At 60.9% G+C, this 57,671-nt stretch carries 43 protein-coding genes and 8 pseudogenes (1 of these 51 cut by a window edge); 20 read left to right on the top strand and 31 right to left on the bottom strand.

Features of this window, described 5'->3' with window-relative positions; genetic code table 11:
* The 10 genes and pseudogenes from EYW47_RS20495 to EYW47_RS20450 all read right to left on the bottom strand — a co-directional run.
* A protein-coding gene (locus EYW47_RS20495; protein WP_240763820.1) for an indolepyruvate ferredoxin oxidoreductase family protein crosses the window boundary here: on the bottom strand, positions 1-2,570 show its 5' portion. 940 nt of this gene lie to the left of the window's left edge; the window shows 2,570 of its 3,510 coding nt (coding positions 1-2,570); its start codon is at positions 2,568-2,570; its stop codon lies beyond the left edge, outside the window.
* Between the two features lie 37 nt (positions 2,571-2,607).
* Positions 2,608-3,171, bottom strand: a pseudogene (locus tag EYW47_RS20490) (electron transfer flavoprotein subunit alpha/FixB family protein); the annotation flags it as partial.
* A 420-nt stretch (positions 3,172-3,591) separates the two neighbouring features.
* Positions 3,592-4,890, bottom strand: a complete 1,299-nt coding sequence (locus EYW47_RS20485; RefSeq protein ID WP_133196663.1) for an MFS transporter — start codon at positions 4,888-4,890, stop codon at positions 3,592-3,594.
* Positions 4,891-4,943: 53 nt separating this feature from the next.
* Positions 4,944-6,158: a CaiB/BaiF CoA transferase family protein gene (locus tag EYW47_RS20480; RefSeq protein WP_133196662.1), complete on the bottom strand. Its 1,215-nt coding sequence runs from the start codon at positions 6,156-6,158 to the stop codon at positions 4,944-4,946.
* A gap of 5 nt (positions 6,159-6,163) precedes the next feature.
* Entirely contained in the window at positions 6,164-7,201 is a 1,038-nt protein-coding gene (locus tag EYW47_RS20475) for a 2-hydroxyacid dehydrogenase (protein WP_133196661.1), read from the bottom strand.
* Entirely contained in the window at positions 7,198-8,136 is a 939-nt protein-coding gene (locus tag EYW47_RS20470) for a hydroxymethylglutaryl-CoA lyase (protein ID WP_240763819.1), read from the bottom strand. Before EYW47_RS20470 ends, EYW47_RS20475 begins: the two co-directional genes overlap by 4 nt.
* Before the next feature lie 42 nt (positions 8,137-8,178).
* A complete protein-coding gene (locus EYW47_RS20465; protein ID WP_133196659.1) occupies positions 8,179-9,150 on the bottom strand; it encodes an SMP-30/gluconolactonase/LRE family protein in 972 nt (323 codons plus the stop codon).
* Positions 9,151-9,356: 206 nt separating this feature from the next.
* The gene (locus tag EYW47_RS20460) at positions 9,357-10,286 is read right to left on the bottom strand and encodes a LysR family transcriptional regulator (protein ID WP_133196658.1); all 930 of its coding nucleotides are present in this window, start codon (positions 10,284-10,286) and stop codon (positions 9,357-9,359) included.
* A 233-nt stretch (positions 10,287-10,519) separates the two neighbouring features.
* A pseudogene (locus tag EYW47_RS41940) lies at positions 10,520-10,684 on the bottom strand (ISNCY family transposase); the annotation flags it as partial.
* 60 nt (positions 10,685-10,744) lie between these two features.
* The gene (locus EYW47_RS20450) at positions 10,745-11,665 is read right to left on the bottom strand and encodes a LysR family transcriptional regulator (RefSeq protein WP_133196656.1); all 921 of its coding nucleotides are present in this window, start codon (positions 11,663-11,665) and stop codon (positions 10,745-10,747) included.
* Positions 11,666-11,905: 240 nt separating this feature from the next.
* On the opposite strand from EYW47_RS20450, the pseudogene glaH reads away from it, so the two are divergent.
* The 5 genes and pseudogenes from glaH to EYW47_RS20425 form a co-directional block, all read left to right on the top strand.
* Positions 11,906-12,703: pseudogene (glaH, locus tag EYW47_RS20445) on the top strand (glutarate dioxygenase GlaH).
* Complete coding sequence (gene lhgO / locus EYW47_RS20440; protein WP_133196655.1) at positions 12,700-14,001, top strand: L-2-hydroxyglutarate oxidase; 1,302 nt, start codon at positions 12,700-12,702, stop codon at positions 13,999-14,001. The pseudogene glaH and the gene lhgO overlap by 4 nt, the downstream one beginning before the upstream one ends.
* A gap of 149 nt (positions 14,002-14,150) precedes the next feature.
* Positions 14,151-14,333: pseudogene (locus tag EYW47_RS20435) on the top strand (FUSC family protein); the annotation flags it as partial.
* A gap of 16 nt (positions 14,334-14,349) precedes the next feature.
* Positions 14,350-16,392, top strand: a complete 2,043-nt coding sequence (locus EYW47_RS20430; protein ID WP_165976628.1) for an ATP-binding protein — start codon at positions 14,350-14,352, stop codon at positions 16,390-16,392.
* Between the two features lie 161 nt (positions 16,393-16,553).
* Positions 16,554-16,847 (top strand): annotated as a pseudogene (locus tag EYW47_RS20425) (PDDEXK nuclease domain-containing protein); the annotation flags it as partial.
* Between the two features lie 678 nt (positions 16,848-17,525).
* Here EYW47_RS20425 and EYW47_RS20415 read toward each other — a convergent pair.
* From EYW47_RS20415 to EYW47_RS41935, 3 genes and pseudogenes are all read right to left on the bottom strand, one after another.
* A pseudogene (locus EYW47_RS20415) lies at positions 17,526-17,785 on the bottom strand (DUF4148 domain-containing protein).
* Positions 17,786-17,788: 3 nt separating this feature from the next.
* Positions 17,789-18,784 carry an FUSC family protein gene (locus EYW47_RS20410; protein WP_165976627.1) on the bottom strand — a complete coding sequence of 332 codons (996 nt, stop codon included), beginning with the start codon at positions 18,782-18,784 and terminating at the stop codon, positions 17,789-17,791.
* A 360-nt stretch (positions 18,785-19,144) separates the two neighbouring features.
* A pseudogene (locus tag EYW47_RS41935) lies at positions 19,145-19,305 on the bottom strand (IS3 family transposase); the annotation flags it as partial.
* Between the two features lie 113 nt (positions 19,306-19,418).
* Here EYW47_RS41935 and EYW47_RS20405 point away from each other — a divergent pair.
* Both EYW47_RS20405 and EYW47_RS20400 read left to right on the top strand, forming a co-directional pair.
* Positions 19,419-20,729 (top strand): bifunctional folylpolyglutamate synthase/dihydrofolate synthase, encoded by a 1,311-nt coding sequence (locus EYW47_RS20405; protein ID WP_133196650.1) that lies wholly within the window; start codon positions 19,419-19,421, stop codon positions 20,727-20,729.
* Positions 20,730-20,741: 12 nt separating this feature from the next.
* Entirely contained in the window at positions 20,742-21,197 is a 456-nt protein-coding gene (locus tag EYW47_RS20400; RefSeq protein WP_133196649.1) for an FKBP-type peptidyl-prolyl cis-trans isomerase, read from the top strand.
* Between the two features lie 46 nt (positions 21,198-21,243).
* Here EYW47_RS20400 and EYW47_RS20395 read toward each other — a convergent pair whose 3' ends face one another.
* The 3 genes from EYW47_RS20395 to budA all read right to left on the bottom strand — a co-directional run bounded on the left by EYW47_RS20395 (position 21,244) and on the right by budA (position 24,896).
* Complete coding sequence (locus EYW47_RS20395) at positions 21,244-22,155, bottom strand: LysR family transcriptional regulator (protein ID WP_133196648.1); 912 nt, start codon at positions 22,153-22,155, stop codon at positions 21,244-21,246.
* A gap of 205 nt (positions 22,156-22,360) precedes the next feature.
* Positions 22,361-24,046 carry an acetolactate synthase AlsS gene (gene alsS / locus EYW47_RS20390; RefSeq protein WP_133196647.1) on the bottom strand — a complete coding sequence of 562 codons (1,686 nt, stop codon included), beginning with the start codon at positions 24,044-24,046 and terminating at the stop codon, positions 22,361-22,363.
* Positions 24,047-24,107: 61 nt separating this feature from the next.
* Positions 24,108-24,896 carry an acetolactate decarboxylase gene (budA, locus tag EYW47_RS20385; RefSeq protein ID WP_133196646.1) on the bottom strand — a complete coding sequence of 263 codons (789 nt, stop codon included), beginning with the start codon at positions 24,894-24,896 and terminating at the stop codon, positions 24,108-24,110.
* A 100-nt stretch (positions 24,897-24,996) separates the two neighbouring features.
* Between budA and EYW47_RS20380 the strand changes: the two genes are divergently transcribed.
* From EYW47_RS20380 to EYW47_RS20340, 9 genes and pseudogenes are all read left to right on the top strand, one after another.
* Entirely contained in the window at positions 24,997-25,905 is a 909-nt protein-coding gene (locus EYW47_RS20380) for a LysR family transcriptional regulator (RefSeq protein WP_133196645.1), read from the top strand.
* 289 nt (positions 25,906-26,194) lie between these two features.
* Positions 26,195-27,868, top strand: a complete 1,674-nt coding sequence (locus EYW47_RS20375; RefSeq protein WP_133196797.1) for an NAD-dependent malic enzyme — start codon at positions 26,195-26,197, stop codon at positions 27,866-27,868.
* A 65-nt stretch (positions 27,869-27,933) separates the two neighbouring features.
* Positions 27,934-28,347 carry a succinate dehydrogenase, cytochrome b556 subunit gene (gene sdhC, locus EYW47_RS20370; RefSeq protein ID WP_133196644.1) on the top strand — a complete coding sequence of 138 codons (414 nt, stop codon included), beginning with the start codon at positions 27,934-27,936 and terminating at the stop codon, positions 28,345-28,347.
* A 2-nt stretch (positions 28,348-28,349) separates the two neighbouring features.
* Positions 28,350-28,718 (top strand): succinate dehydrogenase, hydrophobic membrane anchor protein, encoded by a 369-nt coding sequence (sdhD, locus tag EYW47_RS20365; RefSeq protein ID WP_133196643.1) that lies wholly within the window; start codon positions 28,350-28,352, stop codon positions 28,716-28,718.
* Positions 28,718-30,493, top strand: a complete 1,776-nt coding sequence (sdhA, locus tag EYW47_RS20360) for a succinate dehydrogenase flavoprotein subunit (protein ID WP_133196642.1) — start codon at positions 28,718-28,720, stop codon at positions 30,491-30,493. Before sdhD ends, sdhA begins: the two co-directional genes overlap by 1 nt.
* Before the next feature lie 27 nt (positions 30,494-30,520).
* On the top strand, positions 30,521-31,222 hold the full coding sequence (locus EYW47_RS20355; RefSeq protein WP_133196641.1) for a succinate dehydrogenase iron-sulfur subunit: 702 nt from the start codon (positions 30,521-30,523) through the stop codon (positions 31,220-31,222).
* 1 nt (position 31,223) lies between these two features.
* Positions 31,224-31,496, top strand: a complete 273-nt coding sequence (locus EYW47_RS20350; RefSeq protein ID WP_133196640.1) for an FAD assembly factor SdhE — start codon at positions 31,224-31,226, stop codon at positions 31,494-31,496.
* A 73-nt stretch (positions 31,497-31,569) separates the two neighbouring features.
* Entirely contained in the window at positions 31,570-33,039 is a 1,470-nt protein-coding gene (gene fumC, locus EYW47_RS20345; protein WP_338117833.1) for a class II fumarate hydratase, read from the top strand.
* Between the two features lie 76 nt (positions 33,040-33,115).
* Positions 33,116-33,790 (top strand): annotated as a pseudogene (locus tag EYW47_RS20340) (NAD(P)/FAD-dependent oxidoreductase); the annotation flags it as partial.
* A gap of 365 nt (positions 33,791-34,155) precedes the next feature.
* On the opposite strand, the gene EYW47_RS20330 reads toward EYW47_RS20340, so the two are convergent.
* Both EYW47_RS20330 and EYW47_RS20325 read right to left on the bottom strand, forming a co-directional pair.
* Positions 34,156-34,728, bottom strand: a complete 573-nt coding sequence (locus EYW47_RS20330) for a cytochrome b (RefSeq protein WP_133196638.1) — start codon at positions 34,726-34,728, stop codon at positions 34,156-34,158.
* A gap of 1,165 nt (positions 34,729-35,893) precedes the next feature.
* Positions 35,894-37,138, bottom strand: coding sequence for a transposase (locus EYW47_RS20325; RefSeq protein ID WP_133196795.1), 1,245 nt, complete (start codon positions 37,136-37,138; stop codon positions 35,894-35,896).
* Positions 37,139-37,440: 302 nt separating this feature from the next.
* On the opposite strand from EYW47_RS20325, the gene EYW47_RS20320 reads away from it, so the two are divergent.
* The 3 genes from EYW47_RS20320 (at position 37,441) to EYW47_RS20310 (ending at position 42,162) form a co-directional block, all read left to right on the top strand.
* Positions 37,441-40,191, top strand: a complete 2,751-nt coding sequence (locus tag EYW47_RS20320) for a family 20 glycosylhydrolase (RefSeq protein WP_165976626.1) — start codon at positions 37,441-37,443, stop codon at positions 40,189-40,191.
* Positions 40,192-40,276: 85 nt separating this feature from the next.
* Positions 40,277-40,582: an NIPSNAP family protein gene (locus EYW47_RS20315; RefSeq protein ID WP_133196637.1), complete on the top strand. Its 306-nt coding sequence runs from the start codon at positions 40,277-40,279 to the stop codon at positions 40,580-40,582.
* Positions 40,583-40,641: 59 nt separating this feature from the next.
* Complete coding sequence (locus EYW47_RS20310) at positions 40,642-42,162, top strand: sensor domain-containing diguanylate cyclase (RefSeq protein WP_133196636.1); 1,521 nt, start codon at positions 40,642-40,644, stop codon at positions 42,160-42,162.
* 330 nt (positions 42,163-42,492) lie between these two features.
* Here the strand turns inward: EYW47_RS20310 and EYW47_RS20305 are convergent, their stop codons facing one another.
* The 7 genes from EYW47_RS20305 to EYW47_RS20275 all read right to left on the bottom strand — a co-directional run bounded on the left by EYW47_RS20305 (position 42,493) and on the right by EYW47_RS20275 (position 49,298).
* Positions 42,493-42,771 (bottom strand): HU family DNA-binding protein, encoded by a 279-nt coding sequence (locus EYW47_RS20305; protein WP_028217477.1) that lies wholly within the window; start codon positions 42,769-42,771, stop codon positions 42,493-42,495.
* Between the two features lie 174 nt (positions 42,772-42,945).
* Positions 42,946-44,292: a glutamine synthetase family protein gene (locus EYW47_RS20300; RefSeq protein WP_133196635.1), complete on the bottom strand. Its 1,347-nt coding sequence runs from the start codon at positions 44,290-44,292 to the stop codon at positions 42,946-42,948.
* Positions 44,293-44,414: 122 nt separating this feature from the next.
* Positions 44,415-44,972, bottom strand: coding sequence for a helix-turn-helix domain-containing protein (locus EYW47_RS20295; protein WP_133196634.1), 558 nt, complete (start codon positions 44,970-44,972; stop codon positions 44,415-44,417).
* A 14-nt stretch (positions 44,973-44,986) separates the two neighbouring features.
* Positions 44,987-46,276 (bottom strand): NAD(P)/FAD-dependent oxidoreductase, encoded by a 1,290-nt coding sequence (locus EYW47_RS20290; RefSeq protein ID WP_133196633.1) that lies wholly within the window; start codon positions 46,274-46,276, stop codon positions 44,987-44,989.
* A gap of 158 nt (positions 46,277-46,434) precedes the next feature.
* A complete protein-coding gene (locus EYW47_RS20285; RefSeq protein ID WP_133196632.1) occupies positions 46,435-47,550 on the bottom strand; it encodes a porin in 1,116 nt (371 codons plus the stop codon).
* A gap of 106 nt (positions 47,551-47,656) precedes the next feature.
* Positions 47,657-48,193, bottom strand: a complete 537-nt coding sequence (locus EYW47_RS20280; protein ID WP_133196631.1) for a flavin reductase family protein — start codon at positions 48,191-48,193, stop codon at positions 47,657-47,659.
* Positions 48,183-49,298 carry an LLM class flavin-dependent oxidoreductase gene (locus EYW47_RS20275; RefSeq protein ID WP_133196630.1) on the bottom strand — a complete coding sequence of 372 codons (1,116 nt, stop codon included), beginning with the start codon at positions 49,296-49,298 and terminating at the stop codon, positions 48,183-48,185. The genes EYW47_RS20280 and EYW47_RS20275 overlap by 11 nt, the downstream gene beginning before the upstream one ends.
* 104 nt (positions 49,299-49,402) lie before the next feature.
* Here EYW47_RS20275 and EYW47_RS20270 point away from each other — a divergent pair, with 104 nt between their 5' ends.
* Complete coding sequence (locus EYW47_RS20270) at positions 49,403-49,954, top strand: winged helix DNA-binding protein (protein WP_165976625.1); 552 nt, start codon at positions 49,403-49,405, stop codon at positions 49,952-49,954.
* Between the two features lie 428 nt (positions 49,955-50,382).
* Here the strand turns inward: EYW47_RS20270 and EYW47_RS20265 are convergent, their stop codons facing one another.
* From EYW47_RS20265 to EYW47_RS20240, 6 genes are all read right to left on the bottom strand, one after another.
* Entirely contained in the window at positions 50,383-51,072 is a 690-nt protein-coding gene (locus EYW47_RS20265; protein WP_133196629.1) for a pyridoxamine 5'-phosphate oxidase family protein, read from the bottom strand.
* A gap of 179 nt (positions 51,073-51,251) precedes the next feature.
* Positions 51,252-52,283: a DNA-binding protein gene (locus EYW47_RS20260; protein WP_133196792.1), complete on the bottom strand. Its 1,032-nt coding sequence runs from the start codon at positions 52,281-52,283 to the stop codon at positions 51,252-51,254.
* Positions 52,284-52,767: 484 nt separating this feature from the next.
* Entirely contained in the window at positions 52,768-53,262 is a 495-nt protein-coding gene (locus tag EYW47_RS20255) for a 2-thiouracil desulfurase family protein (RefSeq protein ID WP_133196628.1), read from the bottom strand.
* A gap of 215 nt (positions 53,263-53,477) precedes the next feature.
* Positions 53,478-55,127: a fatty acid--CoA ligase gene (locus tag EYW47_RS20250; RefSeq protein ID WP_133196627.1), complete on the bottom strand. Its 1,650-nt coding sequence runs from the start codon at positions 55,125-55,127 to the stop codon at positions 53,478-53,480.
* An 89-nt stretch (positions 55,128-55,216) separates the two neighbouring features.
* Entirely contained in the window at positions 55,217-56,404 is a 1,188-nt protein-coding gene (gene bktB / locus EYW47_RS20245) for a beta-ketothiolase BktB (protein ID WP_133196626.1), read from the bottom strand.
* Positions 56,405-56,449: 45 nt separating this feature from the next.
* A partial coding sequence (locus EYW47_RS20240; RefSeq protein ID WP_240763817.1) for an electron transfer flavoprotein-ubiquinone oxidoreductase occupies positions 56,450-57,671 on the bottom strand: 1,222 nt, incomplete at its 5' end.

The following is a 57,671-nucleotide window of genomic DNA, read 5'->3' as shown; positions in this document are numbered from 1 at the left end:
AAGCTGGAGGTGCAGCGTTGTTCAACGCGGTCACGCATCAGTCCGATCGGCAGGCTCGCGTCGCGGTCGTGCAGCCCGTCAGCTGTCGGCAGTCGCGCGAGATTGACGACCGCAGCCGTGCGGCCGGCTGAGAGTCGCTGGAGGGTATCGGCGGCTGCCGCCACGACGAGGTCCGCGCCGAGCAGCAGATCGACTGCATCTTCGCCGATACGCGCCGACGGAAGCTCGGAGGCCGACGCGGCGATGCGCACCTGGCTTACGACTGCCCCGTTTTTCTGCGCAAGACCGGTGAAGTCGAGCACAGTTGCGGCGTGACCGTCAGCGTGCGCGGCGCCCCCGATGAGGGCTCCCATCGTCAGCACGCCCGAACCCCCGATTCCCGTTATGTAGATATTGAAAGGCTGACTAACCGCACAAACCCGAGGATCCGGCACACGTCCAAAAAGTTCCATTTCAAGTGCCTTAAGCCTCCCACTGTCGGGCTTACGCAGCTGGGCGCCCTCAATCTCCACGAAACTCGGACAAAAACCTTTCGCACACGAAAAGTCCGTGTTACAGGCGCTTTGATTGATCGCGCGCTTTCGTCCCAAGGGTGTATCGAGCGGCTCTACGGCAATGCAGTTCGATTGCACCGAGCAGTCTCCACAGCCCTCGCAGACGCGGTGATTGATAAAGAGCCGCCGATCAGGATCGGGAAATTCGCCGCGCTTGCGGCGCCGTCTTTTCTCCGCTGCGCAGGTCTGTTCATACACGATGGCTGTAACGCCCGGTACCTCCCGTAACTCGCGTTGGACCGTATCGAGTTCATCGCGATGATGCACCCGCGTGCCGCGGGCAAGACCGGTATTGCGTTCCCAACGAGCCGGATCGTCCGAGACCAGCGCGATGCGCGACACACCCTCGTCAAGTAACTGGCGGGTGATACGCAAGGGGTCTATGAGGCCCTCTGCTGTTTGACCTCCTGTCATGGCCACCGCATCGTTATAGAGAATCTTGAAGGTGATGTTGGTTTGTGCCGCCACGGCTGCACGGATCGCAAGCAGCCCGGAATGCTGATAGGTGCCGTCGCCAAGATTCTGAAAAATGTGGGACGTTGTCGAAAATGGCGCCGCGCCGATCCACTGAGCGCCTTCGCCTCCCATCTGGCTGAAGGTCGTTGTTTTCAACTCAGGCTGCGACAGCGCCATGATATGGCATCCGATGCCACCACCGCTAATGGACCCATCGGGCGTTCGAGTCGACGTATTGTGCGGACATCCAGAACAGAAATAAGGTTTCCGGATCGGGATGACTGTCGCCGCGCCCGGCTTGACAGCACCGTCGAGAGCGACCAACCGCTCGCTTGTCCGCTGCGCGTCGATACCGGCCGCGAGCATTCGACCAAGCAGGGCCCTGGCGACCCGCCGCGCGCTGAATTCTGATACCTCGGGCAGTAAAGCAGTTCCGCTCTCATCTGTCTTACCCGTTACGCGCGGCCGCTTTTCGGATGAGCTATGGAACAGCGCCTCCTTGATCTGGATTTCGACGTTGGAGCGCTTTTCCTCAACGACGAAGACCTCGTCGTGTCCATTCGTAAATGCCAGCGCACTTTCAGTGTCGAGCGGCCAGCTCATCGCGACCTTGTAGACGGAGATGCCCAGCAGGCGAAGCTCCTCCATTGTGAGCGACAGATCGCCGAACGCCTGCATCATGTCTTGATGCGCCTTTCCAACGGTTACAATACCCAGGCGGCGAACCGGCGCGTCAACGATGATGCGGTCCAGCCGGTTAGCTCTCGCCCATGCACGCGCAGCCGGGATGCGCTCCTCAATAAGCCGGCGTTCGAATTCAGCTCGCTGGCTGGGCCATGCAATTCGCGGGTCCCAGTTCAGGCCGTGCGATGGGATGGGGAAATCTTTCGGCTGCTCAAAGACGGGCAACGAGCCAAGTTCTACTGTGGCTGCTGTTTCGACCACCTCGGCGATCGTTTTAAGCGCCACCCACAGCCCTGAGAAGCGGGACAGCTCAATCCCCGCGAGACCGTATTCGATGACTTCCTGCACGCTCGCAGGTTGCAGCACTGGAATCGATGCAGCGTGGAAAATCCCGTCGGTCTGATGCGGATACATCGAGGATTGCGCCGCGTGGTCGTCACCAGACACAGCAAGGACACCACCGAGGGGCGATGTTCCGAGGACATTCGCAGAGCGGAAGACATCGCCAGTGCGGTCAACACCGGGACCCTTTCCGTACCAGATTCCAAAAACGCCGTCGACACGCGTATCTCCGAAGGACCGGTGCATCTGCGCACCCCACAAGGCTGTCGCAGCCAGATCCTCATTCAGACCCGGCTGAAAGACGACGTCGTGCTCGGCGAGTTGCTTCGAGGCCTTCCAGAGTTGCTGGTCATATGCTCCCAGAGGCGAGCCGCGATATCCTGAGATAAGACCGGCCGTATTGAGCCCCCGTGCGCGGTCAAGGTCGCGTTGAAGCATCGGCAGCCTTACAAGCGCCTGGATTCCGGTCATGAAAATGCGTTGCTTCGCAACGCCGCCTTCCTGAACGCTAACCGCCTTATCAATGGTTCCCACACCCGCCTCCGTATTGGCTACCTTAGACATCTAACTACGTCATTTGACGGTTCAGGAATCGCACCTTTCCAAAGCTCGCTCCCGCATCAATTTTCGACACTGATGCCGCTCCTCCCACCGCCATCGCTGGGTCGAACGCCGAAGTGCGAACGGTGACTACTTTGATAGCATCTGACGACTGAGCGATACCTACCGCGTTGCCCGCGTACATTGGCCGTTCAAACGTATCGGGACTCTCCACCGCCGTAATGTCACTGATCTGGGCGACGCCCAACTTTTCCGCTATTCGCGGCGCGATGTTCTTACCATAAGCGGTTGCTGGGGCAAGGATGTGCGAATACTCCCTCGCGATTTTGAGGACAGTGCTTTCGATATCTTCTGCGAGACCACCCACAAGATGCGGCGCGTCAGCGAGCAGGACCTTCGCCACACCAGCTACCTCGGCAGCGGCTTCAGCGGCTGCGTGAGCGTTGTGGCCTGCAACAAGAACATGGATGTCATGACTGGAAAGGGCCGCAATCACCGCCGCTGCCGATATCGTGTTGAAGGTTGTGGTTCGCAACGACGCATTATCATGTTCAGCAATTACCAAAATCGGCATATGTACAGACCCTTTCGTACGCGCGGACAAAGCACGCTTGCTTCTACCTTGAGTTTTTCGACCAACGTATTCACATCCGGTATCACGCTCCCGGCAACGCGCTCAGCTATCACGACACTGCCGCCCCGTTGAACTATCATTTTTGCGGTTTCCGCTCCCAGCCCAGATCCCCCCCCCGGTCACAACAGATACGGTCGGATCGATCTTCACGCCTCGTCTCCTTGCGAACCTCGAAAGATATTGTTTCACGGCAAAATTTGCCTGCCTACTTTGCATGAGCTCCACAACTGTAAGAGGCACCTTAGCTAAGACTTTCGCTTATCGTCCGCCTAATTTATTTGTATACCTAAACAATAATGCACATAAATAGCAGGCGCATTGGTTGAACTGTGCAATAAACGGCGGAACCTAAATCGATACTCAACTCACGCTTCGTCGCAGCTGAGCGCCTTGTGGCCCGCGCGCATGGCGTCGTGCCATCGCGACCAGCGTCATAAACGACAGCATGCCGAATACACCAATGATCGTGCTTCCGACCAGGTAGGAGCCAGTGCGTTGGACTGTAAGCCCCATCATATATGGACCACAAAAGCCGGCGAGATTTCCAATTGAGTTTATCACCGCGATACCTGGAGCTGCAGCAGGACCTCTCAGGAAATACGACGGAAGCGTCCAGAAGACTGGAACAGCCCCAAAAATTCCAAGACCCGCAATGGTGAGCGCCGTCACTTTGATCACCGGACTTGAAGTCATAGCAGCACCGATGATGCAAATGCTCGCCAGTGCGACGGCAACCACGCAATGTAGCCACCGCTCGCCAGTGCGATCAGAATGCCGCGGCCAAAACACCATCGCTAGCGCGCCTGCAAGGTACGGGAGCGCGGTAATGTAACCAACTTGCACAGTGCTAACCCCGAACGATCTGATCATCTGCGGGATGAAGAAGCTCAAACCATAGTTCGTACCGAGGATGCCAAAATATGCGAGTGAGAGTAGCAAGATCGAACGGTCGCGAAGCACCTCCCCGACGCCCAGGTGCTGACGATGGGCACCGCTCGACTCATCTGCAAGCAGCAATCCAAGTCGTTTTCTGTCCGCGGAATCGAGCCAACGCGCTTCGCCCGGACCGTTCGGTAGCTGAAAAAAAACTACCACTGCAAGCACCAGCGCCGGTGCCGCCTCGATCATGTACATCCATTGCCAACCGTGCATTCCTAACCATCCGTCAAGTTGCAGCAACCAACCCGATAGCGGCGCACCTATGACGGTCGGCAATGGCACACAGATCATAAACAATCCGAGAGCGCTGCCTCGGTAGCGTGGTGGTATCCAGCTGTTCAGATAGTAGATAATGCCGGGGAAAAATCCCGCTTCCGCGATGCCTAGCAGGAAGCGCAAAACATAGAAACTCCTTTCTCCCTGTACGAAAACCATCGCACCAGACAGGAGACCCCACGTGAACATGATCCGTGCGATCCACTGACGTGCGCCGAAGCGGTTGAGCAGTAAGTTTGACGGCAGTTCGAAGAGAAAATAGGCGGCAAAGAACAGGCCGACGCCAAGCCCGTATGCGGCGATCGAGATCCCACGATCGGCGAGCATCGTGACCGCGGCAAAGCTTACGTTGACCCGATCCAGATACGCAACAACCGCGCAGATAAGAAGGAGCGGCAGAATGCGCCGCTTGATTCGGGTAACCAGCACATCGTCTTCAGTCATGTCTCCACTCGTGTCAGGTTGGATATATTTGATGTAGTTGGCGCCATGACCGATCAGATGACCTTCTCTTCCCGCAGTGCTGCGATATCATCATCGGTCATGCCCAGCCACTCACGCAGAATCAGGTCATTGTCGGCACCGAGTTCCGCACCCGTTCGCCAAATTTCTCCGCCGTGGTTTTTCAGTTGGGGTATTACACCCTGCATGCGAACGGGCCCCAACTCATCATCAACAATGCTTACGATACTGCGCCGCCATTTGAACACCTCGTCATTCAGCATGTCTTTGACGTTGTAGATACGCGACCCCACGACATCGCCACCTGTAAGTTCAGACAATGCGTCGTCTGTATTGCGCGCTCGAACCCACGCACGCAGCGAGGCATCAAGAAATTTGGCTGCATCCGATTGCTGTCGAGCCGTGGAATATTCACTTGCTGGTAGCCCCAGCAATCGTACAATCTTGCTAACTGAAGCCGTGGTACCACTGGTCACCGTAATCCAGTCACCGTCAGCGGATTGATATGTATTAACCACCGCCGCCGGCGCCATCGGAGGCCGATTTCCCGATCGCTCATAGACACGCTCCATTTGATCGTATCCAATCACTTGCCACTCGATCAGTCGGAACAGCGACTCATAGAGGGCAAGGTCGATCAGTTCTCCATCGAAGCTCGGATCAGTGTTACGCCGATAAAGTGCAAGCAAGATTCCGTATGCGCCCATCAAGCCCGTCACAGCGTCCGCATGCGAAAATCCGGTGTGAATGGGCGGGCCGTCCGGAAATCCAGTTACATAAACAACTCCGGACTGCGCCTCTCCTGCTTTACCGAATCCCGGGTCGCTTGCGCGAGGGCCGTCACGCCCGTAGCCTGTAATCTGTAGATATACAAGCTTTGGGTTCAATTTATGTAGAGCCTCCCATGACAGATCGAGGCGCTCAAGCGCACTCGGCCTCATGTTGGTTATCACTACGTCCGCCCATTGCGCGAGGCGTGACGCAATCTCGCGACCTTTGTCGCTTTTGAGATCCAGCGTGAGCGAACGCTTGTTGCGTCCGGCGACTTTCCACCAAAGATATACGCCATCTTTGTCATCGCCCATCTCACGCGCTGGATCGCCCTTCCCTGGCTGTTCGATATGGACGACATCGGCGCCGAAATCCCCTAACATCGATGCAGCCATCGGACCAGCAATTACGTGCGACAGGGACAACACCTTTACACCGGCTAGCGCTCCGTTTTTACGAAGTTGCTCGAACGCGTTCATGGTCATCAAGATTCCAGTTTTGGCAGGGCGGGATCAGCTCGGGCAGTCAGACTGTCGTAGACCTGTGGATTCAGACAACTAGTAGCAGGTGCGCCCGCGAAGTGCTGCTCGAGGGCGCCCAGGGCGCGCAATCCCGTTGCGATCCTCGCCTCTACGGTTGCGCTTCCGATGTGCGGCAGAAGCACTGCATCTGGCAATTGCAGCCACCGCTCGTCGATATTCGGTTCGTTTTGAAAGACGTCGAGCCCGACAGGGCCGAGGTGACCGGTTTTTATTAATTCAAGCAAAGCCCGTTCGTCGATCAGGTCGCCGCGACCGATATTCACGAGAATTGCGCCCGCAGGTAGCGCCTTTAGCTGCGGGTAACCAATTGAAAGACGTGTTTCGGCGGTGGAGGGTGCGGCCACGCAGAACACTTCACTGACGGGCAGGAGACTATCCAGACTATCGTGATACTGGGCACCGCATTCCTGGTCTGCGCCAAGGCGGCTGCGGTTATGGTAGTGAATCTGCATGCCGAACGCGCGAGCCCTGGTGGCTATTTCGCGTCCAATAGCGCCCATCCCGTAAATCCCAAGACGCTTACCGGTAAGCTGAGCGCCTAGCATGGCACCTGGCGAGAATGGTCCCCACGTTCGTTCGCGCAGGACAGATTCGGCAACTCGCGTACGTCGCGCCGCTGCAAGTATTAGATACAGGGCAATTTCGGCAACGGCGTGATGGAGAGCATCGGGCGCTGTAAACACCGGGATACCCGCCGCCGTTGCTGCTGGGAGATCGATGTGGTCGTAACCCGCCGAATACGTCGCAAGCGCCTTAAGATTTGGGGATAGCTCCCTGAGACATTCTGCGTCTATGCGCTCTGTAACCATAACAAGCAGCGCATCGCAACCGCGGGCGAGCGTTGTCAGGCTTGCGCCAATCGGCTTGTCTTCGGGCCACACCGTTGTATCAAAATAATTCCGGGCCCGCGCAAGTACAGTGTCGGGCAATCGTCGCGTTATCAAGAGGCGCGGCCGCGCGTTCGAAATGCCGGTGCTCATATAGTCACCTTTGCAGTAGCGGTACGAACGCTATCCAGCGGGTGAAGGCGCGATCGCGGGCCGGCGCGCATCACTTGCCCTGGTAGCGTTCTGCCCAGCACACGTTCGAGATCAACCGAAGCATCAATCAACGCCTCCAGGTTAATGCCTGTCTCGTGTCCGCTCTCGTGCAGAAAGTTGACCAGATCTTCGGTGCATACATTGCCAGTCGCGCCTGGCGCGAAAGGGCAACCCCCGGTGCCCCCCAGCGCTGATTCGTAGGTATTGATACCCAGACCAAGCCCTGCGGCAACGTTAAGGAGCGCCATTCCACGTGTATTATGAAAATGTAAAGCAGGCTCGACGTTTGGCAATGCATCTTTGAGTTCACCGCACACGCGTTTTACGACTTCCGGCGATGCCATTCCCGTTGTATCGCCGAGCGTTATACGGGACACGCCAGCGTCCGTGAACGCGCGTGCGATCCTGACCACGCTCGACGATTCGACATCTCCTTCGAATGGGCAACCAAATGCAACAGCAATCGCGCCTTTAACGCCCACTCCAGCCGATACGGCGAGCGCCACGGTCTCCTCGATGGCAGCGAGTGAAGCATCGATCGACCGATTCAAGTTTTTTCGATTATGGCTCTCGCTCGCCGACAGAAACACCACAATATCGTCGACGCCAGCCCGGATGGCCGCATGAACGCCCCTTGAGTTCGGGGCGAGCGCACAGAGACGCGTACCAATCGGTTTATGTACTCCACGGACAACATCTTCCGCGTCGGCCATTTGCGGCACAGCATGCGGTGATACGAACGACGTCGCCTCGATAGATCGCACTCCGGCGGCGAATAGCGCGTCAATTAAACGGATCTTGTCGGCAGTCGGCACGAAGTGAGCTTCGCTTTGGATGCCGTCGCGCAGTCCGACTTCGGTAATAGTCAGGTTCACAACAACTCCTTGGAGGATGTACGATCGCGCGCTGTGAATTGTTCAGTCGAGAACGGTCTTGCCAAAGTGCCAATGAACGGGCGCAGCTCCTGGATATGGGCTATCCAGTGTCGTCAACCCATCGCGAAAGAGACTGCCCAAATACAAAGTGCGTAGATCAGCGCCGCCGAATGCAACGCTCGATAAATTGCCGAGTGACCAACGTCGGCCAACATCGACCTCTTCTCGCCCCATACGCGACTCAGCGAACGCGGTCTCGACCAAGTCAACGACCTCGTCATCGCAGTCCTCTACGATGATCTCTGCCAGCCCGTCAGCTACCCTCACGAGTCGATTGCTCACCACGCTCGCGACCCAAACGCCGCCTTGCGCGTCAAACCCCATGCCATCGGGAAAAATACCGTCGCCGCCGAACTGAATTACCGTCTCGCGCTCGCCAAAACTGCCGTCCGACAAAATGGGAAAGCGGGTCACACGACGTGCGATCGTCTCGTTGATATAATAAAATTTGCCGTCTGGTGATACGCGGCCTTCGTTGCAAAAGCCAATGCCGTCGGCAACCACTTCACTGCGGCCTTTCTCGTGCCGGACGATGAAGCCGTCTGCGATTCCTGGCCTGAAGGCACTCTCGCGCGGCGCATGGAGCGTAGAGACGGTGAACCAAAGTCGACCTTGTCGGTCGAGTTCTACGTAGTTGGTAGGATGAAGCGGCTTGCCGTGAAGCTCTGTGATGAAAGGCTCGAGTGTGCCGGGACCCGTCATTCGCCACACGCCGCCATGGGGGCCCATGTTGGCAATGAGAAAGGTACCGTCTTCAAGCAGCGCAATGCCGTTGGGAATGAACGGGTCAATCGGTGCGTTCAATGGCACCATTTCACTTTGCGCAGGAAGTACGCGAACCACACCGCAGCGCTTGTCGCACGAATACACGCGCCCGTCGGCCATCGCCAATACCGATTCAGGTCGTGTGAGGCCACTTCCTACCGCCGGCAGCGAATCTCTTAGCCTTGCCATTTGGAACTCCAAATGCAGACGCTAAAGTGCTGCGGCCCATGCCGCGAGGGGATGGATGTCAACATTTGCTCGTCTCCAATATCTTTGTGATCGAGTTGTTATGGAGGACGATAGCAAAGCCTACGCGCTCATAGAACTAACAGTTGAGCAGCATCGCGCTCGTGAGTCACGAGCGCGAACTGGCTCCCGCGGGCGGCGTTGGGGGTTTAGCCGGTGAGTTCGCCCGCCTGCTTCAGCGCGTCAAACATGGTGCGAGCGGAGGCGGAGAGCGACTCGACACTTCGGACGCAAAGCATAATGTGTCGGGTCGCAAATGCGTCTTTGATCGGCACGCCAACCACATTAAGACAGTTCTTGTATGGCGCTACGAGTCCCTCGGGTAACACCGTAATTCCTAATCCCTTCGATACAAGCCAGCGCGCTACCTCATTGGTCGCGACACGGAAGGTCGGTTTAATCTCGCTTACAGACGCGCTGGCTAAAAGCGCAGCAAGTGATGATGCACCGTGCACAGCGATCATCGGATATTGAAGCAACTCGACAAATTCGACCTGGTGCCGCGACGCGAGCTCATGCGTTTGCGGTACAACGGCGACCAGATGATCTTGCCGGTACGGATACACCTCTATCTCCGCAGGTAGAGGCACGGGTGCGGCGAAGACACCAAGATCTGCGTTGCCGTCACGCACCGCGTGAACCACCTGTTCGCTGAGCGCCTCGACCAGGTCCACACGAATGTCGGGATAGGTGTGAATGAAGTGCTGAATCTCGTCGGCGAGGTGTTGGACCAGCGCAGACGGGTTGGCGAATAGCTTGACGTGACCTCGTACGCCAGCTGCATAGTCGTTTAGCTCGGAGCGCATGCGCTCGTCGAGATTTGACATCGCTCGCACGTGGCGTGCCAATGCCTGGCCAGCCGCCGTCGCCGACACGCCTTTAGAACCGCGGACCAGCAACTGCACCCCAAACGCTTCTTCGAGTTCCTGTACGCGTTTGGTTACGGCTGTTGGCGCAATGAAATTCCTCCGGCCAGCTTCGGCTATGCTACCCAGATCAACGACCGCCAAAAACAGACGCAGCGAGTACAAGTCAGTGCGCTCACGGATGGAATGCATTTTGGATGCCTTGATCAGCATGGCCGATCAGTTAACGTCAACGGACGAGGAACTGTCAATTGTGGCAGATCACCCTGATCGCGGATTTTTTGCACATCGCGCCCTGAGTCCAGGCGAGTAGTCAATGTGTCCACCGTCCGCGTGTCGCGACGGCCGAGTGTCGCCTCCTGGTCGCGATGCGTCGGGCAGCGAGCAACTCAGCCGCCGTTGAAACAATCCTTGTCATCAGGTGGCCGCTGTCGACGCGGGACTCAAAGGCCAGCGTTCGTCACGAATTTCCTGACCATCTCCTTCGCCTGGCGGATACCGTGGCATTCGCGCAGCTTCTCGCAGGCCAGCGTCGGCCCGAAATCGGGATAACGCTCGCGCACCAGCGCCATGGCCCGCGCGCGCAGATCAACGCACAGCTCCCGGTTGCTCAGTCGATCAGACTTCGCAAAAAAGCATGCCATATGACCCCGCTTGCAATTTTGATTGCGTCAACTTTGATCGACCTTGCTCGCAGTCGATATCCCGGACGACAGTGCCGAATCGATAAACGCGCGAACGCATGGCGAGTGCTCGCGCTCCCGATACGCGATCGCCAGTTTCGCCTCTTCTTTGAAATCCACCAACGGCTTGAACCTGACGCCGGGCTGCGCAAATGCCTCTATCGACTTCGGTACGAGCGCAACCCCGTAGCCGGCTGCAGCCATGCTCACGGCAGTCATGAAGTCATTGACGCGAAACTCCGGTTCGCCGTCAAACCCACCTATGCGACCAAGATTCACCAGATGCTCAGCAAAACCGACCGCCTCGTTGAATTGCGGAGCGATGAAGGCAACGCCGCGCAATTGCGACGCCTTGAGCGCCTTGGCGTGCGCGAGCGAACTGTCGGCCGAGACCGCAATCATCAGCTGTTCACTGTGCAGCACCCGCGCCGTGATCCCATCCGGGTAGCGCGCGCGGGCCTGCAACAGACCGACGTCGACCGCGCCATCCGCGAGGTGCTCCAGCTGTACTGGTGTCTCCATCGCCACGATCTGCATGCGTACGTCCGGGAAGCGCAGGCGGAACGACTTCAATAGCCGCGGAAGCAGCCCTGAAGTCACGGTAGAGCCAACGTAGCTGAGCGCGACCTGTCCCGCTGCACCTCTGGCCGCAAGCCGCCCGACCCGATCGGCACGCTCGAGCTGGCGAAGCGCAGCCACGGCCTCGACCAGGAAGGTCTTGCCTGCATCCGTCAAGGTCACCGCGGCCCGCTTGTTGCGGTTGAGCAGTCGCACGCCCAGATCGGTCTCCAGCTTCTTGATCTGCCCGCTCAGCACCGATTGTCCGATGTCCAGACGATCGGCAGCACGTGCGAAGTGGAGATCTTCAGCGAGCGTTACAAACAACTGAAGCTGTCGGCTGTCGATCATCTTTAATCCAAAAATCGGAACAAAAGTTCTCTTTACGCGTATTTTATCAATCAAATAACGGGTGTCAAATAGACGCACTTCCTGTTACGGAGACACCCAAATGCAAGCCCTTACCGACCACGCTCCTGACCTCGTCCCGATCGCCTCGACGCGGACGTTCGCCATCGAGCCCCATCCCCATCATCCGCGCCTGCGTCATGTGACAGTGCCACGAGCGCGCTTGCCACATTCTTCTCGGAAGTGCGTGGCATCGATGTCCAGAACCTTGAATTTGTGCCGTTCGTGCGATTCATGCTTGCCGACTCGCTGGATCGAGCGGTGGGCGGCGGCTCCGCAATGGTGTTACGTCAACTTGTACGCGACCGCGCTGTCGGGGGATTCACGCTTGGCGTCCAGAACCTCACATACGGCAGCGACGACTATGTGAAGTTCGGCACCGCAGTCGCCCATCTGCTCGGCCCGGCGAACCACGACGCCATGTCGGGCACGTTCTACGCGCGTTTTCTCGTGAAGGATACGGACGCCAGCGACACCTATCTTCGCCAGGCGTACCGGCTTTTCACGATGCACACCGACGGGACGTTCGTCGACGAAGCGACTGAGTGGCTGCTCATGATGAAGTTCGCGGAGCAAAACGCGGTTGGCGGGGAATCGCGATTTCTTCATATCGACGACTGGGACGAGCGCGATGCGTTTCTCGACCACCCCCTCGGCACGCGCCCCTTTCTTTACAAGGCGCCAGGTTCGAAGAACGTCGGTTACACCTTGGAGAGGCCCGTATTTTCCCAAAGCGAGTTCGGCCTCGCGATATCGTTTATCGATCAGTTCGCTCAACCGCGCTGCGGCGATGAAGCTCGCTATCTGTATTAACTCTCCGCGTCCATGGAAGCGTCGCCCGGTACGCGCGAAGTCGCGCTACCCGTCGGTGATCTCGTAGTCCTCAACAACTATTTCTGGCTGCATGGAAGAGCGGCGTTCGAAAAGCACCCTGAACTCCATCGCGAATTGATGCGTCAGCGCGGGACGTTTGCAAAATGAACACGATCGACCGTTCACGCGGCTACGATGCCGACGTTTCGATCATAGGAGGCGGCATTGTCGGTGTATCGACCGCCATGCAGTTGACCAGGCGCTACCCGGGCATCAGCGGTCTCCTCCTCGAAAAAGAGCCAACGCTCGCAGCACATCAGTCCGGGCACAATAGCGGAATGATCCATGCCGGCGTGTACTATGCCCCGGGTAATCTGAGGGCGGAGTTCTGCCGACGGGGGGCCGCAGCAACTTACGAATTTGCGCGCCGGCATGGCGTGCCCGTCGAACAATGCGGCAAGCTCATCGTTGCGACCAACGATATCGAGGTCGAGCGGCTGAACGCGCTCTACACCCGTTGCAGGCAAAACCACCTTGATCCGCAGTTGCTGGATGAAGCCGCGCTGCGCAAAATCGAGCCTCGCATCGTCGGCCGGGCTGCGATTCGCGTTGCGGCAAGTGGAATCGCCGACTATCCATCGATGACGGCTGCAATGGCACGTCTGGCGCAAAACGGCGGGACCCAGATTCTGCTCGATCGACGGGTCGAGGCGCTGCATGAAGACGCAAACGGCGTTACCGCGGAGACACCCCACGGCAGTTACCGTGCACGGTTTGCCATTGCCTGCACCGGTCTGATGGCGGACCGGCTCGCGAGCATGTGCAACATCGAACTGGACTTTCGCATTGTGCCGTTTCGAGGCGAGTATTTCCGCCTGCCCGCGTCGAAGAACGATATCGTTAAGCACCTGATTTATCCGGTTCCCGATCCTGAATTGCCGTTTCTTGGGGTACACCTCACCCGTATGATTGGCGGCTATGTGACGGTCGGGCCGAATGCGGTCCTGGCGCTCGCGCGTGAGGGTTACCGCTGGCGCGATGTGAACCTGGGCGATCTCGCATCGATCGCTTCGTTCGGCGGCTTCTGGAAGATGCTGCGAAAGCATCGCGTATCGGGCCTCGCGGAAGCTCGCAATTCGATCTGGAGGAAGGGGTATCTGGAACTGTGCCAAAAGTACTGTCCGGAACTGGAACTCTGCGACCTTAACCCTCATCCGGCAGGCGTGCGTGCTCAGGCCATCATGTCCGACGGCACGATGGTGCATGACTTTCTGATCCGTTCGTCTCGACGCAGTCTTCACGTATGCAATGCGCCCTCGCCCGCAGCGACGTCCGCTCTGCCAATTGGAGCCTACCTCGTCGAGCAATTCGAAAAACATTTCGCGGCCTCACCGTCGCTTGTTTTTAGCGGCAAGCCCGGCGTGAGCGCAATCGATCCGTCGGAAGCTCCATCCCACCCGGCCTGAAGTCACTTCACTTCAGCACACTGCGCTGTCTACCTGGACTGTCGAGCATCTGCAGTCTGGGAGTTTCCGATCAATTTCGGAGTGCATATAACATGAAGTCGATTGTGCCTTTCCCCATATCCGGTCTCTCATGGAGCGGCTTTGGCTTTGGCTTTGCCGTGCGCACCGCACTCGCGTCCCTCATCGCGCTCTACATTGCGATGCGCATGAATCTCGACGACCCGAAATGGGCCGCCATTACTGTTTGGGTCGTGGCCCAAAGCAGCCGTGGCATGAGCCTGTCAAAGAGCCAGTATCGGATCATGGGAACCGCGTTGGGAGCCGTAGCGGCTCGCTACGAGTCAACAAGTGCTCAATGCCGAGGGGGAGTATGTGTTCCGTCTGGCGCCGCTCCCGACACCGCCCGCTGACGCCCTGACGAAAGCGACAATGCAGGCGTACCCGGCCGTGCAGCTTTTCCTCGAACGGGTAACGGCGCATATGCACGCGTTCAGTTGCGACGACAGCGAGGCCGTTGCCGTCGCCTCGATCTGCAGGCAGCTCGATGGCATGCCGCTGGCCATCGAGTTGGCGGCGGCGCGCGTTCCAACGCTTGACATTCAAGGCGTCCTTGCTGGCCTCACAGATCGCTTCCGGATGTTGACGGGCGGCCGCCGCAATGCGCCGCAGCGGCACCAGACCCTGCGGGCCACGGTGACCTGGAGCGTGAGCCTTCTGAACGACGACGAGCGGCGGTTCCTCTATGGCCTCTCTACGTTCGCGTCCACATTCACGATCGAGGCGGCGCACGCTGTCGCGGGATGCGGCGGCGATCATTGGCAGAGCGCGGACTTGCTCTCCAGTCTCGTGGAAAAATCGCTCCTGCAAACCGATTTTACTGGACGCCTCGCCTGTTACCGCCTGCTCGAGACGCTTCGTGAGTACGCCCGGGAGCAGCTCTGTGCCAGTGAAGAGTCGGGCCCCGTATTGAGCCGCCATGCGGCCTGGTTTCTCGAGTGCAGCCAGCAGGCGCTCGCCGACTGGAAGCGCATGCCGACTTGGGAGTGGCGCGCGGCTTACCGGCATGACGCCAACGACATCCGAAGCGTGTTGTCGCGGACACTGGGCAAGGTGGAATCGCGCGAATTCGGCATTGAACTCCTGGTTACGGCGATCCCTTTCTGGGTGGAGTTCTCGATGCTCGAAGACTGCCGGCATTGGGTCTCGCTTGCGCTCGACCACCCCAGCGGAGTGGACGCACGGCACGAAATGTCACTACGCGCCGCGCTGGGTGCGTCGCTGACCTGGGCGCGCGGTCCCATTCCGGAGACCGGAATCGCATGGGAGCGTGCACTGACGCTTGCCCATACGATGGGCAACCGCGAAATCGAACTGCAGGCCCGCTACGGTCTGTGGCTCTACGGACTGCGAACCGGCAACCACGAGATGGCGCTGGAAGAGGCGAACGCCAAGCTCGACGCGGCCAACGCGGCGCACGACATTGAGGCTGTCACCGTAGCCCGACGAATCGTCGGGGTCTCGCTTCATGCCGGCGGCGATCAGACCGCCGCCCGCGAGTTGATCGAAGTGTCGCTTCATTGGCACGAGCACCATCCACCGCATGCGCCCTTTCGTTTCGGCCTCGGTCAGCATGCCGCGGGACTGGCCTTTCTATCGCGCATCCTGTGGCTGCAGGGCCATAGCGGCCAGGCCATGGCCACTGCTCAGCTCGCGGTCGAACAGGCGAGCAAGCTCGATCATGCGTGCACGCTTTGCTGCGTCCTCGCCGAAGGGCTGTGCATGACGGCCATGCTCAATCGGGATTTCGCGAAGGTTCAAGTATCGGCACGCACGCTCATCGAGACCGCCACACGCCATGGCCTCCAGTTCTGGAAAACCTATGGAGAACTGTTCGAATTCTGGGCCATCGCCCGAAACGAGCCGTCGACGCTAACCGCCGACCGCACGAGCGCGCTGGTCGCAGCGCTCGAGCGTACGTGCTTCGATTTTCACTACACGCCCATACTTGTCGACCTCGTTGACGACGAACGCCTGGACCGCCATTCACGTGCTATTTTGAGCGCCGTTGCCCACAAGGCTGGGCCAGCTCCGCGACGCCATTGGGCGGCTCCAGAGTTCATGCGCATTGGCGCTGTCACGATGAAGAATGACGCGCCGACTGATGCGGCGCAGGCGGAACGTCGCCTGAGCAACGCCCTCGAGCATGCGAAAGCCTGCGGCGCGTACGGATGGGAACTGCGCGTTGCCGTCGACCTCGCGGAACGGCTGGCCCATCGGGCTCGCGGCGATGAAGCCCGGACACTGTTGCAGGATGTCCTGTCACGAATCCCGGACGGCAGCGCGTCGGTCGACTGGAGGGACTCACAAGCCCTGCTCGATTCTCTGCAATGAACGACGCTTAACCGGGGTAATCGTTCGAATCGTGCTAAATCTGACGGTGGCCAAGCGCGGAGCCTCACCCAGCAAGGCTCCGGTGGTTCGCTATTCGCCTTTCTCAGCGAGTGAGGCAACTCATTGATAGATAAAGATTTTCCGGATATAACCGCCAGAAATTGCACAAAACGTACGATACCCCCATCACGCGCTTCCTCCTCGAACTGGGCGCCGGGTTCGCGTTCGTGGGGCGCCAGTACCGGCTGGAGGTCGGCGGTGACGAGTTTTTCGTCGATCTGCTTTTCTACCATCTCAAGCTGCGTTGCTATGTCGTCGTCGAACTGAAAACAACGCCGTTCAAGCCCGAATACGCGGGCCAGCTAAACTTCTACCTGTCCGCGATCGACGCGCAGGTCAAGGCGCACGAAGACCAGCCGACAATTGGCCTGCTGCTGTGCAAGGAAAAGAACCGTTAGCAGGCGTCCGACATCATGGTGCTCATACAGCGCATACGCTGTGCGCCGCCTATGATGATTTTCGCGATCTTCCCGCGAAGGAATAATCTGAAACGACTTGAGAGAATAGCGTCACGAACCTATTGCGATCGAATGGCAGGATGCGGTCATCAAATATATGTTTTGTACTACTGGTTGTTTTTCACTACTAGAACAGAATTTGATGATTGGGATTGGACAGGCGAAGGAGCTGTTCCGCAAGGTGAGTCAGGTGTTCCGCCATCGAAGACAGAGTCAGACGTACCCAGAGACATGCTGGCCGGGCATGCCTCGCTCTGTAACTATTGACCGCAAGAGCAGTAGAACTTCTTTCCCATTCCGTGTAATTGCGAATCTGGATATTCCTGAATCGCGAACAACCGATTCCGCGAGACCGGCGTCGAGGAGTGCGCGAAAGTCGAGGTTCATCCTGGACTCAACCGGTGCATGGTCGAGTAGCATGAGTGCGCCTACCTCGTGTGCGCTCAAGCCCAGCCTCTTGCGCTGAGCGTCAGTTCTATGTTTGCGATTCATATGTAATCCTTTTCATATGTGGTCAGGCTTGTCTGGCGGCGACTTGTGCCGCACTGAATAGGGTTCTGCTTAGCGATAGTTGTAGATTGGAGCTGAGTACGTCGAGAGACGAACTTCGCGCGATTATCCGGCGTCCGATGAGCCGCTCAAAGAACTGCCATAGCCACCGTTTTCAGCGACTTGCTGCTCGGCCACCGTCCCTCGGCTGCTTGAATTTCTCGCGGGTAAGTTGTGTGCTTACCATCACCGACGTGGTAGCCCGCCTTCCCTAGCTGAACAAGTTCCGTGCGCACCTGTGCGCGGGTAACAGGACCGTTCGACTGTGCGAACGAGGCAACCGGCAACAACGAGAGAAAGTGCAAACGCAATGAAATGGTCTCAATACGTCACGACCCCACACCGACGTCAGTACCTTTGACTCTGAGCTTGCCAGCGATCACATGGGTTCCTAGAACAAAGACAATACCGATTACGCTACCAACGACGACATTAATCGCCCGGCAATCAGCCATAAGGAAAGCGTGCCCGGAAACAATGATCGCGACTGCATGCAGCGCGCATCTCGTACCGAACGCAACGACATATCGGTTGAACGCGACGAGCGTCAACGCGCTAGCGGTTATTACCACATCAAAGAGCACTGACGAGTGGGGCATGCAGATTCCGATCAACATCCCCGAAGGCACTCCGACAATTGCACCGATCATTCGGTCCTTCCATTTCGTGCGCGCAGTCACGATGTCGCCTGTGACAACGCTGGCTGCCGACCACACTAACCATTGGGCGTATTGAACGCCTTGCCATTCGACAAGCGACGCCGCCACACCTACGGCCAAGGCAGCGGCAACAATGCCTTCGAAGAGTCCAGGAGCGCACGGCTCGGTAACCTGCCGAAGGATGAGCCACCCACCGGCGGGCCCGTTACTCGCCGAATGCTTCTTAAGATGAAAAGCACTCGAAGCAAGGATACCGGGAATCGCGGAGCAGAAAACATACGGAATGACCTCAAGACCTATCTGCCCCAAACGATGACCGTTGGCACTATTGGCGGTTGCGCATGCGATGTAGAGGACCGGAATGAACGTAAAGGTTCCGGTCCAGCGCATAGAGGGTCCTACGGACGTGATCGCCACGCACGCGATGGCTAGCAGCACCGACGCCATCACGAAAGTCTGTGGTCGTTCAAACGACAGGGTCATGGCCAGAACGCCCAACCCTATTACGAGCGTATGCAGCAACACGCCAACCGGGGTGAGGCGCGAGCGTTCCGCGGCGATAAAGACGGAGACTGTGACTATCTCTGCCCGAAACCAGATTGGATCGCCTGATATCAGCCCCACAATAAAAATCGGTGCAAGCAATAAGCCACCGCGCGACAGCATCGAGGTATTGATTAGATCCCTGAACATATAGTTGACAATTTCGCGTTGACGAACACGCTTTCGTAGAAACTCCCGCCCGGACGATCTGGATCTCACGGTTCGCTAACGAACTCGCAACAAAAAGTGTTCGTGAGCTACTGCGTCGGGCAGCACTACCGCGCAGTATCAGATTTCGTCGGTATACATGCAATGCACGAACAATAGCGACTTCGATATCATTTGGTGAATGACGTGGATGCACCATGGACTGGTGCCGTCGGAGTTGGTCAACCTGGGTTGCCGAGAGCGTGTACTCCGCGTAGCGACCTTTCGCAGGTGTTGAGGGACGGATTGGGTTCGGATGTTTTTGGAGCGCCAACAGGCAAACGCCTCACGCCCCATCCCTGCCCTCAGTCGCTCATCTGCGTCCATCTTCCTGAGCGTCGCGCAGGCTCCTTCATCCGGGACATCAGCGCCGCGCCCATGCCTCCGCATTTCGAGCGCCATTTGTAGATGCTCGCGCTGTTGATCCAGCGATACCGGCGCCGTTATTCACCAAAAGATATCGAAAACACGACCGGCAATACATTGGCCTTTCCTCCGAATCGCCAGATACTCCCAACATCCATGACAACAGCAGGCATCAACTCATCCCATGACCGCGCTCCCCACTCTCGACGCCTGGGTCACGCACCTCGAATCCGCTCATCCAGTCAGCATCGACACGAGTCTGCAGCGGATCCGCCAGGTACACGGCACGCTACGACTCTCCTTTGACTGTCCAGTAATCACAGTTGCCGGAACCAACGGCAAAGGCTCTACCTGCGCCATCCTCGAAACGATTCTGCTGCGCGCAGGTTACCGCGTCGGTTGCCATACTTCCCCGCATTTGCTGAGCTTCAATGAACGGGTGCGGGTAAACGGCGCAATTGCGAGCGATGCCGAACTGCGACCGCATTTCGAGGCGGTCGAGGCGGCGCGTCTGAGCCTGACCGAACCGGTTCCGTTGACTTACCCGGAATTCACGACGCTGGCGATCATGCATCTATTCGCGTCACGTCGGCTGGACGCGGTCATTCTCGAGGCAGCCCACGGCGGGCGTCTCGACGTGGTCAATGTCGTCGACGCCGACTGCTCGATCATCACGAGCATCGACGCCGGCCACACCGAATCCCACGACGACACACGCGAGAAGATCGCCTTCGAGCAGGCCGGTATCTTCCGTCAGGGCAAGCCGGCGATCTGCGCCGACCCTGTGCCGCCTCGAACGTTGATCGATCACGCCACGCAAATCGGCGCTGATCTGTGGCAATTTGGCCGCGATTTCCGCTACGAAGGGCAAGCGGGGAGCGAGCGACAGCAATGGACCTACGCCGGCCGCACCTTGCGACGCGCGGCGCTGGCCTATCCGGCATTGCGCGGCGCGAACCAGTTGATCAATACGTCGGCCGCACTCGCGGCGCTCGAGGCGCTGCGGGACCGTTTGCCCGTCTCGGCTCAGGACATCCGCCTCGGTCTGGCAAACGTCGAACTCCCTGGCCGTTTCCAGGTACTGCCAGGCAAACCTCTAGTCGTGCTCGACGTCGCCCATAACCCGCTCGCGGCTGCCGCGCTCAAGCAGAACCTCGGAAACATGGGCTACTTTCCGTACACGTACGCGGTATTTGGCTGCATGCAGGACATCGACATGGCTCGCGTCATCGGATGCATGAAAGACGAAGTCGACCACTGGTGCGTGGCCGATCTGCCGACTCCGCGCGCGGCTTCCGCTCAAGCCGTAGAGGCTGTGCTGCGCGAGACCGGTTTGACCGACGGCGCGGATAGCAGCGTCACGCGCTTCGCGTCACCGGCTCAAGCCTGGCAAGATGCCCTGAAACGCGCGACGGAGAATGACCGGATCGTCGTCTTCGGCAGTTTCCAGACGGTAGCCGGCGTGATGGCATCCCGTGAATCGCAACAATCCTGAACAGGCTCAAGCATGAACATCATCGACACCTCCAAAGTGAAATCCGGCTCGCATGTCACGCTTCATTACAGGCTTTCGCTTGCAAACGGCACCGAAGTCATCAACACCTTCACCGACAAGCCGGCGACACTGCTGCTTGGCGCCGGTCAACTGGCGCCTCTGCTGGAAGATGCGCTGCTTGGATTGATTGTCGGCCACCACGCCACTTTCCAGCTTCCTCCGGAGCGGGCGTTCGGCCCGCGCAATCCAGATCTGATCCAGCGGGTGTCGCTTGCGACGCTGCATGAAAACAGCATGAGCGGCGAGGATTTTTCGCCGGGCGATCTCGTCGAATTCAACGCGCCGGGCGGCGGACGCTACGCGGGGGTACTCAAGGAAGTCAACGAAACCTCCGCCCTGTTCGATTTCAATCATCCGCTCGCCGGCCAGGCGCTGGCGTTCGAAGTGAAAATCATCGGGGTTCTGTAGTAGCCGGCACGGCAGATACGACGCTCGCCGAACCCGGGATCGTGCCTTACCGGTGTGCCTTTCTCCAGTCCTTCGCCATACGGCGGGTGACCGTTAGAAAGCGGCGAACCACTGGCGACTGATCATGGCGCCGCCAAGCGAGACTAATAGGCGCCGTGGGTGCATCACCCGAAATCGGCAGATAGACCACTTCGTCAGTCCGGATCTGGCTGGTTGAGCGCGGCACGATCGAAACACCAAAGCCGGCTCCCACCATCGGGACGATTGAGGTGATTTGCGGCGCTTCCTGACCAAGCCTCGGCATGAAACCGGCCCGTTCGCACGCGCCCGTAACGGCATCGTAAAGTCCGGCGCCGACCGTTCGCGGGAACAGGATGAAGGTCTCCACTGCGAGCGCATTCAGGGGTACTGGCGCGCCCGCCCGCGCCAGAGGGTGGGTATGCGGCAGCACGACCACCATGTCCTCCTTGACCAGCAGCTCGACTTCCAGCTCGTCGGCGCTCAGGATAGGTGGCCGGATAAACGCCACATCGACGCGGCCTTCCAGCAGGCCGTCCACCAGCGATGGCGTATTGCTTTGCTCCGGCGATACCGTGACGTCGGGATGCTGGCCACGGTATTCGCGAATGATGGCGGGCACCAGCGAATGGAAGTAAGTCGCCCCTGCAAACCCGACTCGCAGGTGCCCCATCTCGCCACGAGCGAGGCGTTGCACGTCCGCACAAGTGCGATCGACCAGGGCCAGAACCTGACGTGCATTCTCGAACAACAGCTCGCCCGCCTCGGTCAGTTCGACGCCACGCGACAGACGGCGAAACAACTGTGCGCCGATCTCGCGTTCGAGTCGCTGAATCTGCAGGCTCAAAGGTGGCTGCCCGATACCGAGCCGCTCCGCAGCCCGGGTGAAGTGCCGTTCCTCAGCCACTACGACGAAATAGCGCAGATGTCGAAGCTCCATGCAGGTCACCCTGTTATTCACTGGACGATATCGAAGTCGCTACCGCCAATATATTGGACTTTAGTCCGCACCGCTAGATACTGCTTATTTCAGCCACCGGCTAACACCCGTGCCCAGCAATGCCTCTAACGTGATTCGGCCCGGCATCGTTCACACGTCGTCCGGGCCGCAGCGCGACTCGATTCAATACGCCACTAGCTCGGCGTCAGACCAGACGACCCGCCGTCAACGGCGCCATGAGCGCCGGGTTGTGCGAGTAATCGACGGGAATAGCGACCACCGCGGGCCCCTCGACGGCCATCGCTTCGCGCAACACCGATCGGAGCTGCTCGGCCGACTCGACTGCAAATCCCGCCGCACCGAACGATTGCGCATAGGCCTTGAAGTCGATCGGCCCAAACTCGACGCCCGAGCGCCGCTTGTACTTCTGGACCTCCTGAATCTCGACCATGTTGTACATGTTGTCGACCCAGATCACATGGACGATGTTGGCCTTGAGGCGAACAGCGGTCTCCAGCTCCATGCTCGATTGCATGAAGCTCCCGTCGCCCGACACCGAGATGACTTTCTCGCCCGGACGCACGAGCGATGCCGCGATCGCCCATGGCAGCGCCACACCCATCGTCTGCTGCCCATTGGTAATCAGCAGCTGCCGCGCACGGAAGCTGTACAGGTAACGCGCAATCCAGATGTGGAAGCTGCCCATGTCGACACACATCGTCGTATCGGGCCCAACCACGTCCTGCAATTCGCGCACGATACGCAACGGATGAATCGGCGAGCCGCCCAGCGCCGCAGACCGGTTGGCCAGCTCCGGACGCGCCGTCGCGAGCGTCACGAGGATGCCGTTCGCTTCCGGCGAACAACTCAAAGCGCCCGCTTCAGAGGCAAGCAGGTCGAGCGTCTTCGCAATGTTGCCGACAAGTTCCACCTCCGGCCGGTAGTAACGATCGACGTCGGCCGGCACCGCATCGACGTGAATCAGGGTGCGCCGCACATGCTTGTTCCACTTCGGCGGCTCGTATTCGACCGGGTTATAGCCGATCGTCACCACGACATCGGCCTGATCGAGCAGCCGATCGCCGGGCTGGTTGTTCCACAGGCCGACCCGTCCTGCGAATTTCCCGAATTGCGCTACGCCAACGGCCCCCGCCGCCTGAAAAGTACCGACGGCGGCCACGCCAGTCTTCTCGATGAAATTGCGGACGGCCTCTGCATTCTCCGGCGCGCTGGCGAGCATGCCTAGCAGCAGAACCGGCGTGCGCGCCTCCTTGAGCAATTCCGCAGCCGCGCGGATGCTGTCGGCTGCGGCGGGCCCGAATTCCGGCGAGGGAAGATTGGTCAACACGTCGCCCGTTGCCGGAGCGTTGACGATGTCCATCGGAAGGCTGACGAATGCTGCGCCGGGACGAGGACACTCGGCAGCGCGGAAAGCATTCGACAGCACTTCCGAAATGCTCGTCGATGTCACCACCTCCGCGCTGAACTTTGTAATGGGCTTGAACAGGCTGACGCTGTCCATCGTCTGGTGGACCTGCTTGAGCCGGTCATCGAGTGGAACGGCGCCACCGATCGCGACCATCGCGTCGCCTTCCGAAGTCGCCGTGACAAGGCCCGTAGTGAGGTTCGAGACGCCAGGTCCCGAGGTGACGAGCGCAACACCCGCCTTGCCCGTCAACCGGCCGACGGCCGCCGCCATGAATGCCGCGTTCGCCTCGTGCCGAACCACGACTGTCTCGATCGACGAGTCCACCAAGGAATCGAATACCCGATCCACCTTGGCGCCAGGAATCCCAAAGACCTGCTGCACGCCGTGTGCTTCGAGGTTGCGGACCACCAGATCCGCGCCGCATTTCCACGCCGTTTCGGCGTCGCTTTCTCTTTTCAACATTTCCAACTCCGCAAATCTTCAATTACCCATGTGTCGACCAGCCGATTCGTCAACCGGTCCATTAACCCTCGGCAGCCTCGATTGCCTGGCTCATTTCCTCGGAGTGCAGCGTGGCCTGCTGAAAACTCTCGGTTCGAGGCAGATCGATGCGAAGCTTCGAGATCTTCGCAATCTCGAGCTTGCCTTCGAGCAGGCGATAGTCGAGGACATGCCCACCGCCGCGGCGATCGTCGGTAATGTAGTGGACGTGGAAGCCAGCCACGTTGATGCCCTGCACGTATGGCGGGCAACGAAATCCGACCAGCGTACCCGTGGTCTCCCTGAACTCGAAAACCGGCTGCCGCTCGATCGCCTGAAGCATGGGTCGGTACGGCTTCGTCTGACGCGGCACCGTGCGCGTCTCGACGCGTTCGAAACGACCGTCGATGCGAAAGGCGCAAAAGAGATTCGGCGACCTGACCAGTTCGTCGATGAGGTCCTGCACGTCGCGCTTGTCAAGCGCTGTCGTCAGTTCCCCTCGCATCGTCGGGCGAAATTGCGTCACGACCGCGAACGGCGTCCTCTGGTCCATCGACGCAACGCGCGCGCTTCCATCCTCACGCAGTTGATGAACTTCGCTGTCGAAGGCGACGAGTTCCCCATCGAGATCATTGAATGTTCCAAGGCCGAAGTCGCCATGCTCGAGCAATTCAGCAATGCTCATGCTGCCGTCGTACACGCCATCGATCAATGCGCTCATCAACGACGTCTGATAGATCTCGGCCAGTTCGTGTTCGGCTTCTCTTTCCCTCAGGCGCGAAAATGATCTTGCAATCTCATGTACGCAAGAACAGACATCTGTGTCCTTCATGTTTCGGGTTTCCTGCAATGGTGTTGGCACCGTCACAGTATGTTTCGCCGGAACATGTACGTCTAATACCGAACACAGTCCTCTTTGAGACGAGATAGATATGGAACTTCGTCATCTGAAGTACTTCGTGGTCGTAGCCGAAGAACTGCACTTCACTCGCGCCGCCGAGCGGCTGGGGATGGCCCAGCCGCCGCTTAGTCAACAGATTCGCAAGCTGGAGCACGAGATCGGCGCCCTGTTGTTTCGCCGCTTGACGCGCGGGATCGAGCTGACCGATGCCGGTCGTGTCCTCTACGAAGACGCAAGACGCATCGTCGATCACGTCGAGCTGGCGAAAACCCGCGCACAGAGCGCGGCACGGGGGCAGACGGGCCACATCCGGGTCGGCTTCGCAAGCTCGGTCGTCTTTCATCCGGTCATCGCAGAGATCGTTCGCACGTACCGTGACACGCATCCCGATGTTCGGCTGTCGCCTTCAGAGAGCAACGTCGCGGCGTTGATCGAGGACTTGCTGGACGAACGCATCGACGTGGCGATCATCAGACAAGCGGCGCACGAGTCGGAACGTGTGCAGGTCGAAGAACTCTTCGATGAAGAGATGGTGATCGTATTGCCACCGAAACACAGGTTGGCGGGTCGAACAGGCATCCAGCTCCACTCGCTGGCTCAAGAGACGTTGATCATGTTCCCGCGTTCTATCGCCCCCGTTCTGTATGACGAAGTGATATCCGCTTGCCAGCGCGCCGGATTCAGCCCGCAGCTCGGGCAAGAGTCGACTCAGGTTGCATCGGCTGTGAGCATGGTTGCGGCGGGTTTCGGCGTCTCGATTGTCCCGCATTCGATCCGCCAGCTGGCGGCAACGGGCGTGACGTACCACGCGATCGAAGGGCCAGCACCGAGGGCGCAAATCGCGATTGCCTGTCGTTCGACGGAGTTCTCGAAGGTGGTTCGCGATTTCATGGAAGTCGCACGGCGCGCGAGCAAAGATCGCCACCACGGTGACGCATGAAGTCTGCCGGCGTATGAAAGGTGTAAGAAATCAGCCTGTTATGCACCAAATGATATCGAAGTAGCCACGCTCGATATATTGGCCTTCGGCTCGCCCTGCCGGATACTGTGTCCCGTGCCATTCAGCAACAGGGCGCATCAAATCACCCGATTCACGGCCGGTGCGATTTAACCCGATTTATCCAGTTTTCCCAATTGCAAAGTACTCCTACTTATATATGGGATTCGTTTGCATGGAGATTGACCTTGACCTCAAGACACGTTCGCCAGAATTGCAAAGGACGACCATCATGACCTCTTTCTTGCCCAAAGCATCCGCAGATCGATCCACCAGTCTCCCCGCCGCGAACTTGCGAGGCCCAGCGCTGCTGCACGATCCACATGCCAACAAGTCCACTGCATTCAACTCCGCCGAGCGTGAGCAGTTGGGGCTGGTTGGCCTCCTCCCCGAAAAGATCGAAACCGAGGAGGCGCAGATCGAGCGCGTCCTCAAGCAGATCAGCCTGAAGACCAGCGATCTCGAGCGCTACATCTATCTGTCGGCGCTGCTCGACACCAACGAAACGCTCTATTACCGCGTATTGATGTCCGATCCGAAGCGCTTTATCCCGCTGGTCTATACGCCGACTGTTGGCGAGGCCTGCGAGAAATTCGGGCACATCCTGCGCCGCCCGCGCGGGATGTATCTGCCGATCAGCCGAAAAGGCCAACTCAAGGACATCTTGCGCAACTGGCCCGTGTCGGATGTGCGCTTCATCGTCGTGACCGACGGCGAACGCATTCTGGGCCTCGGCGATCTCGGGGTGAACGGCATGGGCATTCCCATCGGCAAGCTTTCCTTATACACGGCCTGCGCTGGCGTCCCCCCCGAGGTCACGCTGCCAATTACGCTCGACGTGGGAACCAACAACGAAAGCCTGCTCGCAGATGATTTTTACCTCGGGCTGCGTCAACGCCGCGTCACCGGTGCGGAGTACGACGAGTTCATCGAGGAGTTCGTCACGGCTGTTCAGGAAGTATTTCCGCGTGCCTGCATCCAGTTCGAGGACTTCGCCTTTTCCCATGCTGAACCGATCCTGACGCGCTATCGCGATCGCGTTTGCTGCTTCAACGACGACATCCAGGGCACGGCAGGCGTCGCGCTTGCGGGCATTCTGGCCGCACTGCGCGTGACCGGCGGTGCGCTCGCAAACCAGCGCTTCCTGTTCCTCGGTGGCGGAACGGCGGGTACCGGGATTGCAAGCCTGCTCGCCAAGGCGATGATGGAGGCCGGTGTATCGAAGGAAGACGCTTTCGGCGCATGCTGGCTCTACGACAAGGCGGGCCTGATCCACGCGGGACGTACCGATCTGGCCGATTTCCAGAAGCCGTTCGCTCATGTTCACGAGCCGATTGGCGACTTCGTCAGCGCGATTGAGACACTGCGCCCGACCGCGATCATCGGTGTCAGCGCGGCGGCCAAAGCGTTCAACCAGCCCGTGATCGAAGCGATGGCGCGCGTGAACGAACGGCCGATCATCTTCCCTTATTCCAATCCGACGTCGCGTTCGGAATGCACTGCCGAGGAAGCGTACACGTGGTCCGATGGGCGCGCCGTGTTCGCCAGCGGCAGCCCGTTTGCGCCGGTTCAGTACAACGGCCGGACCTTCGTCCCGGGACAGGGTAACAACGTCTACATCTTTCCGGCGCTCGGCATGGCCATTTATGCCACGGAAGCCCGACGCGTAACCGACGAGATGCTGATGATCGCTGCCCGGGCGCTAGCCGCCCAGGTTTCTCAGGATGACCTCGACGCGGGATTGATCTACCCGCCGCAGTCGCGGATTTTCCGGACCTCGCTGGCCGTGGCGCGCGAGATCGCCCAGTTCATCTTCGATCAGGGGCTGGCAGGCGTACCCCGGCCCGACGACCTCGATGCCTTTATGGCCGCGAAGGCTTATCAACCCTCATATGTGCAGGCGTAATCGCATGCAGGTCGCGATCTCGACACCTCGCGCCGTAGATGGCGCAACACCAACCGGAGGTCCTCATGTCTGAAGCTGTAAAGAAACCGAAGCCGGAATTCCGGAACATCGGTATCGGGCAAATAACGACCGCGTACCGCCTGCCACTGGCGGGGCGCGTGTCGATCCTGCATCGCGTAAGCGGTGTCCTGCTGTTCGTGTGTTTGCCTTTCCTGCTTGATCTGTTCGAGCAGAGCCTGACGTCCGCAGACACTTTCGAAACCTTCAAGGCAGTCCTTTCGAACCTCGTCGTAAAGGTCGTCGTACTCGTCCTGACGTGGGCATTCCTTCTGCACTTCTGTGCCGGCCTGCGCTATCTGCTGATGGACACGCACCGCGCGGTCTCGAAACAGGGCGGCAAGCAAACGGCAGCCGTCGTGGCAATCGTCTCTTCGCTCCTCACGATCGCTTTCGCGCTCAAACTATTTGGAGCCTTCTAAACATGGCGTCCCCTCATCAAATTGGCCCGAAGCGCCTCGTCGTGGGTGCGCACTACGGTATGCGCGACTGGCTCGCACAGCGCGTCACGGCCGTCATCATGGCCGTCTACACGGTCATCCTCCTCGTGTGGTTTTTCGGGGCGCGTGAATTCTCATACGGCGGCTGGTCGTCGATCTTCTCCACGCAATGGATGAAGCTCGCCACGTTCGTCGCGCTGCTCGCGCTGTTCTATCACGCGTGGGTCGGTGTGCGCGACATCTGGATGGACTATGTCAAGCCCGTCGGTGTCCGTCTGTTTCTTCAAGTGCTGTCGATTGTCTGGCTGCTTGCGTGCGCCGCCTTCGCTGCGCAGATTCTCTGGAGAGTGTAATGGTTGCAATCAAGAATTCCCTGCCGCGTCGCAAGTTCGATGTGGTCATCGTCGGCGCAGGCGGCTCCGGGATGCGTGCCTCGCTACAACTCGCGCGCGCGGGCCTGTCGGTCTGCGTGCTTTCGAAGGTGTTCCCCACGCGTTCGCACACGGTGGCTGCCCAGGGCGGCATCGGCGCCTCGCTCGGCAACATGAGCGAGGACAACTGGCACTACCACTTCTACGACACGATCAAGGGCTCCGACTGGCTCGGCGACCAGGACGCAATCGAGTTCATGTGCCGCGAAGCGCCAAACGCAGTTTATGAGCTGGAACACATGGGCATGCCGTTCGACCGCAACGCGGACGGCACCATCTACCAGCGCCCGTTCGGCGGCCACACGGCCAACTACGGCGAGAAGCCCGTTCAGCGCGCGTGTGCTGCTGCTGACCGTACCGGCCACGCGCTGCTGCACACGCTCTATCAGCAGAACGTCGCGGCGAAGACCACGTTCTTCGTCGAATGGATGGCGCTCGACCTGATCCGCGACGCCGATGGCGACGTGCTGGGCGTGAGCGCGCTGGAGATGGAAACCGGCGACGTCTACATCCTCGAAGGCAAGACCACGCTGTTTGCAACGGGCGGCGCAGGGCGTATTTTCGCTGCTACGACGAATGCGTTCATCAATACCGGTGATGGACTCGGCATGGCAGCACGCGCCGGGTTCGCGCTGCAGGACATGGAGTTCTGGCAGTTCCACCCCACGGGCGTGGCCGGCGCGGGCGTGCTGATCACGGAAGGCGTGCGCGGCGAAGGCGGCGTCTTGCGCAATGCGGACGGCGAGCGCTTCATGGAACGCTACGCACCTGTCTATAAGGATCTGGCGCCACGCGACTTCGTCTCGCGTTCGATGGGACAGGAAATCATCGAAGGCCGCGGTGTCGGTCCGAACAAGGATCACATCCTGCTCGACCTGTCGCATATCGGCGCCGACACGATCAAGAAGCGTTTGCCATCGATCCGCGAAATTGCGCTCAAGTTCGCGAACGTGGACCCCATCAAGGAGCCAATCCCGGTCGTGCCGACCATCCACTACCAGATGGGCGGCATTCCCACGAACGTTCACGGCCAGGTGGTCGGCACGGCGAAGGGCCACAAAGATCCCGTCAACGGCTTCTACGCAATCGGCGAATGCTCGTGCGTATCGGTGCACGGCGCGAACCGCCTCGGTACGAACTCGCTACTCGACCTGGTGGTGTTTGGCCGCGCTGCCGGCAATCACATCATCCAGCACGTGAAGGAAATCAGGGAGCACAAACCGCTCCCCGCCGATGCCGCCGATTTCGCGCTGTCACGTCTGGACAGGCTGGAAAAATCGTCTTCGGGTGAATACTCGCAGGCGGTCGCCGGCGACATCCGTTCGACGATGCAAAAGCATGCCGGCGTGTTCCGCACGGAAAAGCTGATGGCTGAGGGCGTGAAGAACATCAAGGAAGTGGCCGAACGGGTCGATCACATGCATCTGAAGGACAAGTCGAAGGTGTTCAACACCGCGCGCGTCGAAGCGCTGGAAGTGGCCAACATGATCGAGGTGGCGCGCGCCACGATGGTGTCGGCGGAAGCCCGCAAGGAAAGCCGAGGTGCGCATGCGCCGAGCGAACACAAGGAACGCGACGACGTGAACTGGCTGCGCCATACCCTGTGGTACAGCGAAGACGATCGCCTCGACTACAAGCCGGTCCAGCTGCAGCCGCTAACCGTCGCAACGATCCCGCCAAAGCCGCGCGTCTTCTAAAGCCTCCCGAATCGAAAGGAAAACATCATGGCAATACGTACCTTTGAAATCTACCGCTACGATCCGGACAAGGACGCGGCGCCGCGCATGCAGACGTACGAGCTCGAACTGACGAACGAGCGCATGCTCCTCGACGCGATCGTGAAGCTGAAGGCGCTCGATGAGACGCTCGCGTTCCGGCGCTCGTGCCGCGAAGGGGTGTGCGGATCGGACGCGATGAACATCAACGGCAAGAACGGGCTGGCGTGCCTGACGAACCTGAACGATCTGCCACAGAAAATCGTGCTGCGCCCACTACCCGGCCTGCCCGTAATCCGTGATCTGTTCGTCGACATGACGCACTTCTTCAACCAGTATCACTCGATCAAGCCGTACCTGATCAACGACACGCCGCCGCCCGAGAAGGAACGCCTGCAGTCGCCGGAAGAGCGCGACGAACTCGATGGCGTGTATGAGTGCATCCTGTGCGCAAGCTGCTCGACGTCGTGCCCGAGCTTCTGGTGGAACCCGGACAAGTTCGTCGGCCCCGCCGGCCTGCTGCAAGCTTATCGCTTCATCGCGGACAGCCGCGACCAGGCGACGGGCGAGCGTCTCGATAACCTCGAAGATCCGTACCGTCTGTTCCGTTGCCACACGATCATGAACTGCGTCGACGTGTGCCCGAAGGGCCTCAATCCGACGAAGGCGATCGGCAAAATCAAGGAACTCATGGTACGGCGGAAGGTTTGACATGAACGAGACTTCGCATCAATCCGATCCGCTGCGCCGCGCGCGCCTTCGCTGGCGTGCGAGGCGTGGCCTGCTCGAAAATGATCTCATCTTCGAACGATTCTTCGGTCGTTATGAATCCAGTCTCAGCGATGCCGATGTGGGCGCACTCACGCGTCTTTTCGAATTGAGCGACAACGAACTAATGGACTTGTTGCTCGAGCGCACCGAACCAGACGGCGATTTAGCCGAGCCGGACATCATTCGGGTGCTCGCTCTACTGCGCTCGGCTTGAGCACGCCGGTACCGCTTCACGCTTGTTCGCCGCTGGCAAGGCAACTCAGTCGCCAGCCTGGGATCTCGTACACATGGCCTGCCTGATCGCATCAAATGCACGGCATGGCCACATCTTGAATGAAGGAAAAATCACGATGGAAAATCATCGCACGGAGGTCGACAGCCTCGGGGAAGTCAGCGTTCCCTCCGACAAGCTTTGGGGCGCCCAGACACAGCGCTCGATCGAACACTTCAGCATCGGCCGCGAACTGATGCCGCGGGAAATGATTACTGCCTATGCCACTCTCAAGAAGGCGGCGGCCAACGCAAACCACGCCGGCAAACGCCTCGACGATCAGGCGCACACGCTCATTACCCAAGTCTGCGATGAGATCCTGGCCGGACAGCATCACGACATGTTCCCCTTGCACGTGTGGATGACAGGCAGCGGCACGCAGTTCAACATGAACGTCAACGAGGTGATCTCCAACCGCTGCTGCCAGCTCGCGGGCACGCCGCTCGCCAGCAAGAAGCCCGTTCACCCCAACGATCACGTCAACATGTCGCAGTCGTCGAACGACTCCTTTCCTGCAGCGATGTACATCGCTGCCGCCGTCAACACGACGCAGCGGCTGATTCCCGCTGTACAGGCGCTGCATGACGCAATCGCAGCCAAGGCTCACGAATGGGACGGCATCGTCAAGATCGGTCGTACCCATATGCAGGACGCAACGCCACTCACGCTGGGCCAGGAATGGTCAGGCTATGCCGGGATGCTTGCAGACAATCTCAAGCGGATCGACGATGCGCTTGCCGGCGTGTATCACCTCGCGCTGGGTGGCACCGCGGTCGGAACCGGGATCAACGCCGCACCGGGCTTTGCTGAGGAGGCGGCAGCGGAAATCGCAAGGTTGACGGAACTTCCCTTTATCAGCGCACCGAATAAATTTGCGGTACAAGGCGCCCATGATGCGTTGGTCCAGTTGTCCGGAACCTTCCGAACCCTCGCTGCTTCGCTCTACAAGATCGGCAATGATATTCGCCTGATGTCGTGCGGGCCGCGCGCAGGATTCGCGGAACTGCTCATCCCCGAGAACGAGCCAGGCTCGTCCATCATGCCCGGCAAGGTCAATCCGACACAGGTGGAGGCGCTAACGATGGTCGCGGTGCAGGTGATGGCAAACGACGCAGCAGTCGGCTTCGGCGGCGCGAGTGGCTATCTGGAGATGAACGTCTACAAGCCCCTGATGATCTTCAACCTGACCCAGTCGATTACGCTGCTAACGGACGGTTGCACGAATTTCCGACGCTTTCTGGTTGAGGGCACCCGTCCGAACGTCCGGAAGATCCGCGAATACGTCGAGCGCTCGCTCATGCTGGTGACCGCACTGGTGCCGGTGATCGGCTACGACCGCGCTTCGGCCATCGCACACTATGCTGCGGAGCACGACCTGACCCTGAAAGCTGCCGCACTGTACCTTGGATATGTCGATGAACAGACCTTTGATCGTGTCGTGGACCCAGCCAAAATGGTCAAGCCCTATGTAGCTACCGCCAACTAACACGCCGGCTTTCAAAAGGCTACTCGATCTCACCCTCCATTTTGGACTGCAAATTTTAACGTCAAGGACTGTTGACATGCACCGTATCATCGTCGTAGGTGGAGGCGCAGGAGGTCTGGAACTCGCGACGCGCCTGGGTGATCGCTTTGGCAAGCGCGGACGCAACGGGCAGGCACGCGCAGCCGTTACGCTCGTCGACCGTAATCCGACCCATGTCTGGAAGCCGCTGTTGCATGCGGTTGCGGCCGGCAGCATGGCCCCCCATGCGCACGAGCTTGCGTACGCGGCACAAGCGTTCTGGCATGGATTCGAGTTTCAGGAGGGTGAGCTCGTCGGCCTCGATCGCATCGCGAAACGTGTCAAACTCGCCCCTTTGATGGGCGACGACGGCGTCGAGCTGCTACCGCAACGCGAGATTGAGTACGACACTCTCGTCATTGCGATCGGCAGCACCACACACTATTTCGGTGTTGCGGGCGCGGAAGAGCATTCGTTCGCGCTCGACTCGGTTTGGCAGGCAGAACGCTTGCGCAAGCGGCTCATTGCTGCCTGCATGCGCGCTGAACATGATGACGAAGTCATCGGCTCCTGGCCGGCTGTATCGACGCCAGATGAACCGCGCATCCGGGTGGCCATCGTCGGCGCCGGTGCGACGGGTATCGATCTCTCCTCCGAATTACGCAATACTGCGCAGGTGCTTTCGGCGTATGGTCTGCACAAACTCGATCCCGCTAGCGACATTGGAATCGTTCAGTAGTGCAATGCACGGCCGGGCAGCCAGAAGCGAGCATGGCGTCCAAGCCGGATGTGCCATTCCCGCGCATACGCAGGGAAAGCAAGCTTGTGATGGCAACACGCGCCAGTAGTACAACTTTGGTTGAAATTTAGCTACAACTTTCCTTGTGTGAGCGTGGACCTCGAACTGCTGTCCGTCTATGACGCGGTGGCGCGGATGACCGCGCAGGCGCATTGGCGAACAGGCGTAGTCGCGGGTTGGGCGCTGGGCACAGCTGTTGGCGACCTTACGACCACCTGGAATACGCCCATCTTCGTCCGGATACTTCCGCACGGCCTGCCCCTCGGATTTTCAAGGCGCTTCTGAAAAGCATTCAGAGGTTATCGGCCAGTGCGAGCCCGTCCCATTGTTAGCCAGCTTGGAAGCATGGTAATCAGGACCTCGTCTTTAAGAATGACATGATGGAAAAGAGCCGCGAATGCGTGAAGTCCCGCAAGCCACATGATCGCATCACCAAGCCATTTGTGGATTGACGCAATGGCTCCACCCACATCATGTGAAGTAGCGAATAAAGGCGGGATTTCCCAACCAGCGACAAGCGTCACAGAGTGTCCTTCAAGCCACGCGCCGATGACGGCAGTCATCGGTAACGCAAGGAGAAGCAGATACAGCATCCATTGAACGGCCGTTGCCATGGCAACCATCAAGCGTGAAGCTGGAGGGACCTCAGGGCGCGTATAGATCGTTCGCCATAGCAGGCGGACGAATGTGAGCGCGCACACACTCAGTCCCAAAGTTTCGTGGAGGCGCCGGTCGAACTCGTGCACCGGTGAGTAGACACGGTGTTCAGGTCCACCGGGCCCATACATGAACGCCACGAGGACAAGAATTGCCGTGCACCAGTGGAAGAACTGGGCAATCGAACCGTAGTGGGTGGCGGAGCTTTTCATCATAGTGCTTCCAATGTGCGACCCCGGACGAACGGGTAGGCCCGCGTGTGTCGCGGCAAGCCAGTGGATAAGGGGGGGCAATCGTACTTCTCATGCGGAATCTGGCCGTTTGAGCCAAGAATGTCCAATCAATACTATATATCTTCAGAGGGCCGTGGCGCACTATCGAAGCCCGCTACGGACTCAAGTTTTCCTCAAAAATACCCCGCACAACTGAACCATTATGATACGTTATCCTATCTAAATAGATCATCCTGCGACGCATGAATTATGTGCTGGCCAAGCGGTGCTATAGATCTCCCGCACATTCTCGAAGCGCCCGAATGCGATCTGCCCCACATCCCAATCATCATTTTCAGTGTCGTTCGAGCACGCCAGGTCTGACGACGGTGTGCGACATACCGGGACGTTGCGGAACTTGGCGCCAGCCCCGGAGGAAGCGCACCGGCTGACGTCACCAGGCCTGACGCACCGGGCTCACAAAAAACGGAGCGCAGATCGACGACGGCAATGGCTCGCGATGATGCCTAGCGTCGCGACCGGGTCCACCGGCACTACTCATGGTGATCAAGATTACGCAGGAGATTGGCCCGATGCCGTTCACGGCGATAGTGAGCGGCCGCGCCCACTGCAGCGATCACGAGCACGATCGTACCGGCAGCCATACCGAGCCAGGATGGGTCCACGTCCGCCTCCGCGCGTCCACGCACGTCACCGCCCTGGTTCGCGGGCGGCACGCCGCATGAATATAGCTTTTCCGGAGGAAGGACGATCCGCCCATGGCCGCTCCCAGCGAGCGTGCCCGGAAGAGTGCCCCCAGAGTGCGGCCGCGCGGGCTGACGGCTGGCCGGCCCCGGGGGCTGGCGCAGCCTCCCTGTGTGATACCGTGCTGGCCACGCTCAGGGCGTTTATCGCGGCCAGCGAATGAAGCGAGGGGTTTCTAATCCCGGCGCACTTGATGTCGCTCCACTCTGCCGACTGCTGCGTTTGGAATCGCGGCGGCTACCCGCGTGCCTACCGACAGTCAAACCTCGAATTGCCGATGTCGGCCTATTTTGTTGAAAAACCGCGTTTTCGCGCGCGAGCGCGGTCATGTTTGGACATGCAATCGACGCGCTCGGCGCTCTTTCCGATCGCGCTGCTTCCGGGCATCGATCCGCGATGCAAATCAAGCGGCCGCTGCCGCCATTTCCTCCTGCTTTGGCATCAAGCACTTCGCCATTCGCCTCAGATTCTGTGCAGTTGCAGCCAGCAAGAACTCGTCATGAGCACCCGATGGACCTCGCAGTCTGAGACGATCGAGCTTCATGACGCGTTTGAGGTGAGCAAACAGGATCTCAACCTTCTTGCGGTCCTTGCGTGATTGCGTGTATGCGGGTGTTTTCGCAATAGCCCTTGCCTTATCGCGTGCTGATTCGTGGACGCTTCGGGCTATTTTTCGTATTGGTGTGTGCGGACAGCATTGGTCTTTCAATGAACATCCAGCGCAGTCCAACTGGCTTGATCGATAGACGACCGTGTTGGCCTTGGTGATGTGTGTGCGCGGATTCTTGAATGGACGCCGCTCGCTGCGCAGTGCATGTCCGGCCGGGCAGCGATACTCATTGCTTTGCTCGACCCGATCAATCATGGTCCTGGTCGAGTCGACCTCCTGTGTGCGGTATGCGGGAGTGGCCTCGACATCCACGATGATTCCCGCCTGCAGATCAATCAGATAGTTGGTCGAGTAGGCATAGAACGCCGGGCCACCGGGTGCAGCTGTCCAACGTGCAGCAGGATCGGTTAGCGAAATGCTCTTTGGTTGCGTAGCGGGTTCCTGCGATGGTTCCAGGGTCTGGGCGTCGGTGTCGTTCGCGTCGAGCGTCGCTAGATACTCACGCACCGCACGGCTGGGCCCTTCGCCGCGACTCCAGTCGATTGCTTCAGTCCCGGCGATGCCTCGAGTGCGATTGGCGTCGGCTTTGATGACACTGGCGTCGATCGCAAGCCCTTCACCACCTACGAAGCCTTCGCTCATGCAGCGACGTAAAACTGATTCGAATACATGGCGCAGCATATCGCTGTCGCGAAACCGGCCATGGCGATTCTTTGAAAACGTTGAGTGATCGGGAACCGTATCCTCAAGGCCGAGGCGGCAAAACCAGCGATACGCCAGATTCAGATGGACTTCCTCACACAAGCGCCGTTCGGAGCGGATGCCAAAGCAGTAGCCGACGATCAGCATGCGAATCATCAACTCTGGATCGATCGAAGGGCGTCCCGTATGACTGTAAAACGACGCCATGTGCTGACGGAGGTCTCCGGCATCGAAGAACTGATCTATACCGCGTAACAGATGGCCCTTCGGAACATGATCGTCAAGCTTGAACGCGTAAAACAGCTGTTCCTGATCGCCGCTTCGCTGCCCCATCATGACGATGCACTCCCATCGATTGATGGATTCCAGGATAGCCAGGAACACGGCTCTTAGGGGAGTTTTTCAACGAAATAGGTCGATATATGCCAATTGCATAGCATGTCCCGCCGTCGCTCTCTTGCCATCAGTATGAGGTGGTGATCGGGCCAAGAGCGGACGGCGCCCCCGCCCCCTTCGAACGACCGCTTCAGATGAACTATCGGCATCCTGCCTGCGTCGAATGTCACCACCAAGTAGTGGAGTGAGAGAATTTCACCATGCTTACTGATGTCTTCTTTCGCAGGTACGCGGATCGTCCGATGTTCGAAAGCGTCGGGCAGAAGGAATCTGCTCTCTTTGTTCAGGCGTACAGAATCGTCAACGAGCAAATTTTGAAGTACTACGGGTACGACCAAAAGGTCGACGCGAGTGTTAAGACGATCTGGACTGGAATTCACGACCGCCTGTCAATGGAGATCGGGGTCGAGGAACTGTCGCCGAAGTACTACTCCTACCAGACCGAGTGGCTGGGAAAGCCTTACACGAGCTCGGGTTGGAACGAAATGAACTTCGTGGTCGCCCTGCGTCGCGCCTGCACACTGACCGCCATCGCAGCAGCGTCATGCATACTCGCCGCCTGTCACGGCGACAACGACACGCCGCAGGTCGACAACACGTCCGCTCACGCGCTTACGCAGACCGTCAGCCAGAATCTCAAGTTGAGCATCGCCATCGACGCGAATAAGGCCGCCGCGAACGGTGTGGCCTGCGCGAGCCTTGGCGCGGACTGGGCGAGCTGCGCACGCGGACGCCTGATCCTCGAAAACAACGGCACGCAAAATCTCGCCGCGGGTGGCTGGACGCTCTACGTCCACAGCATCCGCCGCCTGCTCTCGATCGATAACGCGAGCATTGCGTTGCGCCATATCACCGGCGACCTCTACGCGCTCACGCCAGCCAAGGGTGCGTTCACACTCGCGCCAGGCGCGCGTCTCGAAGTGCCGTTCGTCGCCGAATACTGGTTCTATCGCTTTAGCGACATGCCGCCGCGCGCCTATGTCAGCGTCGACGGCGCAACACCCGCTGTGCTCGCGCAGAACGACACCGACGACGAAACCCGCTATGTCACCGCGCTGCCGCCTGGCCCGGACGACGCCGCCGCGTTCAAGGCGACACCCGCTCAGGTATTGCGTGCGCGCGAAGAGGCACAGGCGCTATCCCCCGCGCAATTCGCCGCGCGCCCGATTCCCGCCGTGCTGCGTGAGCAAACCGGTGACGGCGACGCCCAGATTCAGGGCGTAGAGCTTGCGCTGCCCGCACTCGGCGCGGGCGAGCTCGCCGCGCTCGAAGCGCGTGCCGCGACACTCGGCCTCGCGGGCGGCACGGCGATGCGCGTCAGCGGCCAGGTTGCGCCGGCTGCACTACCGGCAGACATCGCGATCTCAGGCGGCTATCGGCTGACGATCTCGCGCGACGCCGTGAACATCGACGCCTACGACGCGGCGGGACTCTATTACGGCGTGCAGACGCTCTTCTCCCTAATCCCGGCGGGTGGCGGCCGCGTGCCGGCCATGACGATCGAGGACGCACCTCGCTACCCGCATCGCGGCATGATGGTCGACCTCGCGCGCAACTTTCGCCAGCCCGCCACGCTGCGCCGCCTGATCGACCAGATGAGCGCTTACAAGCTCAATCGCCTGCATCTGCACCTTTCGGATGACGAAGGATGGCGTATCGAGATTCCTGGCTTACCCGAGCTGACCGCCATCGGGGGGCAGCGCTGCCACGATCTCGAAGAAAACCGCTGCCTGCTGCCGCAGCTCGGCTCCGGCCCGGACAACCAGTCGGGTGGAGGCTATCTGAGCCGGTCCGATTATGTCGCGCTGGTGCGCTACGCGGCCGCTCGCCATATCGAAGTGATTCCCGAGATCGACATGCCCGCGCACGCGCGCGCCGCGGTGGTGTCGATGGAGGCGCGCTACCGCAAACTCCGTGCCGCCGGCAACGAGGACGCAGCCAATGCGTACCGTTTGCTCGATCCGCAGGACACGTCGAACACCTTGTCCGTGCAGTTCTACGACCGCCGCAGCTACCTTAACCCGTGCGTGCCAGGCGCGCGGAACTTCGCGAACAAGGTGATCGCCGAAATTGCGGCCATGCACCGCGAGGCGGGCGCGCCTCTCACAGTCTGGCACTTCGGCGGCGATGAGGCGAAAAATATCCTGCTGGGCGCAGGCTTTCAGGCGAGTGACGGCACCGATCCCGGCAAGGGGCGCATCAATCTCGCGAGTCAGGACCAGCCGTGGGCCCGCTCACCGCAATGCGCGGCGTTGCTGCGCCAGGGCAAGATCGCTTCGACGGACGCACTGCCCACGATGTTCGCGCGCAATGTGAGCCAAGCCGTCAACGACAACGGCATTGCCACGATGGCGGCATGGCAGGACGGTCTGAAGCACGCGAACGGTCCGCAGGACTTCGCCACGCGCAATGTCATGGTGACGCTCTGGGACACGCTGTTCTGGGGGGCAGCCGACAGCGCACGCAAATCGAGCGAGCAAGGCTATCGCACGGTGCTTGCGCTGCCGGACTATCTGTACCTGGACTTCCCGTACACAACGGCTCAGCAAGAGCGCGGCTATTACTGGGGCTCGCACGCCACGGACAGTTTCAAGGTCTTCTCGCTCGCACCCGACAATCTGCCGCAAAACGCCGAGATCATGGCAGATCGCGATGGCCAGCCGTTCGAAATCACAGCGAGCGGCGCGGCGTCCCGCCTCGAAGGCATGCAGGGCCAGGCGTGGGGCGAAGTCATGCGCACCGATACGCAATTCGAGTACATGGTCTACCCGCGCCTGCTGGCGCTGGCCGAACGCGCATGGCACCGCGCGGACTGGGAGCGCCCCTATCGCGAAGGCGAGCGCTACAAGCTCGGCGAAACCGACAAGGTCGACAAGGCCGCGCTCGCGCGCGACTGGGCTGGTTTCATGAACGCGGTGCAATCGCGCGAGTTGCCCAAGCTGGCCCGCTCGGGTGCAGTCGTGCGCTCGTCGATGCGGCTCTCGGGCGACTGAGTCGCGGCGAGGCGGTGTGCAAGCGGCGGCCTCAGCGGGCCGCCGCTCTTCTATACTGTGCCTGCCCTCTCCCCTCACTCAAACCATGATCACCTGCACCCTGCGCTACGTCATCGACCCCTACCGCCTGGCCGAATTCGAAGCCTACGCAAAGATGTGGATTCCGCTCGTCGAGAAGTTCGGCGGCCAGCATCACGGCTATTTTCTGCCCTCCGAAGGCGCCAATAACATCGCGCTCGCGTTGTTCTCGTTTCCGAGCCTCGCCGCATACGAAAGCTACCGGACGCAATCCCAAAGCGATCCGGCTTGCCAGGCGGCCTTTCAATACGCAAACGATACACGTTGCATTGTCAGCTATGAACGCAGTTTCATGCGTCCTGTATTCGGGTAGGATGCGGGTTATGCGCCGCGCCATCCGCACGGCCGCCACCCCACTTCACTGCTCCCGACATGCAACAAGGCACTCAGGCAACCGCCGCCAGCTTTGCCAAATTGGGCGTCGACCTGCTCGACTTCTTCGACGTCACGCCCACATCGCTCTGGCTCGAAGACTATAGCCAGTTGCGCGCCTTGTTCGGGCGCTGGCGGGAGGCGGGCGTCACGAATCTGCGTGCGTGGCTGGAAGAAGACCCGCGCCGCGTGGCCGAGTGCTCGGCGTGCATCCGCGTGCTGAAGGTCAACCAGCATACGCTCGCGCTCTATGGCGCGCGCAACCATGAGGAACTCACCGCGCGTCTTTCCGATGTGCTGCGCGACGACATGTTTCAGGCGCACGTGGGCGAACTCGAGCAGATGTGGGCGGGCGGCACGACGTTCCAGAGCAAGAGCGTGAACTACACGCTCGGCGGCCGGCGCATGGACATCCTGCTGCGCGGCGTCATCTTGCCAGGGCACGAAGACGACTGGAGCCGCGTGCTCGTCTCGATCGAAGACGTTTCCGCGCTCGAAGAAGCGCGCCATCGCGCCGCCATGAGCGAGCAATACGCGCACGGCATCTTCGAGCACGCGCCGGTATCGCTGTGGGTCGAGAATTTCACGGCCATCCGCCAGCTGCTCGATGAAGTGCGCATGCAAGGCATCGTCGATTTCCGGACGTTTACGGATGTGCACCCCGACTTCGTCGAGCGTTGCATGAGCGAAATTCAGGTCATCGACGTCAATCACTACACGCTCGGCATGTACCGCGCGCCCGACAAGGCCACGCTGCTCTCGCGCCTGCCCGAGGTGTTCCGCGACGACATGCGTCCGCACTTTCGCGAGCAGCTCCTCGACCTGTGGGAGGGCCGCCTTTTCCAGCAACGCGAAGTCATCAATTACGCGCTCGATGGCAGCGCGCTCAACGTGCATCTGCAATTCTCGGTGTTTCCGGGCCACGAACAGGCATGGGACCTCGTACTGCTCGCGCTCACCGACATCACGGCGCGCAAGAAGGCCGAAGCCTACCTCGAATTCCTCGGCAAGCACGACGTGCTCACGAAGCTGAAGAACCGCTCGTTCTACGTGGACGAAATGAACCGCCTGCAGCGCAAGGGGCCGTTCCCGGTGAGCGCGATCGTGGTAGACATGGACAACCTGAAGGCCGTGAACGACCAGTTGGGCCACGCCGCCGGCGATGCGCTGCTACGACGCGCAGGCGAGGTGCTGGCAAAAGCCATTCAGAAGCCTTACCAGGCGGCGCGCATCGGCGGCGACGAATTCGTGGTGCTGATGCCAGGCGCCGAGCTGCGCGACGCCGAAGCGGTGGCGGACGGCATCGGGAAACTCGTCGAATTGAACAACCAGTTCTACGGCGGACCGCGCCTGAGCTTTTCGCTGGGCTGGGAAAGTTGTGACGAAGGTGAAAGCGTGGAGGCGATGTTGCGTGCCGCCGACTCGGCCATGTATGAGGCCAAGCGACGCCGCAACGAACTGCATCGCCCTGGCATGGACGGCGAGCGCCTGCACAGCCCCGCAGCCAAAGACGGCGCATGAATTCGACGCGGGCGCGCCGCCCTCACTCACGAGGGTCACGAGCGGCACATGCGATTACGCGAACGCGTAGTGGCTGCTTGAAACGCTGTATTGAATTGAAATAAACAGACAACCGGACGGACACCTTACCGATTCGGCGCCGCAAAAACGATCCGCCGGGAGCGAGGCGTCATACGCCCTGCTCCCGGCTCATGATGCGCCCTGCCGCCGCGGTTGCACGACAATCAACCGTGCAACCGCACACACGAGCAGCAAGATGGCGAGGACAGCAATGCGCCGCCCCCGCTATCCTGCCTGGCACTCGTGCGCGCTACGCAGCGGCGGCCTGCATCACGCCGCGTTGACGGCGTCCTTGAAAGCCTTGCCGGCCGTGAACTTCACCGTCTTCGCCGCAGCGATCTGGATTTCCGCGCCCGTAGCCGGGTTGCGGCCCACGCGAGCAGCACGCTGGCCGGTCGAGAACGAGCCGAAGCCGACGAGCTGCACGGAATCGCCCGACGTGACCGCCTTGGTGACCACTTCGAGGATCGCGTCGATTGCGGCTCCCGTGGCTGCCTTGGTCTCGCCCGTGCTTGCGGCGACTGCGTCAATGAGTTCCTGTTTGTTCATCTGCTACCTGTGTTGAGTTGAGAAAACCTGCATACCCTACCTCACGCGGGCCAAACAGGCAAATCGCGTTGCATATGGAAACGCAAAGCACACGGGGCTTACAGGCCGTCAGCCCCCCTGGAATGATTCGTGCGAGCGATTTTCTCGCCGATTTTGTGACCATTTAGCGTCATTTTACAAAAACCAGCGATATTCTCGCGCGCCGATCACATTCATAAAATCGAGGTGATCTTGCCGTTTATTTTCGCAATAAACCATGGTGAAGTCGTCGCCGAGTCCCTCTCGCACCCCGGCATGCCCGCGCATGGCGGCCACCGCCGAGAGCATGTCGCCCGGAAAATCGATGCCGCTCGCGCGGTCGTCGTTGAGCGGCGCGATTGGTTCGCGGCCCGCTTCCAGGCCGTGCTCGATGCCGGCGAGGATGGCCGCGAGCACGAGATACGGGTTGGCGTCCGCGCCTGCGAGCCGGTGTTCGATCCGCAGATTCGCTTCGTCGGACTCGGGAATGCGGATGCAGGCATCGCGGTCCTCGAAACCCCAGCTCGCCCGGCTCGCCGCATTGACCATCGCGCCGTAGCGCCGGAAGGCGTTGTGATTGGGCGCGAAGATGGGCATGCAATGCGGCAGCAACGCGAGGCAGCCCGCCACTGCATGACGCAGCGCGCGCCGCTCGCGTGCCGCGAGCACGTTGCGGCCCGCCTCGTCGTAGAGGCTCACATGCACGTGCATGCCGCTGCCCGGCACGTCGAGCAGCGGCTTCGACATGAAGCTCGCTCGATAGCCGTGCCGCAACGCTACGCCGCGCGTGCTCCGGCAAAAGAGCGCGGACCAGTCCGCCGCGCGCAGCGCGTCGTGGCAATGGCCGAAGTTGATTTCGAACTGACCCGGCCCGAGCTCGGCGGTAATGACCGTCGCGTCCACGCCCTGCTCGCGCGCGGTCTCGACCATCTCGTGCAGCACGGGCGCGAAACGCGAAAGGCGCTCGATATGCATGTTCGGCTGATCGTCTTCGTCCGCGCTTAGCGGGTCACGCGCATGCTGCGGCAGACCTTCGCGCAGCTTCGCATCGAACAGATAGAACTCCAGCTCGAACGCGACCACCGGCTTGAGACCGCGCCGCGCGAAGCGATCGAGCACGCGCGCGAGCACCTGGCGCGGCTCGAACGCGATGGGCGTTGCGGTGCCGTCCGAGGTCATCAACATCTGTGCGAGCGGCTGCTGCTCCCAGCGCACCGGCTTGAGCGTGCCGGACACGAGGCGGCGCGGCACGTCCGGGTCGCCGTCGTGGAAGCAATACTCCCCGATCGGATACACGCCGCCTTGCGCGCCGAGCAGGATGCAGTTTTGCGGCACCTTGAGCAGCGAACCGGCCGCCACTTTCTCGAGCATGGCGATGGGATAGCGCTTGCCGTAGAAATGCCCGGGAATGTCGAGGGAAATCAGGTCGACGTATTGCACGTCGGGATGAGCCGCACGAAAGGCGCGTACTTCGCTCAGGAGGTCAGTTGCGATGGCACTCACTTCGGGTTCCTCGTTAGCGAGAGATGGTGGACCTGCTAATTAATATGGACTCCAGAGCATGATGAAAACGCGCACCCCGGAGAGGCGCACGCTTTCATATCAAGCGAGCATCGAGCCAGGCGTCAGGTGAATACCCAAAGTACCCGCGCAGCCTTGTCCGAGCGATTCGCGTAACTGAAGCGGCAGCGTGCCGGCAGCTGGAAGCTGTCGCCCGCTTTGAGCATGACCTCATCGCCATCGCCATCGAGCCAGATGGTGAGCTCGCCTTCGAGCACGAAGCCGCCCTGCTCGTCGCTGTCGTCCACGGGGCGCTCGCCGCTCGTGGCGCCCGGCTCCAGCAGGCTCTCCAGCATCGAGAAGCCCGACGACATGCTAGGCGAGACCAGCACGTCCGTAATGCCGCCGCCGTAATAGAGCGTGCGCCGCTCGCCGGGGCGCGTGACCCACGGCAGCGCGCGCGGCTTGCTCACGCTGTAGAAGTACGTGGTGGGCGTCTGCAGCGCTTCGCCGATGGCGGTGAGATCGGCGACGGTAGGCCGCGACATGCCGCGCTCGACCTGCGAGAGAAAGCCCACCGAGCGGCCGATCCGTTGCGCGAGCTCGGCCAGCGTCACCTTCTTGTGCTTGCGCAGATCGCGAATGAGGATCGCGAGTCCTTCTATCTCTTCATCCCTGTCCATGCCGGATACCTCAGTCAAACCACATCGCGCATGCGATACCACAACTTGCCGAGCGCTTCGAGCGGCGCGGCCAGCGCGTCGCCGCCCGGGAAACGCGGATTATGGATGCCCTCGTAGAGCGAGAGCAAGCGTGTGTCGCCGAGGATCGCGTCGGAGACCGCGCGCGCCGCGGCCAGCGTCGGCAGCACGCCGTGCCCCGAGAAGCCCTGCAGCCAGTAGCGCCCGCGCGCGTGGCCCACGTCGGGCGTGCGCCGGATGCTGATGTCGATATGGCCGCCCCACGCGTATTCGAGCTCGACGCCGCGCAGTTGCGGGTAGACGCGCTCGAGGCTCGGCCGGATCGCCGCGCGAATGTCTTTGGGGATGCCGCCGAGATAAGTGCACGCACCACCGAACAGCAGCCGATGGTCGGGGCTCAACCGGAAATAGTCGGGCACGAACTGGTTGTCGATCACACAACTGTTGCGCGGCAAGAGCGTATGCGCCAATTGCGGATCGAGCGGCACGGTCGCCACCTGATACGTGCCGACCGGCAGGACACGGCGCGCGAGCTCACGGTCGAGCCGGTCGATATAGGCGTTGCAGGCAAGCACGAGCGTGTTCGCGCGAATCAGGCCATCGGGCGTAGTCGCGACGAAACCGGCCTGCGTTTCGCGCCATTGCAGCACGCGGGTCTGCTCGAAAATCCGCCCGCCCGCGCGCTCGATGGCAGCGGCAAGGCCGAGCGCGAGCTTGAGCGGATTGAGGTGGCCGGCTTCGGGATCGTAGAGCGCCGCGAGATAGCGCGGGCTGCCCACCCATTCGGGCATCTCGTGCTCGTGGATGACGCGCAGCGCATCGTAGCCCCACTTGCGCGCGGCTTCGTCGCGCGCCTCCTCGAGCAATGCGATGCGGTTGCGCTTGACTGCCGTCCACAGGCTGCCGGGCCGATAGTCGGCGTCGAAACCGTGGCGTCCGGGCAGTTCGCGCACCTCGCGCGCCGCCCAGCGCATGCTCTCCCACAACTCACGCGCGCCTTGTCGCCCCAGCGACTGCTCGATCGGCGGCATATCGCACGACCAGCCGAGCAGCGCCTGCCCGCCGTTGCGCCCGGACGCGGCCCACGCCACGCGGCTCGCCTCAACGACAACCACGCGCTGGCCCGCGAGCGCGAGGCGCAACGCCGTGTGCAACCCGCTGAAACCGGCCCCGACGATCAGGACATCGGCATCGCACTCGCCCGCCAATGCCGGGCGCGCGGGCACCTCGCCGGGCAAGGTCCGGGCGTAGTAGCTCTCAACGTGCTGGGTCGATTCGACGAACATGGTGGCATCCGTGAAATTTTGTCGGCTGAATTTCATGAAAAATTAGCACAACAATTTCACGAATGCAAATTGCGCTCTACCCCAGGCTTGATTTGTGCATTCGCGCGAGGTGCAGCCTCACAAGGGACGGCGGCACGACCGCCCCGAGCCAGTTTGTGTCAGAACCTCGTCTGGATACCGATCCGCCCGACAAATTGCTGATTGCTGCTCGACGGGCCGAACGTGCCATCGATAGCCGCCGTTGCGCCGGAGTTGGCAATCTGAAACGCCGTTTCGGCATAGACCGTCGTGCGCTTGGACAGGCTGTACTGAGCTACGGCATCGATTTGATGGGCGTGGTTGTTGTCGACGCCCGCGTTGCCACACATGTACATGTAGTTTGCCCCCAGCCCGAATGCGGGCGTCACGTGCCAGGTGCCACCCGCCTCGACCATGTTCACGGCGGCACCATTTTGCGTGTTGCGCGTATTGGTATAGAGCAGTGTCAGCAGTGCATTGCCGATCGTGTAGCGCGCGCCGGCACCCCAGTTCCGGATGCTCTCGCCTTCAAGCACCGCGTACTTGACGTTCGTGTAAGCCGCGCCCACCGCAAGCGGCCCTCTTGCGTAGCTCACACCGTAGCTCGATGCGCTGTTCTGGCTGAAGTTGCCGGCGGTTCCGCCGAACGCATACATGCCGCCGAACTTGAGTCCGCTGAAGTCTGCCGAGGTGTACTTCACCGAATTCGACAACGCTTCGGCGCCGTTCATATGGTCGAAGTCGTAGGCGTCGCCGGGCGGCGAATCCGGCAGATTCAGCCCGGCGAACGGTCCGTCACGAAAGTTGTAGAGGCCGCCCACGTAGAGCGCCGAATCCGCACCCACGTCCGCAAGCAACGTATCGACCATGAAGTCCTGCTGGCGTCCCATGGTCAAACTGCCGTAGCGCTCGCTCGCGAGGCCCACCCAGGCTTCACGGGCGAAGAGGCCGCCACTCGTCATGGAGCTATTGCTGGGCGAGGCGATGATCGAGCCGTTGCCGAGCGAGAACTGGTTGACGAGCCGAAACTTCGCTTTGAGACCGCCGCCCAGGTCCTCGGCCCCCTCCAGGCCGAAAAGGTTCGGCACGGCGATGCCGTCCGCCATCTGCCAGTTCGATTTGCCACCCTGATTGCTGATGTACGACACGCCGGCGTCCAGCAGGCCGAAGATCGTGACGCTGCTCTGCGCGTGAGCAATCGGCGCTGCAAGGCCAATCATTGCCGCGAGCGCGCATTTCCTGCGTTGCCTTCCCATTGACACTCTCCAGTTCTTACATATATTTCGGTATGCTTAGTATCAGGCTTGAAAATTTCACCAGATTGCACGACCGGATTGACCTCGATCGACCGGACGCCGGGAATCAGCGCCCTGGCACAATCGGGCCGGCGGGAGCCGTATATTGTCCCTGCCAGTAGAGAAGCGGACGCGGTACGGACTCGTCGCGATTGACCGCGCGCACGCGCCCAATAATGAGCAAGTGCCCGTGGCGCACGATCAACTCCTCCACCTCGCAGTCCATGGCAACGACACTGTCCGCCAGCAGCGGTGCGCCGCCCGGACTCGCGTGCACCCATTCGTCGCCGCCATAACGCGCCTCGCCCTGTTCGCCACGAAAGCCCGTGAATCGCTCGGCAATCGCGCGCTGCTCAGCACGCAGCAGATTCACGCCAAAGCGCCGCGTGCGTTCGAGCATCCCGGCAGACGAACTGGACGCCTTCAGCGACGCCACCACCATGGGCGGCTGTGCCGAAAACGACGAAACGGAGGTGGCGGTGAAACCGCTGCGCAACGCGCCCTCCGCGACGGTCACGACACATACCGCGCCCGCGAACCCGCGCATCGCCTGCACGAAGCGGCTGCTCAGCGCACCGGTGTCTTCCATGACTTCAGGCTGCATGGCGGCGCTCTCCAGGGCGGCGCAGCCCATGTGCCTCAAGGATCGGCAGCACCGTGTCACGGAAGTACGGGAATTCCTTCACGTAGTCCACGAACGACAAGGTCGTGCCCTTGAAGCCGGCTTCGGCAAGCGAAATCAGCCCCGCCGCCACCTGCTGAGGCGTCCCCACGAGCGGGAAGCCACCGTGCCCCGCGGCCATCCTGTCGCGGATCAGCGCGAGCAAATCGTGCGGGAACGATTGTGCATTCGCGAACTGCAATGCAACCAGGTTGTCGACCGCGCCCAAGTCCGCATTGTCCTGTGCAAAATAGTGCAGATACTGGCGCGCCTCCTCCTCGGTCGGGCGGCAGACCACATGAGAAAACGTCAGCACGTTCACGTTCTTTCCGGCTGCGACGGCTTTCTGCTTGAGCTCGGCGACTTCCGTGCGAGAGCGCTCGAGATCGATCGCAGGCGTAAAGAGGAAGTTGGCGTTGCCGATCGCAAATTCACGCCCTTCGCCCGAACCCGCCGCATTCAGAATCGGCGGGCGCTCGCCGTTCCATGGGCGCGGCAAACCATAGACGTTCTTCAGGTGGAAATTCTCGCCATCCCAGTTGAAGGGGCCGTCGTGCGTCCAGATCTTCTGCACGATATCGAACCACTCCTGCGCGTACGCATAGCGCTTGCCGTGACCGCTCGCGAGCGGCAGCCCGAGCGCTTCGTACTCGGGGCGATTCCAGCCCGCGACGATGTTCAGCCCGGCCCGGCCGGCGCCGATCTGGTCGAGCGTCGCAATCTGCTTGGCGACCACGACCGGATGGTTGGCCGCCGTGTGGATCGTCGCGAACACGGTGAGGTGGCGCGTCCTGGCGAGCAGCGCCGCGGCCCAGGTCATGGTCTCCAGCACCGAGCCGTGGAAGTCCGTCTCGCCGCCGTAGCCAATCCAGCGCGCGATGGGGAGCATGAAGTCGATACCGGCCTCGTCCAGCATGAGCGCAAGCTGTTCGTTGTTCTCCCACGAATTGTCCCAGCGCTCGCCGATCTTCGTCACCGACATCCCGCCCGAGCAGTTCGTCGCAAACGTCCCCAGAATGAAGTCCTTCGTGTTCAGAATTCGTCTCATGTCAGTCCTGGCGCAGTAAAATTTGTTTCCATGACGGGCCGCCTCGCGGCAGCCCCCTCTCCCAACCCAGTCGACGGCATGGGCCGCAACCGCGCGATTCCGCAATGACCGAACCTTCACGCAGAACCACGAAAAAGACCGCTACTGCCGAACATCGCTGGCACCTTGCGATGGACGACTTCGGCGTCGAGATCACCGACCTCGAATATGCCGTCATGCGTTTGAACCAGTCGTTCTCGCGCTGGCAGTCCGAGTGCATGGCCGCCGTTACCGGCACCACGCTGAGCGGCCAGGAGAACGCACTGGTGCACGTCATCCACATGCACGAACGGCCCAAGACCATTCGCGATCTGCTGCATATGACCAACCGGCAGGACGTCGCTAATATGCAGTACGAACTACGCAAGCTGATCAAGGCCGGGCTCGTCGAAAAATCCGGAACGGCGCGCGCCGGCGTGTACTACAGAACCACCGCGGAAGGCGCGAGCGTGTGCGAGGAATACGCACGGCTGCGCGAAACGGTGCTCCTCAAGATGGCCGAGGCGGCCGCGGGCATGCAGTCCGCCGCCGCGCAGGCCACCGCCTGCCTCGAACAGATGGAACGCGTCTACGAATCCGCCACGCGCGAAGTCGCAACCTTCCATCGGCGACGCTGATGGTGCGGCTCCGTAGCGAGGAGCATGAAGCGCACTGCACCCTCCAGCGCCCAACTCACTTCAAATAAAAATTCACATTGAATTTCTATTTGATCGAATCGTAGTGCAGCCATTTTTTGGCTGCAACCGATTTCACCTCAGGGAAAACACCGGCCCTCGAGCTGCACTTTTATGCAGCCACTGAGCACGCGAATGCCCACTGGCGCGCGCGCTCGCCGCGCGCATCCCGCTTCGGCTCTTGCAGTTCAGGAGTTCGGAATAGAAGCGCGGCTAAAGCCGCGCCCCGGCGGACAGGAGGGAGAACAACGCTGGAAGCGACGGCTTTTCGCCGTGCACGACACTCCGGCCAAGCGGCCGGCGGCGCCCAGGTCAGGCGCCATGGGCATTTGCCGCCACCGCGGGGAAGGTAGCTCGGGTTCGGCGGACCTCTAGCGGCCCGCACTCCCGACGCGGCGGGCCCACGCCGTCACATAGTCGGGTACGGCGCCTTCCGGCTGTGCACCATCAGGCTCAGGCGCGAACGGCTGGAGCGCCAGCGGCAGCACGCCCGCCCAGACGGGGCGGTCGAGATCCTCTTCATCGTCCTTCGGGCCGCCGGTGCGGATCTTTGCTACCGCTTCGTCGAGCGGCAGCCGCAGCACCGTCGTCGCGGCCAGCTCATTGCGGTTGCCGGCACGCACTTCGTGCGCGCGGCCTGCTGCGATGTGATTGAGAAAGGCGTCGAGCGCCGCGGCCTTGCGGTCGGCACCCACTACTTCGAACGCGCCGTAGATCATCGCCGAGCGGTAGTTCATCGAGTGATGGAAAGCGGAGCGCGCCAGCACGAGGCCGTCGAGATGCATGACCGTTACGCAGACCTGTGCGCCCTCGGCCGCGAGCCTCAGCATGCGGCTACCGTTTGAGCCATGGATGTAGAGATGATCGCCCTCGCGCCAGCACGCGGTGGGAATGCAATGCACACCGTGCTCGTCGGCGAATGCGACGTGGCACACGTAGGCCGCGTCGAGGATCGCGTACAGCGTGTCGCGCTCGTAATGGGCGCGCTCGGCGATGCGGCGCACCCGCGTGCGCGGCGACGGCGCCTGGCCGTTGGCAGAAACGGTATCGGTTTCGGACATCCTCGACATCTCCTCGATTGGGTGGGGATGCCGATTACGTTAGCGAAGCGGTGGCTCCATGGGTAGACCCAGCACGGCGCATTCGTCTGGAGCCACGGCGCCACACGGAGATCGCCGCTAATCCAGACTCGCGAAGGCCGCGTGCCCGACGGCACTCACCCGGGCTCGCGCCGCCGGTGTCACTTTTTCGTGCCCGTCTTGCGCGCGGGCCGCAGCGGCTTTGCCGGGACATCGGCAGAGCGACCCGCGCGCCGTTGCACACGCCGGACCGGCGCCGCGCCAGTGGCATCTCCTTGCGCGCCCGCCTTCGTGCGCAGTGCGTCGAGTTCCTGCGCCTGCACCGCATGCGCCGCGCGCAGCGTCTCCAGACGCCCTTCCTGCAAGCCCGCCTGATGCCGCAGATCGCCAAGCTGGCCCTGCAGCGATTGAATCTCGGCCCGCGCACTCTCTTCAGCCCGCGCGGCGCGTTTGGTGGCCGCCTCCAGATCGCGCTGCAGGCGTGCATTGCTCGTGCGCTCGCGTTCGATTTCCAGCAGCGCGCGCTTTTCCGCAGCCAGCAAGCGGGTTTCCGCGAGCTCCGCTCCGGCACGAAGCTTGTCGAGCTCGGCGGAAAAATCGGCGCGTGCCTGCGCAAGCGCGCCGTCGCGCTCGCGGCCATCCTGCTGCAGCCGCTCGACCTCGCTTTCCAGCGCGCCGCGCGTGGCGGCCGCGGCCGCCTGCGCCTGTTCCAGTTCATGAATCCGCACCTGCGCCGCGAGTAACGCGGTGGTGCGTTGTTCCAGCGCCGTCTCCGTGCGCGCGAGCTCGCCCTGCATGGCGGTGACGGCCGCCTCGGCATCCTGGCGCGCCTGCTCGACCTCGACGCGCAGCGCCTCGAGCGAAGCCTGCGCGGCAGTCGTAGCGCGCTTCCAGAGCGCGGCCACGAGCTCGCCCGCCGCGCCCTGCAACTCCTCCGGCAAGTCGGCATGCTCGATGCGTACGCGACTTTTCTCTCGCAGCTCCGCCCAGAATTCGGAGAGCACCGCCGTGGGCGTGCCCATGCTGCCGCGGTGAACGAGTTGGTAGAGCCGATTGGCGGTGGGCGTGACGCCGAAGCGGAAGAACAGCAGCGCGCACACTTCCCGGTAAAGCTCACGGGTCTTGGGGAATTCGCTCTTCAGCCGCTCGATTTCGGCGGTGAGACGGACTTCGTCGAGAGGGGCGTCGGACATGGCGAGAGAGGGCATGATCAGATCAGTAAATAATACAACGTAAAACGTATAATTTCTACCTTGGCGATCAATAATTTAGACATTACTTTTATAATGTCTTGATTTGCGATCCAGCTGCTGGCCTGAAACGGATTTGTGAGTTATGAAACCGACTTTTTCGAGAGCCGCGCCGTTACGCCCTGTCGAGGCGCGGTAGGCCCGATTGCCGCGACACGTTTCGTTACACACCAACACATCGATGACGCGCTTTCTCGATAGGGTGAATTCAAGACCATCGAGTGGGGTATCGTATGAAGAGAATCCTTGTGCTGATGCTAGCGGCCGTGTGCCTCGGAAGCGCATTGAGTGGCTGCATCATCGTTCCAGGCGATGGCGGCGGATATCATCACCATCACGACGACGATCGTTACTAACGCAAACCAACCGAAGCCGCGGCGCCGTATAAACAGCAGCCGCGGACCTCGTCACGAATCGGTGCCGAGCCTCATGGCTCGCGTGCCAACCGCGCACTGAGCGCATCGATTTCCGAATCCGCGAATACTTCAATGCCGTGCTCACGCAGCAGCGCAGCCGTCACCCCTGCCCCGGCGCGTCGCTGGCCCGAAAAGCTCCCGTCATGGATGAAGCGGCTGCCGCACGATGGACTGCCATCGATCAGCAGTGCGAAGCGGCAATCGTGCTCGCGCGCGAGTTCGAGCGCCGCCTGTGCGCCCGCGAGGAACAAGCCGGTCACATCGACGCCCTCCACATCGACGACACGCGCAGCGCCCGTGAGCACCGCCTCGCCCGATTGCGCCCGTGAAATTTCGGCCGCCGGGCGCGGCACGCCGAATCCCCCGATCAACTCAGGACAGACGGAGACGATGCGGCCCTCGCGCCGCCACGCGTCGAGCGCCGGATGGGCAAGCGTTTTGGCCGAGCCGTTATAGCGAACCGGACTGCCGAGCAAACAGGCGCTGACCAATATCTTCTGAATCATTCGCGATCTTCCCTCGCTGCGTGCTGCGCCCTCGATGCACCGGCGGGCACCATGTTGGCATGCCCCGTCCCGCGCGCACCAATAAAAAAGCGCACCCGAGGTGCGCCCGCAATGAGCCTGAAGTCTGCCGGAAATCCGCCGGATGCGCCTTCCTGCGTGCCCGCCGGTCGAGCACTACCCGGCGCCGCCACGGCACCGGCAACCAACCCCTCATCTCATTGGAAGTTCTCGCGCAGCCACTTCTTGTTCAACTTGCCCACGCTGGTCTTCTCGATCGCATCGACGAACTTGACGACCTCCGGCACCGCGTACTTCGAAATCTGTCCGGTTTCGCTGAAACGCAGGACATGCTGCCGGATATCCTCGGCGCTCACGGGCGCATCGCGCTCGGCGCGCAAAACGACCACGGCGGCCGGCCGCTCGCCCCACTTCTCGCTCTTGATGCCGATGACGGCCACTTCGGCCACGGCGGGATGTTGAGAAATCAGGCTCTCGATCTCCAGCGACGAGACCCATTCGCCGCCCGACTTGATCACGTCCTTGATGCGGTCCGTGATTTGCAAACAGCCATCCTTGTCGATCCGACCGACGTCCTGCGTGTGGAGATAGCCGCCCTCCCACAACTGCGTGGACGCCTCGGGATTGTGCAGGTAGCCCTGCGTGAGCCACGGCGCACGCACGACCACCTCGCCGGTGGCGCTGCCGTCGTGCGGCAGGTCGCGCATTTCGGCGTCCACGATGCGCAGGTCGACGAGCGGCACCGGCAGGCCGGTACGGCACCGCAGGCTGACTTCTTCGTCGATGTCCCGAGGCTGCGCCGTCGGCTTCAATTGCGCGAGCGTGAGCAGCGGACACGTCTCCGACATGCCATAGCCCGTAAAGACGTCGATGCCCCGCTCCAGCGCGGCACGCGCGAGCCCGTGCGGTAGTGCCCCGCCGCCGATCACCACTTTCCACTTGCTGAAATCGGCGCCCTGCGCCTGCGGGCAGCTCAGCAGCATGTGCAGGATCGTGCCCACGCAATGCGAGAAGGTCACGCCTTCCTCGCGCAGCAGCTCCACGAGCCGGTCTGGCACATAACGGCCCGGATACACCTGCTTCACGCCCAGCACAGTCGCGATGTACGGCATGCCCCATGCATGCACATGGAACATCGGCGTGAGCGGCATATAAACGTCGCCACGGTGAAAACGCTGACCCGACTCCGGGCTCGCCAGTGCCGCCATCCCGGTGATGGTGTGCAGCACCAGTTGCCGATGCGAAAAATACACGCCCTTTGGCAGCCCGGTGGTGCCTGTCGTGTAGAACGTCGTGGCGCGCGTGTTCTCGTCGAAGTCGGGGAAATCGAAGTGCGTGCCGCTCTGCGCGAGCAGGTTCTCATATTCGTCGGCGAACGCCACGTCGGACGTGGCCGCCGCATTGCCTTCGTCGTCGATGAGCACGACCGTGCGCACGTGCTCGAGCTTGTCACGAATCGCCGCCAGCACGGGCAGAAAATCCGCGTTGACGAGCAGCACTTGCGCGCCCGCATGATTGATCGTGTAGGCGATTTCAGCCTGCGAGAGACGAATATTCACCGTCTGCAGCACAGCGCCAATCATCGGCACTGCGAAATAACACTCCAGATATCGATGGCTGTCCCAGTCCATCACCGCGACCGTGGTGCCATGCTCCACGCCGAGCCGTTGCAGGCCATTCGCGAGCCGCGCAATGCGCTCGTTCAACTGGGCGTAGGTCATGCGCAGCTTGCCCCGGTAGACGATCTCCTGATCGAGCGCCTGCGTCATCGGCGTGTGCAGCAAGCGCTTGATCAAGAGGGGGTAGGCATAGGCAGATGCCATCGTTTCGGAGGCCTGATCGTACATGGCTGTCTCTAACATTCGGTGTATTCAATTACGAGGCGCGCCGCGTTCGACTACACGGCGCGCCGGCACTAACGATGCGTTATCGAGCCTTAGCGCAGGTTCTCGAAGATCGCTGCAATGCCCTGTCCGCCGCCGATGCACATCGTCACCAGTGCGTAGCGGCCGCCCGTGCGCTGCAGCTCGTGCAGCGCCTTCACGGTGATGAGCGCGCCGGTGGCGCCAATCGGGTGACCGAGCGAAATGCCCGAGCCGTTCGGGTTCACCTTGGCCGGATCGAGACCGAGCTCCTGCGTAACCGCACAGGCCTGGGCTGCGAAGGCTTCGTTCGACTCGATCACGTCGAGGTCTTCGACGCGCAGGCCCGCGCGCTGCAGGGCGAGGCGCGTGGCCGGCACGGGGCCGATGCCCATGTGCAGCGGATCGACGCCCGCGTGCCCGTAGGCGACGAGCCGCGCCATCGGCTTGAGGCCGCGCTGCTCTGCCGCCTCGCGCGACATCAGCAGCACGGCTGCGGCCGCGTCGTTGATGCCCGAGGCGTTGCCGGCCGTCACCGTGCCGTTCTCTTTGGCGAAGACGGGCTTGAGCTTCGAGAAGTCTTCGATCGTGGCGTCGGTGCGCAGATGCTCGTCGGTATCGAAAACGACTTCGCGGCCCCTCACCTTCTGCGTGACGGGGACGATCTGGCCCGCGAAGCGGCCCTCGGCGATGGCGCGCGCCGCGCGGTGATGCGATTCGAGCGCGAGCGCATCCTGACGCTCACGCGAAATGTCGAACTTGCGCGCGACGTTTTCGGCGGTCACGCCCATGTGCACCGTATTGAACGGATCATTGAGCGCGCCGAGCATCATGTCGACCATACGTGCATCGCCCATGCGTGCGCCAAAGCGCATATCGGGCGCGAGGTACGGCGCGCGGCTCATGTTCTCCGCACCCGCGCCGATCGCGACATCGGCGTCGCCAAGCAGAATGGTCTGCGCCGCCGACACGATGGCCTGCAGGCCCGAGCCGCACAGGCGGTTGACATTGAAAGCAGGCGTCGAATCGGGAATGCCCGCGTTGATGGCCGCAACACGCGAGAGATAGAGATCTTTCGGCTCGGTGGCAATCACATTGCCGAACACGACGTGACCCACGTCCTCGGGCTTGACCTCGCTGCGCGCGAGCACCTCGCGCAGCACGAGCGCGCCCAGCTCAGTGGGCGCGACGTCTTTCAGGCTGCCGCCGAATTTGCCGATTGCGGTTCGCACACCGCCTACCACCACGACTTCTTTGCTCATTTGCACGTCTCCTTCAATGGCTCGCGCGCGATTGCGCTGCCGGCACTACATGTTCGGATAGTTGGGTCCACCGCCGCCTTCGGGCGTGACCCACACGATGTTCTGCGTCGGATCCTTAATGTCGCAGGTCTTGCAGTGTACGCAATTTTGCGCGTTTATCTGCAAACGTTCTTCATCCGAATCGTCTTTCACGAATTCGTAAACGCCTGCTGGACAGAAGCGCGACTCCGGACCCGCGTAGGTTTTGAGGTTGATGCCGACCGGCACCGTGGCGTCTTTCAGCGTCAGATGCGCAGGCTGGTTCTCTTCGTGATTCGTATTGGAAATGAACACGGAAGAGAGGCGGTCGAACGTGAGCTTGCCATCGGGCTTCGGGTACTCGATCGGCTTGCATTGCGAGGCCGGGCGCAGCATCTCGTGGTCGCGATGCTGGTGATGCAGCGTCCAGGGCACCTTGCCGCCCAGCAGCTTCTGTTCGATGCCCACCATCAGCGTGCCCAGGTACAGGCCCTTGCCCATCCACTGCTTGAAATTGCGCGCCTTGTACAGCTCTTCATGGAGCCACGAATTCTTGAACGCTTCCGGGTAAGCCGTGAGTTCGTCGCTCTGGCGGCCCGCCTGCACCGCATCGAATGCCGCTTCCGCCGCGAGCATGCCGGTCTTGATCGCCGCGTGGCTGCCCTTGATGCGCGCAGCGTTCAGAAAGCCTGCATTGTCGCCAACGAGTGCGCCGCCCGGGAACGCCAGCTTCGGCAGCGACATCAGTCCGCCCGCCGTCATCGCGCGCGCGCCGTATGAAACGCGCTTGCCGCCTTCCAGATACTTGCGGATCGCCGGATGCGTCTTGTAGCGCTGGAATTCTTCGAACGGCGAGAGGTACGGGTTCGTGTAGGCGAGACCGACGACGAAGCCCACCATCACCTGGTTGTTCTCGGTGTGATAAAGGAAGGAGCCGCCGTAGGTGTCTTTCTCGAGCGGCCAGCCCGCCGTGTGGATCACGAGACCCGGCTTGTGCTTCGCCGGATCGATCTCCCACAGCTCCTTGATGCCGATGCCGTAGACCTGCGGGTCCGCATCCTTGCCCAGCTTGAAGTGCTCGCTCAGTTGTCGGCCCAGGTGGCCGCGACAGCCCTCGCAGAACAGCGTGTACTTCGCGTGCAACTCCATGCCGAGCTGGAAGTTCTCGGTGGGCTCGCCGTCCTTGCCGACGCCCATGTTGCCGGTGGCCACGCCCTTGACCGAGCCATCGTCGTTGTAGAGCACTTCC

Source organism: Paraburkholderia silviterrae (genome assembly GCF_004353915.1).
In the GTDB taxonomy this organism is placed as follows: domain Bacteria; phylum Pseudomonadota; class Gammaproteobacteria; order Burkholderiales; family Burkholderiaceae; genus Paraburkholderia; species Paraburkholderia silviterrae.
This window is presented reverse-complemented; position numbering and strand designations above follow the sequence as displayed.

Coding starts and splice junctions, on each gene's coding strand:
- EYW47_RS20485 (WP_133196663.1), bottom strand. CDS start 4,890: ATGACTGAAGACGATGTGCTGGTTACCCGAATCAAGCGGCGCATTCTG.
- EYW47_RS20480 (WP_133196662.1), bottom strand. CDS start 6,158: ATGAACGCGTTCGAGCAACTTCGTAAAAACGGAGCGCTAGCCGGTGTA.
- EYW47_RS20475 (WP_133196661.1), bottom strand. CDS start 7,201: ATGAGCACCGGCATTTCGAACGCGCGGCCGCGCCTCTTGATAACGCGA.
- EYW47_RS20465 (WP_133196659.1), bottom strand. CDS start 9,150: ATGGCAAGGCTAAGAGATTCGCTGCCGGCGGTAGGAAGTGGCCTCACA.
- EYW47_RS20460 (WP_133196658.1), bottom strand. CDS start 10,286: ATGCTGATCAAGGCATCCAAAATGCATTCCATCCGTGAGCGCACTGAC.
- EYW47_RS20450 (WP_133196656.1), bottom strand. CDS start 11,665: ATGATCGACAGCCGACAGCTTCAGTTGTTTGTAACGCTCGCTGAAGAT.
- lhgO (WP_133196655.1), top strand. CDS start 12,700: ATGAACACGATCGACCGTTCACGCGGCTACGATGCCGACGTTTCGATC.
- EYW47_RS20410 (WP_165976627.1), bottom strand. CDS start 18,784: ATGCTGTCGCGCGGTGGCTTATTGCTTGCACCGATTTTTATTGTGGGG.
- EYW47_RS20405 (WP_133196650.1), top strand. CDS start 19,419: ATGACCGCGCTCCCCACTCTCGACGCCTGGGTCACGCACCTCGAATCC.
- EYW47_RS20400 (WP_133196649.1), top strand. CDS start 20,742: ATGAACATCATCGACACCTCCAAAGTGAAATCCGGCTCGCATGTCACG.
- EYW47_RS20395 (WP_133196648.1), bottom strand. CDS start 22,155: ATGGAGCTTCGACATCTGCGCTATTTCGTCGTAGTGGCTGAGGAACGG.
- alsS (WP_133196647.1), bottom strand. CDS start 24,046: ATGTTGAAAAGAGAAAGCGACGCCGAAACGGCGTGGAAATGCGGCGCG.
- budA (WP_133196646.1), bottom strand. CDS start 24,896: ATGAAGGACACAGATGTCTGTTCTTGCGTACATGAGATTGCAAGATCA.
- EYW47_RS20380 (WP_133196645.1), top strand. CDS start 24,997: ATGGAACTTCGTCATCTGAAGTACTTCGTGGTCGTAGCCGAAGAACTG.
- EYW47_RS20375 (WP_133196797.1), top strand. CDS start 26,195: ATGACCTCTTTCTTGCCCAAAGCATCCGCAGATCGATCCACCAGTCTC.
- sdhC (WP_133196644.1), top strand. CDS start 27,934: ATGTCTGAAGCTGTAAAGAAACCGAAGCCGGAATTCCGGAACATCGGT.
- sdhD (WP_133196643.1), top strand. CDS start 28,350: ATGGCGTCCCCTCATCAAATTGGCCCGAAGCGCCTCGTCGTGGGTGCG.
- sdhA (WP_133196642.1), top strand. CDS start 28,718: ATGGTTGCAATCAAGAATTCCCTGCCGCGTCGCAAGTTCGATGTGGTC.
- EYW47_RS20355 (WP_133196641.1), top strand. CDS start 30,521: ATGGCAATACGTACCTTTGAAATCTACCGCTACGATCCGGACAAGGAC.
- EYW47_RS20350 (WP_133196640.1), top strand. CDS start 31,224: ATGAACGAGACTTCGCATCAATCCGATCCGCTGCGCCGCGCGCGCCTT.
- fumC (WP_338117833.1), top strand. CDS start 31,570: ATGGCCTGCCTGATCGCATCAAATGCACGGCATGGCCACATCTTGAAT.
- EYW47_RS20330 (WP_133196638.1), bottom strand. CDS start 34,728: ATGATGAAAAGCTCCGCCACCCACTACGGTTCGATTGCCCAGTTCTTC.
- EYW47_RS20325 (WP_133196795.1), bottom strand. CDS start 37,138: ATGATGGGGCAGCGAAGCGGCGATCAGGAACAGCTGTTTTACGCGTTC.
- EYW47_RS20320 (WP_165976626.1), top strand. CDS start 37,441: ATGTTCGAAAGCGTCGGGCAGAAGGAATCTGCTCTCTTTGTTCAGGCG.
- EYW47_RS20315 (WP_133196637.1), top strand. CDS start 40,277: ATGATCACCTGCACCCTGCGCTACGTCATCGACCCCTACCGCCTGGCC.
- EYW47_RS20310 (WP_133196636.1), top strand. CDS start 40,642: ATGCAACAAGGCACTCAGGCAACCGCCGCCAGCTTTGCCAAATTGGGC.
- EYW47_RS20305 (WP_028217477.1), bottom strand. CDS start 42,771: ATGAACAAACAGGAACTCATTGACGCAGTCGCCGCAAGCACGGGCGAG.
- EYW47_RS20295 (WP_133196634.1), bottom strand. CDS start 44,972: ATGGACAGGGATGAAGAGATAGAAGGACTCGCGATCCTCATTCGCGAT.
- EYW47_RS20290 (WP_133196633.1), bottom strand. CDS start 46,276: ATGTTCGTCGAATCGACCCAGCACGTTGAGAGCTACTACGCCCGGACC.
- EYW47_RS20285 (WP_133196632.1), bottom strand. CDS start 47,550: ATGGGAAGGCAACGCAGGAAATGCGCGCTCGCGGCAATGATTGGCCTT.
- EYW47_RS20280 (WP_133196631.1), bottom strand. CDS start 48,193: ATGCAGCCTGAAGTCATGGAAGACACCGGTGCGCTGAGCAGCCGCTTC.
- EYW47_RS20275 (WP_133196630.1), bottom strand. CDS start 49,298: ATGAGACGAATTCTGAACACGAAGGACTTCATTCTGGGGACGTTTGCG.
- EYW47_RS20270 (WP_165976625.1), top strand. CDS start 49,403: ATGACCGAACCTTCACGCAGAACCACGAAAAAGACCGCTACTGCCGAA.
- EYW47_RS20265 (WP_133196629.1), bottom strand. CDS start 51,072: ATGTCCGAAACCGATACCGTTTCTGCCAACGGCCAGGCGCCGTCGCCG.
- EYW47_RS20260 (WP_133196792.1), bottom strand. CDS start 52,283: ATGTCCGACGCCCCTCTCGACGAAGTCCGTCTCACCGCCGAAATCGAG.
- EYW47_RS20255 (WP_133196628.1), bottom strand. CDS start 53,262: ATGATTCAGAAGATATTGGTCAGCGCCTGTTTGCTCGGCAGTCCGGTT.
- EYW47_RS20250 (WP_133196627.1), bottom strand. CDS start 55,127: ATGTACGATCAGGCCTCCGAAACGATGGCATCTGCCTATGCCTACCCC.
- bktB (WP_133196626.1), bottom strand. CDS start 56,404: ATGAGCAAAGAAGTCGTGGTGGTAGGCGGTGTGCGAACCGCAATCGGC.